General features: G+C 42.5%; 51 protein-coding genes, 4 pseudogenes and 1 riboswitch. Of the genes and pseudogenes, 39 read left to right on the top strand and 16 right to left on the bottom strand.

Features of this window, described 5'->3' with window-relative positions:
- Positions 1-93 precede the first annotated feature (93 nt).
- The 3 genes and pseudogenes from NE535_RS15895 to NE535_RS15885 all read left to right on the top strand — a co-directional run.
- Positions 94-555, top strand: a pseudogene (locus tag NE535_RS15895) (IS3 family transposase); the annotation flags it as partial.
- 8 nt (positions 556-563) lie between these two features.
- A pseudogene (locus NE535_RS15890) lies at positions 564-1,262 on the top strand (toxin-antitoxin system YwqK family antitoxin); the annotation flags it as partial.
- 140 nt (positions 1,263-1,402) lie between these two features.
- Positions 1,403-2,500, top strand: a complete 1,098-nt coding sequence (locus tag NE535_RS15885; protein WP_261299577.1) for a calcium:cation antiporter — start codon at positions 1,403-1,405, stop codon at positions 2,498-2,500.
- 29 nt (positions 2,501-2,529) lie between these two features.
- Here the strand turns inward: NE535_RS15885 and NE535_RS15880 are convergent.
- Positions 2,530-2,928: pseudogene (locus tag NE535_RS15880) on the bottom strand (rhomboid family intramembrane serine protease); the annotation flags it as partial.
- Between the two features lie 807 nt (positions 2,929-3,735).
- Here NE535_RS15880 and NE535_RS15875 point away from each other — a divergent pair.
- The 5 genes and pseudogenes from NE535_RS15875 to NE535_RS15855 all read left to right on the top strand — a co-directional run bounded on the left by NE535_RS15875 (position 3,736) and on the right by NE535_RS15855 (position 8,599).
- Positions 3,736-4,584 (top strand): annotated as a pseudogene (locus tag NE535_RS15875) (substrate-binding periplasmic protein).
- A 406-nt stretch (positions 4,585-4,990) separates the two neighbouring features.
- Positions 4,991-6,328 carry a coproporphyrinogen III oxidase family protein gene (locus tag NE535_RS15870; RefSeq protein WP_261299576.1) on the top strand — a complete coding sequence of 446 codons (1,338 nt, stop codon included), beginning with the start codon at positions 4,991-4,993 and terminating at the stop codon, positions 6,326-6,328.
- Between the two features lie 120 nt (positions 6,329-6,448).
- A complete protein-coding gene (locus NE535_RS15865; protein WP_261299575.1) occupies positions 6,449-7,294 on the top strand; it encodes a PfkB family carbohydrate kinase in 846 nt (281 codons plus the stop codon).
- A gap of 222 nt (positions 7,295-7,516) precedes the next feature.
- On the top strand, positions 7,517-8,206 hold the full coding sequence (locus tag NE535_RS15860; RefSeq protein ID WP_261299574.1) for an MOSC domain-containing protein: 690 nt from the start codon (positions 7,517-7,519) through the stop codon (positions 8,204-8,206).
- A 21-nt stretch (positions 8,207-8,227) separates the two neighbouring features.
- Complete coding sequence (locus tag NE535_RS15855) at positions 8,228-8,599, top strand: DUF4870 domain-containing protein (protein ID WP_261299573.1); 372 nt, start codon at positions 8,228-8,230, stop codon at positions 8,597-8,599.
- A 75-nt stretch (positions 8,600-8,674) separates the two neighbouring features.
- Here NE535_RS15855 and NE535_RS15850 read toward each other — a convergent pair whose 3' ends face one another.
- Together NE535_RS15850 and NE535_RS15845 are read right to left on the bottom strand one after the other, a co-directional pair.
- Positions 8,675-10,594, bottom strand: coding sequence for a methyl-accepting chemotaxis protein (locus NE535_RS15850; protein WP_261299572.1), 1,920 nt, complete (start codon positions 10,592-10,594; stop codon positions 8,675-8,677).
- Between the two features lie 139 nt (positions 10,595-10,733).
- A complete protein-coding gene (locus tag NE535_RS15845; RefSeq protein ID WP_261299571.1) occupies positions 10,734-12,383 on the bottom strand; it encodes an electron transfer flavoprotein-ubiquinone oxidoreductase in 1,650 nt (549 codons plus the stop codon).
- A 229-nt stretch (positions 12,384-12,612) separates the two neighbouring features.
- Positions 12,613-12,746: riboswitch (molybdenum cofactor riboswitch) on the top strand.
- Here NE535_RS15845 and moaA point away from each other — a divergent pair.
- From moaA to NE535_RS15790, 11 genes are all read left to right on the top strand, one after another.
- Entirely contained in the window at positions 12,734-13,714 is a 981-nt protein-coding gene (moaA, locus tag NE535_RS15840; protein ID WP_261299570.1) for a GTP 3',8-cyclase MoaA, read from the top strand. (Overlaps the previous riboswitch by 13 nt.)
- Before the next feature lie 34 nt (positions 13,715-13,748).
- Positions 13,749-14,225, top strand: coding sequence for a cyclic pyranopterin monophosphate synthase MoaC (gene moaC, locus NE535_RS15835; RefSeq protein WP_261299569.1), 477 nt, complete (start codon positions 13,749-13,751; stop codon positions 14,223-14,225).
- A gap of 75 nt (positions 14,226-14,300) precedes the next feature.
- Positions 14,301-14,549: a molybdopterin synthase sulfur carrier subunit gene (moaD, locus tag NE535_RS15830; protein WP_261299568.1), complete on the top strand. Its 249-nt coding sequence runs from the start codon at positions 14,301-14,303 to the stop codon at positions 14,547-14,549.
- Between the two features lie 5 nt (positions 14,550-14,554).
- Positions 14,555-15,013, top strand: a complete 459-nt coding sequence (gene moaE / locus NE535_RS15825) for a molybdopterin synthase catalytic subunit MoaE (protein ID WP_261299567.1) — start codon at positions 14,555-14,557, stop codon at positions 15,011-15,013.
- Between the two features lie 123 nt (positions 15,014-15,136).
- Positions 15,137-15,919, top strand: coding sequence for a molybdate ABC transporter substrate-binding protein (gene modA / locus NE535_RS15820; protein ID WP_261299566.1), 783 nt, complete (start codon positions 15,137-15,139; stop codon positions 15,917-15,919).
- Between the two features lies 1 nt (position 15,920).
- Positions 15,921-16,601, top strand: coding sequence for a molybdate ABC transporter permease subunit (gene modB, locus NE535_RS15815; RefSeq protein WP_261299565.1), 681 nt, complete (start codon positions 15,921-15,923; stop codon positions 16,599-16,601).
- On the top strand, positions 16,582-17,688 hold the full coding sequence (locus tag NE535_RS15810) for an ABC transporter ATP-binding protein (RefSeq protein ID WP_261299564.1): 1,107 nt from the start codon (positions 16,582-16,584) through the stop codon (positions 17,686-17,688). Before modB ends, NE535_RS15810 begins: the two co-directional genes overlap by 20 nt.
- Before the next feature lie 167 nt (positions 17,689-17,855).
- Positions 17,856-18,371 (top strand): hypothetical protein, encoded by a 516-nt coding sequence (locus NE535_RS15805; protein ID WP_261299563.1) that lies wholly within the window; start codon positions 17,856-17,858, stop codon positions 18,369-18,371.
- 14 nt (positions 18,372-18,385) lie between these two features.
- Positions 18,386-19,063, top strand: coding sequence for a response regulator transcription factor (locus NE535_RS15800; RefSeq protein WP_188843476.1), 678 nt, complete (start codon positions 18,386-18,388; stop codon positions 19,061-19,063).
- 49 nt (positions 19,064-19,112) lie between these two features.
- A complete protein-coding gene (locus tag NE535_RS15795) occupies positions 19,113-20,372 on the top strand; it encodes a sensor histidine kinase (protein WP_261299581.1) in 1,260 nt (419 codons plus the stop codon).
- A 13-nt stretch (positions 20,373-20,385) separates the two neighbouring features.
- Positions 20,386-21,072, top strand: a complete 687-nt coding sequence (locus NE535_RS15790; RefSeq protein ID WP_261299562.1) for a TIGR01621 family pseudouridine synthase — start codon at positions 20,386-20,388, stop codon at positions 21,070-21,072.
- A 71-nt stretch (positions 21,073-21,143) separates the two neighbouring features.
- Here the strand turns inward: NE535_RS15790 and NE535_RS15785 are convergent, their stop codons facing one another.
- Complete coding sequence (locus NE535_RS15785; RefSeq protein ID WP_261299561.1) at positions 21,144-22,253, bottom strand: GGDEF domain-containing protein; 1,110 nt, start codon at positions 22,251-22,253, stop codon at positions 21,144-21,146.
- A 228-nt stretch (positions 22,254-22,481) separates the two neighbouring features.
- On the opposite strand from NE535_RS15785, the gene NE535_RS15780 reads away from it, so the two are divergent.
- Together NE535_RS15780 and NE535_RS15775 are read left to right on the top strand one after the other, a co-directional pair.
- On the top strand, positions 22,482-22,649 hold the full coding sequence (locus NE535_RS15780; RefSeq protein ID WP_261299560.1) for a YqaE/Pmp3 family membrane protein: 168 nt from the start codon (positions 22,482-22,484) through the stop codon (positions 22,647-22,649).
- Positions 22,650-22,766: 117 nt separating this feature from the next.
- Positions 22,767-22,949, top strand: a complete 183-nt coding sequence (locus NE535_RS15775) for a DUF2986 domain-containing protein (protein ID WP_261299559.1) — start codon at positions 22,767-22,769, stop codon at positions 22,947-22,949.
- Here NE535_RS15775 and moeB read toward each other — a convergent pair.
- Both moeB and moeA read right to left on the bottom strand, forming a co-directional pair.
- The gene (moeB, locus tag NE535_RS15770) at positions 22,946-23,731 is read right to left on the bottom strand and encodes a molybdopterin-synthase adenylyltransferase MoeB (RefSeq protein ID WP_261299558.1); all 786 of its coding nucleotides are present in this window, start codon (positions 23,729-23,731) and stop codon (positions 22,946-22,948) included. The two genes, NE535_RS15775 and moeB, sit on opposite strands and share 4 nt — an antisense overlap.
- Before the next feature lie 9 nt (positions 23,732-23,740).
- A complete protein-coding gene (gene moeA, locus NE535_RS15765) occupies positions 23,741-24,994 on the bottom strand; it encodes a molybdopterin molybdotransferase MoeA (RefSeq protein WP_261299557.1) in 1,254 nt (417 codons plus the stop codon).
- Positions 24,995-25,110: 116 nt separating this feature from the next.
- On the opposite strand from moeA, the gene NE535_RS15760 reads away from it, so the two are divergent.
- Positions 25,111-25,392 carry a GIY-YIG nuclease family protein gene (locus tag NE535_RS15760; RefSeq protein WP_342454547.1) on the top strand — a complete coding sequence of 94 codons (282 nt, stop codon included), beginning with the start codon at positions 25,111-25,113 and terminating at the stop codon, positions 25,390-25,392.
- A 131-nt stretch (positions 25,393-25,523) separates the two neighbouring features.
- Positions 25,524-26,414: a hypothetical protein gene (locus NE535_RS15755; RefSeq protein ID WP_261299556.1), complete on the top strand. Its 891-nt coding sequence runs from the start codon at positions 25,524-25,526 to the stop codon at positions 26,412-26,414.
- A gap of 108 nt (positions 26,415-26,522) precedes the next feature.
- On the opposite strand, the gene NE535_RS15750 is transcribed toward NE535_RS15755, so the two are convergent.
- The 4 genes from NE535_RS15750 to hslR all read right to left on the bottom strand — a co-directional run bounded on the left by NE535_RS15750 (position 26,523) and on the right by hslR (position 31,995).
- On the bottom strand, positions 26,523-28,343 hold the full coding sequence (locus tag NE535_RS15750; RefSeq protein WP_261299555.1) for a M14 family metallopeptidase: 1,821 nt from the start codon (positions 28,341-28,343) through the stop codon (positions 26,523-26,525).
- 544 nt (positions 28,344-28,887) lie between these two features.
- Positions 28,888-30,450, bottom strand: coding sequence for a phosphoenolpyruvate carboxykinase (locus NE535_RS15745; RefSeq protein WP_261299580.1), 1,563 nt, complete (start codon positions 30,448-30,450; stop codon positions 28,888-28,890).
- 241 nt (positions 30,451-30,691) lie between these two features.
- Positions 30,692-31,552, bottom strand: coding sequence for an Hsp33 family molecular chaperone HslO (gene hslO / locus NE535_RS15740; protein WP_261299554.1), 861 nt, complete (start codon positions 31,550-31,552; stop codon positions 30,692-30,694).
- 44 nt (positions 31,553-31,596) lie between these two features.
- Entirely contained in the window at positions 31,597-31,995 is a 399-nt protein-coding gene (gene hslR / locus NE535_RS15735; RefSeq protein ID WP_261299553.1) for a ribosome-associated heat shock protein Hsp15, read from the bottom strand.
- 253 nt (positions 31,996-32,248) lie between these two features.
- Here hslR and gspC point away from each other — a divergent pair, with 253 nt between their 5' ends.
- Genes gspC through NE535_RS15675 form a run of 12 tightly spaced genes read left to right on the top strand, consistent with a single transcriptional unit; the run spans position 32,249 to position 43,781 of the window.
- Positions 32,249-33,163 (top strand): type II secretion system protein GspC, encoded by a 915-nt coding sequence (gspC, locus tag NE535_RS15730; protein ID WP_261299552.1) that lies wholly within the window; start codon positions 32,249-32,251, stop codon positions 33,161-33,163.
- Between the two features lie 26 nt (positions 33,164-33,189).
- Positions 33,190-35,331, top strand: coding sequence for a type II secretion system secretin GspD (gspD, locus tag NE535_RS15725; protein ID WP_261299551.1), 2,142 nt, complete (start codon positions 33,190-33,192; stop codon positions 35,329-35,331).
- Entirely contained in the window at positions 35,318-36,877 is a 1,560-nt protein-coding gene (gene gspE / locus NE535_RS15720; RefSeq protein WP_371931179.1) for a type II secretion system ATPase GspE, read from the top strand. Before gspD ends, gspE begins: the two co-directional genes overlap by 14 nt.
- A gap of 3 nt (positions 36,878-36,880) precedes the next feature.
- Positions 36,881-38,113, top strand: a complete 1,233-nt coding sequence (gspF, locus tag NE535_RS15715; protein WP_261299550.1) for a type II secretion system inner membrane protein GspF — start codon at positions 36,881-36,883, stop codon at positions 38,111-38,113.
- A 56-nt stretch (positions 38,114-38,169) separates the two neighbouring features.
- Positions 38,170-38,604: a type II secretion system major pseudopilin GspG gene (gspG, locus tag NE535_RS15710; protein WP_261299549.1), complete on the top strand. Its 435-nt coding sequence runs from the start codon at positions 38,170-38,172 to the stop codon at positions 38,602-38,604.
- A 3-nt stretch (positions 38,605-38,607) separates the two neighbouring features.
- Positions 38,608-39,186, top strand: a complete 579-nt coding sequence (gspH, locus tag NE535_RS15705; RefSeq protein ID WP_261299548.1) for a type II secretion system minor pseudopilin GspH — start codon at positions 38,608-38,610, stop codon at positions 39,184-39,186.
- Positions 39,173-39,541 carry a type II secretion system minor pseudopilin GspI gene (gene gspI / locus NE535_RS15700; RefSeq protein ID WP_261299547.1) on the top strand — a complete coding sequence of 123 codons (369 nt, stop codon included), beginning with the start codon at positions 39,173-39,175 and terminating at the stop codon, positions 39,539-39,541. Before gspH ends, gspI begins: the two co-directional genes overlap by 14 nt.
- The gene (gene gspJ / locus NE535_RS15695; protein WP_261299546.1) at positions 39,522-40,277 is read left to right on the top strand and encodes a type II secretion system minor pseudopilin GspJ; all 756 of its coding nucleotides are present in this window, start codon (positions 39,522-39,524) and stop codon (positions 40,275-40,277) included. The genes gspI and gspJ overlap by 20 nt, the downstream gene beginning before the upstream one ends.
- Positions 40,277-41,266 carry a type II secretion system minor pseudopilin GspK gene (gspK, locus tag NE535_RS15690; RefSeq protein ID WP_261299545.1) on the top strand — a complete coding sequence of 330 codons (990 nt, stop codon included), beginning with the start codon at positions 40,277-40,279 and terminating at the stop codon, positions 41,264-41,266. Before gspJ ends, gspK begins: the two co-directional genes overlap by 1 nt.
- A 48-nt stretch (positions 41,267-41,314) precedes the next feature.
- Complete coding sequence (gspL, locus tag NE535_RS15685; protein ID WP_261299544.1) at positions 41,315-42,532, top strand: type II secretion system protein GspL; 1,218 nt, start codon at positions 41,315-41,317, stop codon at positions 42,530-42,532.
- A 1-nt stretch (position 42,533) separates the two neighbouring features.
- On the top strand, positions 42,534-43,010 hold the full coding sequence (locus tag NE535_RS15680) for a type II secretion system protein M (protein WP_261299543.1): 477 nt from the start codon (positions 42,534-42,536) through the stop codon (positions 43,008-43,010).
- Positions 43,011-43,019: 9 nt separating this feature from the next.
- Positions 43,020-43,781, top strand: a complete 762-nt coding sequence (locus NE535_RS15675) for a type II secretion system protein N (RefSeq protein WP_261299542.1) — start codon at positions 43,020-43,022, stop codon at positions 43,779-43,781.
- Between the two features lie 279 nt (positions 43,782-44,060).
- Here NE535_RS15675 and yrfG read toward each other — a convergent pair whose 3' ends face one another.
- A complete protein-coding gene (gene yrfG, locus NE535_RS15670; protein WP_261299541.1) occupies positions 44,061-44,735 on the bottom strand; it encodes a GMP/IMP nucleotidase in 675 nt (224 codons plus the stop codon).
- 77 nt (positions 44,736-44,812) lie between these two features.
- Between yrfG and nudE the strand changes: the two genes are divergently transcribed.
- Together nudE and cysQ are read left to right on the top strand one after the other, a co-directional pair.
- Positions 44,813-45,379, top strand: coding sequence for an ADP compounds hydrolase NudE (nudE, locus tag NE535_RS15665; protein WP_261299540.1), 567 nt, complete (start codon positions 44,813-44,815; stop codon positions 45,377-45,379).
- Between the two features lie 102 nt (positions 45,380-45,481).
- Positions 45,482-46,294, top strand: a complete 813-nt coding sequence (gene cysQ, locus NE535_RS15660) for a 3'(2'),5'-bisphosphate nucleotidase CysQ (RefSeq protein ID WP_261299539.1) — start codon at positions 45,482-45,484, stop codon at positions 46,292-46,294.
- 97 nt (positions 46,295-46,391) lie between these two features.
- Here cysQ and mnmH read toward each other — a convergent pair whose 3' ends face one another.
- The 3 genes from mnmH to NE535_RS15645 form a co-directional block, all read right to left on the bottom strand.
- Positions 46,392-47,486 (bottom strand): tRNA 2-selenouridine(34) synthase MnmH, encoded by a 1,095-nt coding sequence (gene mnmH / locus NE535_RS15655; RefSeq protein WP_261299538.1) that lies wholly within the window; start codon positions 47,484-47,486, stop codon positions 46,392-46,394.
- Complete coding sequence (gene selD, locus NE535_RS15650; RefSeq protein ID WP_261299537.1) at positions 47,486-48,550, bottom strand: selenide, water dikinase SelD; 1,065 nt, start codon at positions 48,548-48,550, stop codon at positions 47,486-47,488. The genes mnmH and selD overlap by 1 nt, the downstream gene beginning before the upstream one ends.
- A 322-nt stretch (positions 48,551-48,872) precedes the next feature.
- Complete coding sequence (locus NE535_RS15645; protein WP_261299536.1) at positions 48,873-49,979, bottom strand: acyl-CoA desaturase; 1,107 nt, start codon at positions 49,977-49,979, stop codon at positions 48,873-48,875.
- A gap of 166 nt (positions 49,980-50,145) precedes the next feature.
- Here NE535_RS15645 and fabR point away from each other — a divergent pair, with 166 nt between their 5' ends.
- On the top strand, positions 50,146-50,775 hold the full coding sequence (gene fabR / locus NE535_RS15640; RefSeq protein WP_261299535.1) for an HTH-type transcriptional repressor FabR: 630 nt from the start codon (positions 50,146-50,148) through the stop codon (positions 50,773-50,775).
- A gap of 69 nt (positions 50,776-50,844) precedes the next feature.
- On the opposite strand, the gene trmA is transcribed toward fabR, so the two are convergent.
- Positions 50,845-51,942 (bottom strand): tRNA (uridine(54)-C5)-methyltransferase TrmA, encoded by a 1,098-nt coding sequence (gene trmA, locus NE535_RS15635; protein WP_261299534.1) that lies wholly within the window; start codon positions 51,940-51,942, stop codon positions 50,845-50,847.
- Between the two features lie 109 nt (positions 51,943-52,051).
- Here trmA and murI point away from each other — a divergent pair, with 109 nt between their 5' ends.
- A complete protein-coding gene (murI, locus tag NE535_RS15630; RefSeq protein WP_261299533.1) occupies positions 52,052-52,825 on the top strand; it encodes a glutamate racemase in 774 nt (257 codons plus the stop codon).
- Between the two features lie 16 nt (positions 52,826-52,841).
- On the opposite strand, the gene NE535_RS15625 is transcribed toward murI, so the two are convergent.
- The gene (locus NE535_RS15625; protein ID WP_261299532.1) at positions 52,842-53,285 is read right to left on the bottom strand and encodes an RNA recognition motif domain-containing protein; all 444 of its coding nucleotides are present in this window, start codon (positions 53,283-53,285) and stop codon (positions 52,842-52,844) included.
- Positions 53,286-53,739 lie beyond the last annotated feature (454 nt).

The raw sequence follows: 53,739 nt of genomic DNA, 5'->3' as shown, positions 1-53,739 counted from the left end.
TTTCTGTAAAACGTGTCTTTTTCATGTGATTCTCCATTTGGTTTAGTGTAAATGGAAAACTCTATTTAAAACATTCTGATTTTAAGGGAGGGTTACACCTATCTAGCCGTTGTTTTAGACTTATTTTCCCGCAAACCTGTTGGATGGGCTTTGTCATTATCACCAGATAGTGAGCTGACCTGTAAAGCTTTGAAAATGGCATTTGAGTTAAGGGGTAAGCCTGAGAATGTGATATATCACAGCGATCAAGGTTCGCATTACACAAGCTTGAAATTCAGACAATTAATATGGCGTCTTCAAATTGAGCAAAGTATGAGTCGCCGCGGGAATTGTTGGGATAACGCACCAATGGAGCGTTTCTTTAGAAGTTTGAAATCTGAGTGGATACCCGCCAGTGGTTATGGGAATTTTACAGAAGCAGATAAAGAGATCACAAATTACATCACTGGATATTACAGTGAGACCAGACCCCATCAATATAATGGTGGGTTAACGCCAAATGAGTCAGAACGTTTATATTGGAATGACTCTAAAACCGTGGCCAATTTTACTTGACCACTACAGGGCAATATCTCGATAATCAAAAAACAGGTCTGTGGATTGACTACCGCTACGAAGAAAAAGACCCTACCTATGGCGCGATTCCAGAAGGGAATATCCAACAAAAAAGCCATTGGCAGGAAAACAAGCGTCACGGCGTTAGGGAGTTTTACAGCTTTAAGCAAGTGGTTTACCGCTCCGAAACCTATGATAAAAATGATAAAACAGGCCCGTATGCCGAATATTATCCCAATAATGGCCAGCTAAAACTCAGCGGCACTATGGATAAAGGCAATCAAACTGGACTATGGGAAAGCTGGTTTGAGGATGGGATGCAAGCGGCCAGCACTGAGTTTTTAGACGGACAAAACCATGGTCAATCGAAGGAATACTACAGTAACGGCCAACTCAAACTAGAAGCCACTTATGCCAAAGGCTCGTTCGATGGTCAGGTTAAACAATATCACCAGAACGGTAAACCACAACTCGTTGAAGCTTGGGTAAAAGGCCAAAAAGAAGGCGATACCAGCTATTATCACAATAATGGCAAACTAGCCGAACAAGGGACATATCTGAGGGATCGCAAGGAAGGTCTATGGCAAAGCTTTTGGCCTAATGGCGAAAAACGCACCGAAGGCAGTTACATCAGCGACCGAGAATCAGGGGATTGGAATCACTATGATCAGCTCGGTAAGCTGATTAAAACCGAGCACCACGGCTAACGTAGAAATGGGGTTGGGGATTACAGCGATCTGGCTCAAATATTTATCCTTAACCCCAAATCTAAAAGAAGTTTCATGCAAAGTGTGCCATAACCAATGTCTATACTAACGGCCTTTTTTTCGCTTTGGACAAACTGCCTATGAAAACATTTATGAAAGACGAGTTCGCCCTGCTACTGGGAATACTGACCTTAGTATTCTTTAAAACCGGTGGCGATAGCCTACTCGCCGATGGTACTGCGCTTTCGACCTATATTCCCGTATCACTCGCCCTATTGGGCGTTGTCACTTGGGCCATCTTCTCAGTGGTGCGCCACTCTGATGCGCTAGCGATTAAGCTTGGCGATCCCTATGGCACTTTAATCTTAACCCTGTCGGTAATATCACTCGAAGTGGTGATGATCTCCTCCGTGATGCTGACAGGTGAACCTAACCCTGTGATGGCGCGCGACACTATGTTCGCCGTGGTCATGTTGATTATCAACGGCTTAGTGGGATTCACCTTATTACTTGGCGGCTGGCGTTACCACACCCAGCTTTTTAATTTAGATGGCGTAAAATCCTATCTGGTCGTCATTATCCCCCTCGCCTTACTCTGTTTAGTACTGCCCAATTTTACCGAAGGCGGCACTATTGGCAGCATGTCTAAAGCCATGTCTTGGATGCTGATCATTATTTCGATTCTGCTCTATGGCGTATTTTTAGTAGTACAAACCAAGAGCCACAGTCATTTCTTTGTCGATGCCGACCATGAAGACCACGAGGAACACCACGGCATATTACGCAGCAATGCCTATCATACCGTGCTATTGATTGGTTACTTGCTGGTGGTGATCTTATTGGCAAAAACCTTAGCCATGCCAATCAATTACAGTGTCGCTACCTTAGGCGCACCGCAGGCATTAGGTGGCTTTATCGTGGCCTGTTTGATCTTGTCACCCGAAGCAGTGGGCGGATTTAAGGCGGCGTTAAATAATCAATTACAGCGGGCGATGAATCTGTATTTCGGCTCAGTACTCGCCACAATTGCCCTTACCGTTCCCGCAGTATTAATTATTGGCAGCGTGATAGGTCAAGAAGTGCATTTAGGCTTGTCACCCGCCGACATGGTGCTGTTAATCACCAGTTTAATGGTCTGCAAGGTCAGCTTCAGCAGCGGTCGCACCAATGCCCTGCACGGCGCGACGCATATAGTGCTGTTTATCGTTTACTTGTTCTTAATGTTTGAACACGCCTAAATCTTCTTAAACCCAAAGCCGAGCGCGACTTATTTGCGTCTCGGCTTACGCTTTTTAACTGGGCTATGGCCCTCAATCTTCCGAGTCCCCTGAGCACCTCGAGCAAAGTCCAGCGAAAGGTAACCCAACCCTAACCCACTGAGCAATCCGCCAACATGGGCAGCATTGTCCACTCCACCCAATAATCCTGCGACAAGACTTATGGTCACAAAAAATGCCAAGTTAATACTCAGTACCCAGTTGATATCCTCAGGGAAAATCTTTTTCCAAGCCCAAATCACGAGTATTCCTAATAGCCCCATAATGGCGCCCGATGCACCGACACTCACAGTGGCATCATACCAACAGATACTGGCGATACTCGCCAATACCCCAGTGATCAAATACGCCAAAAATAGTCGCCACTTACCGAGTACAGGTTCAAGAAATTAGTGGGGTCAGAGTAAACATTAAAAAGGGAGTCGAGCGGTTCATGTTATTGAATGGCTTCTTCTTCCCTAAATGGCGTGCTCGATGATTATGTTCGAGATTACCCAACTCTGTCCTTAAGTTTTCATAATTTAACCTAGTTTGTATTTTAAATTCAATGTTTTACTTTATTTTTTGTTGATTAAGTCACAGTAGGCCATAACGGTAATCTAACCAATTACCTTCAGCAGGCGTACCAGTAGCTGACATTTTCGTATCAGCCAAAGATCTAAAGGCTTTATTACCAATACAGCCTAATCAAAGACATAAATTATTAGGTGTAAGCGCGGCTGTGACCGTCGATGGCATGGCGAAGTTTCATCTTATGAAACGCTATGAGCGAGAGGCATGGATGCCAAACTGGCAGTTAAACATGGATGTTGTTTAACATCGTTGAGCTTACAGGGACGTACTTGCAGCGTGTCACAGAAGTGTTTACACATAAGGTTGCTCCTTCACATGGTCAGTGATGTTCCGGACATCACACTGACATTTCCCATATTCCTATAGGTAAGATGTGAAAAATCGGCCCTTTTCAAATCTAATACTCAAACATTCAAACGCTTAGCCAATAAATTGACAGCTTAAAATTTTACTCAAGACAATACCTCTAGTCTTTGTGCCTAACGTTAACAAAATTAAAGTTATGCTAATTTAATAAGACCTCTTATAGTTAAGTGTAATCATGATTGGTTTAGTTAGGTAACGGCAGAAAAATTCGCTGAAGCAGGGCTCGTGTTTACCATCATTTAAAGGTCAATAATAGAATGAATAATGAGAATAATCGGCTCAACCCACAAGTGAATCGAATGGCTAAGCCATTAGGTTATGTGGTGTCGATTTTATTGCCCTTGTTGACGTCCAGTATACAAGCCAAAGATCTTGAAATCGGTGTCAGCTTTTCAATTCCTCCCTATGTCATTCAAGAAACTAACAGTGGTCTAGAACTCGAATTGCTTAAAAGTGCCCTTGCCGTTAAAGGTCATAGCGTCAACATACAATACCTGCCTTTAGCACGTACTTTTCATGCACTTAAAGAAGGCAAACTTGATGGCATCATCAATACTAAAGAAAATATGCACGAAGGCGTGTTTTATTCAGATGTGGCCATTCGTTTTCAAAATTGTGCGATTAGTCTTAAAAAGAATCAATTCAATATAGAAAACGTAACCGATTTGCAAGATAAGAGCATTGTCGCCTTTCAGCGAGCCTCTATGCTTTTAGGTAAACAATTCAATAGCATGGCTACACTTAACAGTCGGTATAGAGAATAGGCGAAGCAAATAATACAAGTGAAAATGCTGATGAAGCAGAGAATAGATGTGGCCGTGATGGATAAGAATATCTTTATTTATTATCTAAGGCAGTCCTACCTCACAGGCACACTCACTAAAGATGAAGTACAACAAGAGGTGATTTGCCATAAAGTATTCCCTCCTACGCCTTACCAATTCGCATTTTTAAGCGCCGATATTCGCGATGACTTCAATTATGGCCTAGCGCAAATCAAACAAGATGGCACTCGACTCGCTATTGAGAACAAATACCAGCAAATGTTATCACTCACCTTAGATGATGATGTCACTATACGCTTAGCCAACTCCACCGCCCACTAGAATGAGTGCCTAAAGGGCCAAAGTAAACATTCCAATGGGAGTCGAACCGCACGTGTTATTGAATGGCTTTTTATTCCCTTTTCGGCCTGTGCAGGGGAGCCCTGCGAGGTTGATTTATCTTTTAACGAATATCAGAAAGCAGTGCCTCAATTTAGATGAGCTTATTTTTTATGGCTTGCAATTAACAACTTACAATCACACTTTTATCGCCCATTATATTAATAATGACTAAAACATGATCTGCTTAACAAATAATCATTAAAAATCCTGATAGTTTACATAGCGTCGTCTACTTCACATTTTATCTATATCTAAAGTGGTACTTTTAAGCTCTGCTTTGGGATATGTTTTTTACTGCTTTGTAATCAATGATTTTGCTTTCAAGCTTTGCTCACTAGGATTTTTAATGTCTTCTATTATTCAATCAACATCCGATGCGTTGATTACGCCTTATCAGTCTAATATTACTGTGCCAAATTGGATGGTCAGTTCGATGGAAAAGGTCATGCAGTTTTATGTCGATAAAAACCTGCGTCTAGACACCATTTCAACCGACCGTATGCCTAAACCAGTGGAAGGGCGCAAGTACATGCTGTATGCGCACATTCCGTTTTGTCATACCTTGTGCTCATTTTGTACCTTTCATCGTTTTTTATTCCGTGAAGACAAAGCGCGTGAATATTTTGTTGCACTGCGTAAAGAAATGCAGATGGCTAAAGATTTAGGCTATCAGTTTGACTCTATGTACATTGGTGGCGGTACAACCACGGTATTAGAAGATGAGCTTGCGCGTACGATTGAGCATGCCAAAACTTTGTTCCCCGATATTAAAGAAGTGTCGTGTGAGTCAGATCCACAGCATCTAGCTAACCCTGAGTTTAAACAACTTAAAGGCTTAGTTGACAGAATGTCGATTGGCGTACAAAGCTTTGATGACGGCATCTTAAAAATGACTGACCGTTTAGATAAATTTGGCACGGGCCAGCAAACTTTTGACCGCATTATGGCGGCAAAAGACTTGTTCCCGATCATCAATGTTGATTTGATTTTTGGCTTTCGTGGCCAAACCGATGAAATTATTCAGTCGGATCTTGAAATGGCATCAAAGTTAGACCCAAGACAAATTACCACTTACCCGTTGATGATCACTCATCAAACCCGTAAAAGTGTAAAGGGCACACTTGCTGCGCCACCCGGCGAAATGATTAATCAATACCGTCAAATTTTGAATAAGTTGACAGGGCAATATACGCAATTGTCTGCTTGGGCGTTTGGTAAAACCAATGATGAAGGTTTTGATGAGTACGTGATTGATCATGATGAATACTTAGGCGTTGGTTCAGGATCATTTAGTTTTTTAAATGACACCTTGTATGTAAATACATTCTCATTGAAAAAATACCAAGAGCGTATTGCCCAAGGCCGTATGGCAGTTGAGCAGCAAAAGTATTATCACAAGAAAGAAGTGATGCAATATCGTTTCTTATTGGGCATGTTTTCAGGCCGATTGTCTCGCAAATATTTCCGCGATGAATTTGGGGTAAACCTAGATACCGCATTATTTAAAGAGATGAGTTCAATGAAGGCCATTGGCGCGATTAAAAACGATCCAGTACATCCAGACCGCCTTATCGTAACCGATAACGGTAAGATGATGGGGCTGCTGATGATGAAAGAGTTTTACTCAGGCATGGATAATGTCAGAGCCCAACTGCGTAAACCATTAACAGACTCGGATATGTAGCCTAAGCTTGTTTAGATGGTATTTAGGTCTTCAACCGCAAAATTAACGGCAACTTAGGTTGCCGTTTTTTTTATAACGAGTACTCTTAAATTACTTCAATTAAGTAATTGTGTATTTATCATGGCGAATATTTTATTACTGGCGAACATCAATTGTGACCGCATTCTCAGGTTAGATAAACCGTTGCAAACGGGTGGTCGTTTTCATTATCAAGATGGTGGTTTACGACTTGGCGGCGGTGGCGCTAATACCGGTCTAGGGCTAGTTTGGGCGCAGCATAATGTGTCGCTGGTGAGTCAGGTCGGTACAGATGAAATTGGCGACTGGATTGTGGCGCAGGCCAGCACTCAAGGATTAGATTGCCGGATGGTACAACGCTTTAACGGTAATACCTGTGAAATGCTGCTCGTCATGACCCCTGATGGCGAACGCACCATTATTAGACCTCAAAGACCTATTTTTACTTTAGCTAAACAACCAAATTGGGCTAATTGGGATGCATTTTATATTAATACGTCTGCATTAGGGGCTGATACTTGGGCGCTTGCGGCCATGGCGCAGTCTAAAACCCTAGTCGTCGCCCAGTTAGCCAAAGATGAACGCCCAAGACCTTGCCATGTATTAATTGCTTCTATAACCGATATGCAAGGCCGTTGCGGGCAAGATTTGTGGGCGTTTGCTCAATCTATTAGTGGCGATCACTTACAGTATTTTATTGTGACAGATGGCGAGAATGGTGCCAAAGTTTACCAGCAATCGGGTTACCAACATGTGCCCGCCATTTCGGCTGATGTGATTGATACTACGGGAGCGGGGGATAATTATGCTGCAGGAGTGATTCATGGCTTATGCAGTGGTGCAAGTATCACTGATGCAATGACAGAAGGGGCTCGCTGGGCTGCATTTGCTGTGGCTACCCCGAGTTCGGTTCCTGGAGATAAATTAAAAAATTATCTTGCGGGCTAAAGTTGTCACCTGATTGTCACAGAGTGTGGGTAAAGTGTTACTTGTTGAAGCGTTGATGGCGCTTTACAGTCTTAAGCGTTTTCGTTCTGACTCTATGCATATTGAGCCTGAACTCCCCCTTGTTTTATATTCTGCCTTACCATTTGTTGGTGAGGCTTTTTTTTTGGTGTTTTTTTAGGTACTTTGATGCTTTAAAGCAGATCTTGTTCAGGGATGTACTGAGTGAAAAATCGCATAGTAAATAAAATATCGGCGTTGTATTTGGGTGATCAGGTACAAATGCACAGTGGGGTTGCCAGTTGTATTAACCAAAAACATGCCGCGCCAAAACTGGCTGTGCAATTTGATCGTGTTGTGGGTAATGCAGAAGCAGACCCTAAGCATCACGGCGGTTTGGACAGAGTATTACATCATTTTCCGCGTGAACATTATGGTCAGTATCGCCGTTGGGACATGATGGCATCGTTTAAAGATGCCCCCGCAATGGGTGAAAATATCAGTACTGTTGGTTTGAATGAGTCACAGGTCAATATTGGCGATATTATGCAAATTGGCGATGTTACCTTGCAGGTTACCCAACCTCGCTCGCCCTGTTTTAAGCTTAATTTACAATTCGGCCATCCAGAATTTGCGCTTGCGATGCAAAAAAGCAAAATGTGTGGTTGGTTTTACCGAGTATTATCAGAAGGTAACATTGCCAGTGATGATGCGATTTATCGCGTTGATCGCGTTTCTGATATTAGCGTCGCTCAAGCCATGCACATCTATTTTCTACCAGAGTTTGATGCCGAGCAATATCAGCAGCTATTGCAATGCCCTGGATTGGCAAAAACTTGGGTTGATTCATTAACTCGTCGTATCAGTCATCAAGCGATTGAAGATTGGCAGATGCGCTTGTATGGTAAAGTTTAATTATTACGAAAAGGACATTTCATGGAAGATTTACAATCCACTCATCAGTCAAATAATCAAAAGCAAGCTCGCGATATGGGGGTGTTGGTGCACGCATCCAGTTTTGCGGGGTATGTAATACCCATGGGCAGTATTTTAGGGCCATTAATTGTGTGGTTGATGAAGCGCGATGAGTTTGACTTTGCTAACCAGTGTGGAAAAAACTGCCTCAATTTTAAAATCAGTTTGTTTATTTATGTGTGTATTTCAGCGGTGTTAATGTTCGTAGGTATCGGCTTTATTTTGCTAGGCGCCTTGGCATTGTTGGATATCATTTGCACGATTATCGCGATTATAAAAGCCACCGAAGGCGTGGCATACCAATACCCGTTATCGATTAAATTTTTTAAATAAACGTCAAATTTCAAGCAAATAAAAATGCCGCAACCTGATTTCAGATTGCGGCATTTTAGCCTTTACTCACTGACGCTATACTTTAAAGCGCGCCACAAGGGTATCTAGACGGTTAGCAAGTTGATTCAATGCTTTACTTGCCTGCGCTGCAGCCTGAGCCGTTTGCGCAGTACGTTGGGTAATGTCGTTGATTTCGGTGACGTTACGGTTAATATCTTCCACTACCGTAGACTGCTCTTCCGTTGCCGCAGCAACTTGAATATTCATGTCACTGATTGAGGCAATTTGCTGACTGATACCGCTAAGTGAATTACTTGCTTCATCAACGGCTTGTACACCTTCGCGTGAGCGATTTCGAGATTGTTCCATGGCAGTTACTGCGCGGCTGGCTTCCGATTGCAATTTATCAATCATACTTTGCACTTCGTTAGTTGATGCTGCAGTACGTGACGCGAGGTTTCTTACTTCATCGGCAACCACAGCGAATCCTCGACCGGCTTCACCTGCTCGAGCCGCTTCAATAGCCGCGTTTAATGCCAGTAAGTTGGTTTGTTCTGAAATCGCGCGGATCACGTCTAAAATACTGCCAATTGATTTGGTGTGGGTCGCTAAAGACTCAATCACTTCGCCCACCTGCTCAACATCTTTTGATAGTTGATTAATGGTATTGCGTGCGCGCGTAACAACCTGCTGGCCTTCTAAAGACTCTGTGTCGGCTTCTCTAGCGGTAACGGCGGCTTGCGCGGCATTACTGGCGATTTCATTCACCGTTGCACCCATTTCATTAATGGCCGTTACAACCATAACGGTGCGGTCTTTTTGCAAATGGCTGTCTTCTAATGTTTGGTGTGCTTGGTTAGAGACATCTATTGCTGATTTACCTAATTGTTCACTGGTTTGTGCCACTTCAATAACAGAGTCTTGGATTTTACTGATGAAACTGTTAAATCCGCGTGCAAGTTGTGCGATTTCATCTTCACCATTAACGGGTAGGCGTTGACGTAAATCGCCTTCACCTTCACCAATATTGCGAAATAGCTCTGCGACTTGGGCGATAGGGCGGCTGACTGAGCCGGCAACGGCAATAGCAATGGCAATAAATAGTGCCGCAATAATGATGGTTGAAATGAGAATTTGATATGACGACTCTTCCAATAGCGCAAACACTTCTGCTTCAGGCACCTGAGCCACTAAATACCAGCCCATTGACGGTAAATAACTACTGGCGATCAGCATTTGTTGGTTATCAGCTTCCGCTTTGATTAGGTTGAAGTCATTTTTATTTAACAACTGCTGCACGTTCACATTAGGATAAAGTTGGCTTAAGCTTTTTTTACCCATTTGGCTTTTATCTTGGTGCAGTTTGACTTGGCCTTCTGCGTCGACAAGGTATACAAAACCTGTGTCTTCAATTTTGAACGACGCTAAAAGATTAACCATATCATCCAGTGATTTAGCTAATCCGACTAAACCTCGGCCGTTGGGCTGTTGGTAATTAATAAACAGTTTCACTTCACCATTACTTTCGGTAAAGACATTGAGCATTTTTTCTTGGCGGCTGTCGCGATAATCAAAAAACCAACCATCTTGCTGCGGGGTTAATTCCCGTAAAAAACCATCTTGCGTATAGTAAGCGGCAGTTTGGCGGTCGGCATAAGATGCTTGTGCCAGATCATATTGACTGGCAATATCATTTAACTGCGCCACGACAGCGCTTTCTTCACTGGCTGGGCGACCTTGCTCTAACCAATTAAGCAGCATTCGGCTGTTGGCGAGTTGCTCGGCTGCGTTCATTAACGAGCTGATGTCCAAATCAATCTTGTTACGGATTTGCAATAATATGCTGGGCATTTCCGACGTTAGCATACGTTCTTCAACCACATTTTTTGCACTGCGCTGGCTCAGCACTCCGACTAAAACGGTTGAAAGTAGCACCGCCAGTGTGACGGTAAGCAAGATTTTCTGCTTAATGGTTAATTGACTAAAAAAGTTCATGCAATACGCCTTGTTGCTGTAATTAATCTTTATCGGTCAGATGGGAAAAAACTTAAATAAGCTTAGTCCATTAGACGAAAAAAACGCACAAATTATTGTGCGTTTATTGTTTATGGCCAATTCCAACAATCAAACAAGATTACATGTTTGGATAGTTTGGACCGCCACCACCTTCAGGTGTTACCCAAGTAATATTTTGACTTGGGTCTTTAATGTCGCAGGTCTTACAGTGAATACAGTTTTGACCATTGATAACAAATTTTTTGCTGCCCTCTTCTTCAACCACTTCATAAACCCCAGCAGGACAATAGCGCTGCGCTGGTTCATCAAATTTTACGAGGTTGATTGCAATCGGAACACTCTTGTCTTTCAAACGTAGATGACAGGGTTGGTTCTCTTCATGATACGTGCTTGATAAGTATACCGATGAAAGCTTATCGAAACTGAGCTTTCCATCTGGTTTTGGATAGTCAATTTTATTGTAATCGCTGGCTAAACCCATATTGGCATAATCTGGCGTTTCATCTCTGAAGGTGACAGGGAATTTGCCTCCAAACCAATTTTGATCGATAAAGTTAAATGCGCCACCGATTAAGGTGCCAAACTTATGTAATGCAGGACCAAAATTACGCGATTGATATAACTCTTCATGCAACCAGCTTTCTTCAAAGCGTGCTTGGAAACAGTCTAAATCTTTACCGCCAGTTAAGCCTGCAATTAAGCCTTCACCTAAGGTTTTCGCGGCAATTATGCCACTCTTAATGGCGGTGTGTGTACCTTTAATTTTGGCAAAGTTTAACGTGCCAGCATTACAGCCAATGATCAGTCCGCCAGGGAAGCTCATTTTAGGTAACGAGTTTAAACCGCCTTTGGCTATCGCTCTGGCACCATAAGATAAGCGTTCACCACCCGTTAAATATTGCGCAATAACCGGATGGGTTTTGTAGCGCTGAAACTCGTCAAACGGACTTAAATGTGGGTTTTTGTAGTTCAAGTCAACTATTAACCCAACAGCAACTTGGTTATCCTCCATATGGTACAAAAAACCACCACCAGAAGAGCCATTGTTTAATGGCCAGCCGCCGGTATGAACCACTTTACCTTGCTGATGTTGCGCTGCTGGAATTTTCCAAATTTCTTTAAAACCTAGGCCGTAATGTTGAGGGGTTTTGCCATTATCTAAATGATATTTTTCAATGAGTTGTTTACCTAGGTGGCCTCGGCAGCCCTCAGAGAACACAGTATATTTAGCATGTAACTCCATGCCGGGCATGTAACTGTCTTTAGGTTGACCGTCTTCACCCACGCCCATGTCGCCGATTAAAATGCCTTTGACGCTGTTGTCATCATTAAACAGTAATTCGCTGGCGGCAAAACCGGGGAAAATCTCAACGCCCATGGCTTCCGCTCGTTCGGCTAACCAACGGGCTAAATTACCCACACTGATAATATAATTACCATCATTGTGCATGGTTTTAGGGACTAAGCTGTTGGGGATTAAGCGTGACTGGGTATCTGAATTAAATAAATAAATGTCATCATGGGTTACTTTGGTTTTTACTGGCGAGTCTGAATCGCGCCAATCGTCAAATAGCTCATCTAACACATCTGCCTGAAATACCGCACCCGAAAGAATATGCGCGCCGACTTCTGAGCCTTTTTCAACCACGCAGACGGTGATTTCTTTGTAAGCATCTTTTGATATTTGCATTAGACGACATGCGGTGGCTAATCCAGCAGGACCAGCGCCGACGATTACTACGTCGAACTCCATTGATTCGCGTTCCATCTTATCACCTTTAAATTTCCCGATTTGTCGGGTTTTTTTGTTTTTATTACGACGAATAAACGATCGTTTTATCTTTTTACTAACCTTACCGTAAATTTATCCGGTAGCCCAGTATTTCAATCGATTTGATCATCGTGAGCCGAGTCACAATTCACTGTGGAACTTGTCTTGATTATCGACAAATTGAATAAAAGGACTACTTGTGAGTGGCATTTTAAGCCTATAATCAGGGCTGACGGTTCTCCGAGCTTTTTATCCTACGTCACCAGATATGGGTACTTAGCCGTGGTAATAATGCCACCGGGGTGGGCAAAGAAATGCACTCACCTCCCACACTTGGAAAGGTTAACATGTCCCAACTACAAGACAGTTTTGGTCGAAAATTTCACTATTTACGCATGTCAGTCACTGATGTGTGTAATTTCAAATGCACTTATTGTTTGCCTGATGGCTATCGTCCCGATGGTAAGCCAAGCTTTTTGACGTTACCAGAAATTGAAAATCTGGTTGCGGCCTTTGGCGAAGTCGGTACCCAAAAAATTCGTATTACTGGCGGTGAGCCCACACTGCGTAAAGACTTTACTGACATAGTGCGCATAGTTGCTGATAACCCTAATATCCACACCGTTGCGACAACGACTAATGGTTATCGTTTAGAGAAAAACGCTAAAACTTGGTACGACGCGGGCTTAAGGCGAATTAACGTGTCGGTGGACAGTTTAGATCCGCGAATGTTTTATCAAATAACGGGTGAAAACAAGTTTGATGAGGTGATGCGTGGTATTGATGCCGCATTAGAAGCGGGATTTGAACGCGTTAAAGTCAATGCGGTGTTATTGAAAGATCTGAATAGTAAAGATTTACCGCGTTTTCTGCATTGGATAAAGCACACCCCTATAGACTTGCGCTTTATTGAGTTAATGGAAACCGGTTTAGGCCATGATTATTTTAAGGCGCACCATTTGGCTGGGGCAGATATTAAAGCGCGATTAATGGCTGAGGGGTGGTTGCACGATAGGCCTAGTGTTGATGACGGTCCTGCGCAAAACTTTAGTCGCCCAGATTACCAAGGTCGAATCGGCCTGATTATGCCCTATGCAAAAGACTTCTGCGCTAGCTGTAATCGTCTACGTGTATCCGCTAAGGGTAAGCTGCATTTATGTTTGTTTACTGAAAACGGTTTAGATTTGCGTGATTTATTACAACATGCGGATCAACGCCCTGAGCTGATTGCACGTTTGCATGGCCAATTGGCTCAAAAAGAAGAAACCCATTATTTACATCAAGGGATCACAGGTGTGACTCAACATCTGGCATCTATTGGTGGTTAGTTTATTCTCCTCTCAAATATAAAGGCTTTAATTCATGAGCAATGCATTTACCCACATTAATGCAGATGGCAATGCCCATATGGTCGATGTCACTGAAAAAGCGGTTACCGAACGTGAAGCGCGCGCGGAAGCATTTATTGAAATGGCACCTGCAACCCTTGAAATGATCATGAGTGGTAGCCATCATAAAGGTGATGTGTTTGCTACTGCGCGTATTGCGGGTATTCAAGCGGCTAAAAAAACTTCAGATCTTATTCCCCTATGCCATCCATTAATGTTAACTAAAGTGGAAGTTGATTTAGTGGCTGAGCCTGAGTTTAATCGTGTGCGCATTAATAGTTTATGTAAGTTGTCAGGTAAAACTGGGGTTGAAATGGAAGCGTTAACCGCTGCATCAGTTGCCGCGTTGACGATTTATGACATGTGTAAGGCCGTGCAAAAAGACATGGTGATTTCACAGGTTAAGTTACTGGAAAAACGTGGCGGTAAATCCGGCCATTTCAAGGCATAGTGTTAAGGTTGGGGCTTGATTAAAGGCTCGACCGAGTTGTATTCAACAAGTTATTACACAGTGAAGAGAAACCCTATGATCCAAGTATTATTTTTTGCTCAGGTTCGTGAATTATTGGGCACAGCTAAACTTGCATTTTCAGCAGAAGATATCACTACCACTGAATCCTTAAGAGCCGCATTAGCAGCACAAGACGACAAGTGGGCTAAAGTTATGGCCTCAGACAAGTTATTGGTTGCGGTTAATCAAACCATGAGCCATTGGGATACCGAAGTGGCTGATGGTGACGAAGTGGCATTCTTTCCTCCAGTAACGGGAGGTTAATTGTGATGAAAGCGGCAAACATACGTGTGCAAACGGCAGATTTTAATGTTGCTGAAGAATATGCCCTACTTGCAAGTGACAACAGTGACGGTGCTGTGGTTAATTTTGTCGGTAAAGTGCGTGACTTTAATGATGGTAACCCCGTCACTGATTTAACCTTAGAACACTATCCTGGTATGACTGAAGCGGTACTGCAGCAAATTACTGAGCAAGCTCATGCCCGCTGGCCATTAAATTATGTCACCATTATTCACCGTGTTGGCACTATGGCTTTAGGAGAGCAAATTGTGTTTATCGGCGTGACCAGTGCCCATCGAAAAGCGGCATTTGCTGCATGTGAGTTTTTGATCGACTTTTTGAAAACCAAAGCGCCTTTTTGGAAACTAGAAGCCGGCGACAAGGGTAGCCATTGGGTTGATGCCCGTGACAGTGACGAACAAGCTGCCAAAATGTGGCAGTCATAACCTTGTATGATATTTCTATCTGATATGGCTTATGGTTTTTTTGCACAAAAATTTGCTTATGCAAAATCGTTAATTCAAATAAGCCCCAAAATAGCCATATTATTGATATTTTCAGGCTGTTTAATGCAGCCTCATTTTGCGTTTTCTTCTTCAAATCCCCCCATTGCTGTTGCGGCTAACGTTAAGTTTGCTATGGATGATATTGCGGCCAAATTTACCCAAGATACGGGCATGACGGTACGTTTAAGCTATGGCTCATCGGGTAATTTTGTTTCGCAAATTCAACATGGCGCCCCATTTGAGTTGTTGCTGAGTGCTGATGAGTTTTATCCTAATCAATTAGTTAAAGCAGGATTAACCCAAGACGCAGGTCAGATTTATGCGATGGGGCGTTTGGCCGTTGCGGCTTCGAAAGGTTCATCATTAGTCTTGGATAGCCAGTTACTTGGGGTAAAGGCATTAATTGAATCGGGTAAGCTAAAGCGTTTTGCTATCGCTAATCCAGCCCACGCCCCCTATGGTGAACGGGCGCAACAGGTGTTAGCAAAACAAGGTTTGTGGCAGGCGGTTGAGCCATATATCATTCTCGGTGAAAATGCCTCTCAAGCGGCGCAGTTTGCCGTGAGTGGTTCGACTCAAGGCGGTATTATCCCATTGTCTTTGGTATTAACACCAAACTTTGAACGCATTGGTCAATATGCAGCCATTGATGACGCACTGTATCAGCCAATTCAGCAACGAATGGTGTTGATGAAACAGGCCTCTAAAACAGCGGTCGATTTTTACCATTACATGCAAACTCCAGTGGCACAAACCATTTTAATTAAATACGGTTTTCATGTGCCTGAAGCGGTATTAGCCTCTGAAACCAATCACACATTATTTGCGCCAGAAGGGGGTAAGTAGTATGGATTGGCAGGCAATGTGGTTATCGGTCAAACTCAGCAGTGTCACGGTAATATTACTGATCCCGCTGGCGTTGTTTGTTGGTCGAGCATTGGCTTATCATCAGTTTAAAGGTAAGTCTTGGGTTGAAGCGCTGATTATGGTGCCACTAGTGTTACCACCAACTGTGGTAGGTTATTACCTGTTGGTGGGTATGGGTAATCAAAGCTGGTTAGGGCAATGGGTTGAACAGTTGACTGGGCAGCAACTGGTGTTTCACTTTTCAGGTTTAGTTATCGCCTCTATTTTGGTTAATATTCCTTTTGCGGTGCAGCCGATTCAGCGCGCTTTTGAAACCATTCCTAAAGATGTACGAGATGCCGCTGCATGTTGTGGTATGAGTAGATTCACACTGTTTTATAAAGTTGAACTGCCTATGGTTTGGCCAGGTGTATTAACAGCATTAGTTTTGTGCTTTTCCCATGTGCTTGGTGAGTTTGGCGTGGTGTTGATGCTAGGCGGCAATATTGCAGGCGAAACGAAAACGATCTCAATTGCTATTTACGACAGTGTACAAGCGTTTGATTTTGATGGCGCTGGGACCATGTCGTTAGTGCTGCTATTGTTTGCAATCAGTGCATTGGCTCTGACAACTAGTCTCTCGCGGCGATTAGGAGGCCATCTTGGTCACTCAAGTCGCTAATCTGAATTGTCACTTTTCACAGCTATCGCCTATTCCGTTAGAGGCAGATTTTTATTGTAAAGCGGGTGAAATGTTGGCTGTTGTCGGCCCCTCTGGCGGCGGTAAAACCACATTACTGAGAATGATTGCCGGGCTAAGTCAGCCCCAATCAGGAAAAGTCACTTACGGTGACAATGTCTGGTTTGATAGTCAGCAAAAAATTCATCAAACCCCACAGCAGCGTCATATTGGCTACGTGCCGCAACATTTTGGCTTGTTTCCGCATTTAACAGTAATGCAAAATGTGATGGCGGGATTAGATCATGTGCCAAAGTCGCAACGTAAACAGCGTGCCCTAGAGTGGCTTGAGCGGGTCAATCTTGATGGCTTACCCGATAGGTTACCGGCAAACTTGTCTGGTGGACAACGGCAGCGAGTGGCTTTAGCCAGGGCATTAGCTCGAGAACCTTCAGTGTTACTGCTTGATGAGCCTTTTTCTGCGGTAGACAGAGAAACCCGTGAACGTTTATACATTGAATTAGCGAGATTAAAATCGCAGTTAGCCATCCCGGTGATCATGGTGACCCATGATATTCATGAGGCACAATTATTAGCTGACCGGATGATTTTAATCAGTCAGGGACAAATGCTGCAGCAAGGTCGACCATTTGAAGTGATGTCGCACCCTCGAAATGAAGCCGTTGCTAGACAAATGGGGCTTCGTAACATTTTTGATGCCACGGTCGTTTCCCAAGAAGAGGGGCGAGCAATGACATGGCTGACGTTTGGGCATAATCAAATTGCAACAGAAAATGCGCCTAAGATGTCTGTTGGGCAACAGATCCGCTGGGTTATTCCTAACCAGGGGATTCGATTTAACGCTATCACTAGCGGTCGATTATGCAAAAGCATCAATAAGCTGGATGTTGAAATTGAATCTTTGTTAGTGATGGGGGAAATGGTGCGAGTGATAGCAAGAATAGCAGGGGTCGAACAGGTTATTAATGCCGACATACCGCTTCATCTTTGCCATAAATTAGGGTTACAACAAGGTCAAAAAACCACGCTGGCATTGAAGTCTGACCAAATTCATGTCTTACAGACTTAACTTCAGCTTACCACTTCACTTATCTACACGAATTTCTTTTTACTAGTAACCCATAATCGTCTGTTCATTACATTGGATGATCAATTATTAATCTTAACTTTCTTGGGTCTTGAGTAGGACTTAGGTAAAGTATAAGAGTACGCATTCTTTTAAATTTGAGGCTTAAAATGGTTCGGTTGCTTGTTGCGCTGTGCTTGTTCCCATTGGTATCTATGGCTGCACCATCGATACAATCATTAGTATCCCAGGAAGGCCTATTAACGCCGATATCTGTTATGGAGCATTGGGAACAGCAAGAGCAGGGCACCTTGTGCGGTTTTGGACTTGAGATCGACAACGAACAATTAGTTTACTTACTGTCAGCCATTAATACCGAGTCAAAGCGACTTTATCAATTTGAATACAGTGCGCTAGATGGGGCTCTACTAGATGAAACTAGTCAGCCTTACGAGGGCAATAGCATATTGCATGCTGTTAGCCTTATGCGTGAAAAAAATATTTCATTCTCGTCTTTAGTCAGTTTGGCTATTCAAAATCAAAATGGTTTTTTACTTCAAGCAGACTTAGACCACGACTTATCAATAAGTTATCTAGAATTACAAATGCTCAGTAATGAAGCTAAAAAAGTTATTGCCTTTGATATTGAGAATCTCCGTCCATTACCACTACTTAAATGGGATTAATTGCGACTATGACTATGCGTATTTTGATCGTAGAAGATGATGCCACAACATTGAAATATGTGGCTGAAGGATTTACCGCGCAGCAGTATAGTGTTGATAGTGCAACCGATGGCCAAGAAGGGCTAACGTTGGCAAAACACAATCAATATGACTTGATTGTGTTGGACCGCATGTTACCAAAACTTGATGGCTTAACTTTGCTTTCTGCACTGCGAACCAGCGGAAATAAAACACCGGTATTGATTTTATCGGCCTTAAGCCATGTAGATGAAAGGGTAAAAGGTTTACGGGCGGGCGGTGATGATTACATGACCAAACCTTTTGCGTTTGCCGAGTTGCTTGTAAGGGCTGAAAAACTGGCGCAGCGTAATGTTGTTGAACCCGCCACTACCGATATTGAAGTGGGTGGACTGAAAATGGAGCTGCTAACTCGCAATGTAACCTTAGATGGTAAAGAGTTGATGTTGCAGCCTAAAGAGTTTCAGTTGTTGAAATTTTTAATGGAGCATCCAAATCAGGTCATCAGCCGGACATTATTGTTTGAAGCGGTTTGGGACTATCACTTTGACCCGCGTACTAATGTGATTGATGTGCATATCGCAAAACTACGTCGCAAGTTTGAAGAGTTAGGCCATGGTGAGCTAATTGAAACCGTAAGGGGTGCTGGATATCGTCTTTGCAAAGGGCATTAAGCCTTACCAAAGCAGTGCTTGGCGCATCACGTTAATCTTCTCAACACTAGTGACGATTTTGATTGTCATGCTTATTTCTAGCTTGTATAGACAACTGATTATTGAGCAAGAAAATCAAGTGGATGCGCATTTGTTTGCAGAAATGCAGCGGTATCAGCAGCTCGCGTTGACGGTTAATCGACGTAGCTTTGCTGCGCAAATTCAGGCATCTGATCCAAAAACAGCTTTAATTGCCTGGAAAAACAGTGTCGATATGGTTGGGGCATTAACGTTTTTACCTGACAATATGCCGCTTTTACCTGAAACAAAAGAGTTTCCCATTTTTACTGGCGGTCCTGATAAATTACATATCTTGACTGGCGGGCTAGCTATGACCAATTATGGTCCAGTGTTGATTGCCACCCGAACAGATCAATTAGCCATGTTGATTGAAAAGTTTGTTAATGCTGCATTTTGGGCGGTGGCATTTACGCTAGGGTTAACCTTAGCCTTGGGATATATTTTTTCAAAAGCCATTCTTCGTCGTTTGGTACAGTACAACCAATTAAGTGAGCAAATTGAGGCGGGGCATTACAACACTCGTCTGCCCGTTAGCCGTCAGCAAGATGAATTTGATATGTTGGCGCAGCAATTTAATCGTGTACTTGATACCTTGGAGCAAAATTTACGCGCTGTTCGTGGCGTGACAGATAACATTGCCCATGATTTACGCACCCCATTGTCGCATTTACGGATTGGTATTGAGCAGTTGTCCGAAAAGCCCCAAGCGGAATTAGAAGATGCGCGCGCCGAATTATTGGAAGAGCTAGATGATTGTTTGGCAACCTTTGATGCCATGCTGTCATTAACCCGTATTGAAGAAGGTCAGCAGTTATTGGATTTACAGCCTATTCATTTACAAGAGATTTGCCAGGACTTGTTTGAAATGGCTGATGTCATTGCTGAAGCTAAAGATCAAGTATTCACGATTGATTTAAAAGAAGATGCAATCATACAAGGTGATAAATATCTTCTGTTTCAGGCGCTGTTCAATTTAGTGGATAACGCGATTAAATATTCGCCAGAAGGCGCCAAAATTCATATCGAGCAAGATAATAAATGCATTAAAATTGCTGATAATGGTCCCGGTATTGCCGATGAAGATAAAGAAAGAGTATTTGAGCGCTTGGTTCGACTAGATCCAAGTCGACACTACAAAGGTACAGGATTAGGGCTTTCAATGGTGAAAGCCATTTTATCTCGTCACCAGGCCAGTATAGAATTAACTGATAATCATCCCGGTTTGCTTGTGAGCATCCACTTCAAATAAGTGAAATAGTACATTGACCAGTGCGTACCAAATTGTCAGTCAGCAGGATGATTTTATTATTATTAATAAAGCGGCCAATGTGCATTTTCATAGCCAAGATGGCACAGCGGGAGTGGTTGCCCAGGTTGAAATCGATCTCGGGGTTAAGTTATTTGCCGTGCATCGGCTTGATACGCCGACATCAGGGTTACTTATTCTAGCCAAGACATCCGAAGCGGCCAATCGCTTTACGCAGATGTTTACCGCCCACCAGGTACAAAAATATTATTTGGCTATTGCGACCGGTAAGCCGAAAAAAAAGCAGGGGTGGATTATTGGGGATATGGCCAAGTCACGTCGCAGCATGTATAAACTGCTGCGAACTAAAGAAAACCCTGCAATAACCCATTTTTTCTCACTCTCGATAGGTTCGGGTATCAGGGCTTATCTGCTGAAACCTTTTAGCGGCAAAACCCATCAATTAAGAGTGGCTTTAGCCAGTGTTGGGGTGCCAATATTAGGTGATAATTTATATGGTAAGCAAACAAGTGATCGTTGTTATTTACATGCCTATCAATTGAATTTTTGTTACTTAGAGCAAGAGTATCAGTTTACTCAATTACCGATTGAAGGCGCTTACTTTTTAACCGAACCCATGCAGCAATGTGTTCAAGATAATTGGTCTTTACCTGCACAATTGGATTGGCCGCAAAAGCCGTAAATCTTGTGATTTAATAATCTGACCAGAGCAGTATTATTGACGTTGCTCGTCTAGATTGCATATTTAGGTTGTTAAGTTGTCGTGTTCTGCGCAGGCGTTAAGGTACTGATAGTGTTTCGTCCTTGTTGCTTGGCGCAATACATCCCCTCGTCAGCAAGCTGTAATAACTTCTCAACAGAAATACCTCGGGCAATTGTGGCGTAACCAATACTGACTTGAACTTCTATGGTATGTTGTTGCCATTTTAGAGCGCTTTGGTTAATTTGAGACTGTATTTTTTCAGCCACAAAATATGCTTTTTCTGCATCGGTTGCTGGCAAGATGATCAGAAACTCTTCACCACCGAAACGACAGATAAAGTCTACTTTTCGCAGCGACCTTTGTAAAATTGCCGCTATATGTCGCAATGCGGCATCGCCACCTAAGTGGCCATAGGTATCGTTGATACCTTTAAAGTGGTCTAAGTCCATTAATAACAAGCTGTAGGCTTGTTTATCTCGCCGCCAAAGTGCGTCGACTAAGTCTAATCTTGTCATCAAAGCATGGCGATTCCACAAACCGGTCAGTTGATCTTTTTTAGCCAGTTTATGGATCTTATACACTAAGCGTGTTAATGCGTTACCAAATAACACACAATTAATACTCAAGATAAAGCCGATGTAACACCACAATACGATGGGTGATTTTAATGTGGTTAACGCTTCAACAAGGGCAAGATTATTGGCAAAAATCAGCAGTAAAAGAAAGCGACTGACAAAAAATAGTGTGGCCAACATATATGGCAGTGTCAGCATTACAGAATATGTTATTGATAGACTTTTTCGCATGGCTTTGAAATTGTCTTTGGTGATAAAGAAAAACAGTAAGCTTGCGCCAAAGCTTGCTACAACCATTAAGTAAGGTGCGTAAGTTTGCTGAGGGGGAATGAGTAACATCACTAAAATGGTGACACTGAAAATAATCATATCAGTTTGATATGTCAGTTTCTGTTTAAATAAATGTAATCCACCCCAACGTAGCAAACAGAAACCGAAAGTAAATACCATATCGGCAAAATACCAATGCCAATAACTGACGGTATCAGAACGATAATAAAATAACGCCATAGCGAAAAACATACATAAATTCGATAAGGCGAATAGCCGGCTGGCTTTAGGAGCAATACGAATTGGAGACGTCATTAGCCCCCAAGCAAATGCTCCAGTAATGGCAATCACACCAAAAAATTGTAAATAAATAAAACTAATCTCGTTTGGCATCAGCTTAGATTGGAGTATCTTTTTTTATTATAGTGTTTTTAGAATAGTAGGCTTTCAACCTATAAGATAGCTTTTTGTAGTGGCTAATCCTTATTTTGGTGTGTAAGCTGATGACTTGTATAAATTTGTTAAATTAGGATGTGACAGAACATGGACACAAACAAATTATTGTTAATCATTATTGCGATTTTACTTCCTCCTGTGGCGGTGTTCCTCAAAAAAGGTGCCGGTAAAGATCTGCTGATCAATATCTTATTGTGTATTTTCTTTTTTGTACCAGGATTAATCCATGCAATATGGGTTGTGATACAAGAATAGGAATGGTGTATTTGACTGCTTGAACGGGTGAAGCCATTAAAGTTCAAGCAGCAATCCTGATGAATGATTCAGTAAACAAGTGGTATAATAATTTATTGCAATTTGAACTGACTGAATATGAATCGTAAAAAGAAGATTAACCAAACACTTAAGTCAAAAGCCAAAAAAGCCAATAAAAAGTTACTGACTGGCAATAAACCTCAATATATATCTAAAGCGGAACGAGCATTACTTGCAGAAGCTGCGGTAGAAGCTTTACCTCCTACCGAACCATCAAACATACCAATGAAAGACGATTAGTTTGCTGGGCTACAGACTGAACATTTAGGCTGTTTTGTTAGCTTCATTTCTCGAAATTCCATGGTCATCGCATCAACCATTAGAATGCGCCCAGACAGATTGTGTCCCATACCGGTAATCACTTTGATGGCTTCAGTAGCTTGAATACAGCCTATTAATCCAACTACGGGAGCAAGAATACCGGATTCTACACACGTTAATTGTTGCTCTCCGAAAAGTTGGCTATAACAATGGTAGCAAGGGCTGTTAGGCTGATAATCAAATACCGTGACCGTACCCTCCATTCTAATTGCAGCGGCAGAAATAAAGGTTTTTTGATGCTTTAAGCTGCTTTGATTAAGTTGTTCACGAATCAACACGTTATCGGTGCAATCTAATACCAAGGTGTGTTGCGCGACAAGCTCATCGATTTGATCTTCATCAAGTAGCGCATTAATAGTATTAATGGTAATGAGTGGATTAAGCTGACTCAGTGTTTGCTTGGCTGAGTCAACTTTAGCTTGACCAATATTGGCATCCTGATGCAATACCTGGCGTTGTAAATTTGACAACTCAACGGTATCAAAATCAACCAGTGTCATCTCACCAACACCCGCTACGGCAAGATACTGACTGGCTGCACAGCCTAAGCCTCCAGCACCAATGATCAACACCTTTGCCAGTTTCAACTTTTCCTGTCCGTCGATATCCATTGCTTTAATCGATATCTGACGGCTATAACGTAACATTTCGTTATCTGAAAGAAGCTCGTCAGTCGGTTGAACATCGCTAGCTTGACTCATACTTAGCTCCTAGCTTAATACGCTGTGAAAGGGTTCAACATTCACTATCGTGCCAGCCTCAACATCGGCTTGGAATTGCGCAAGATTGATAAAGCAATTCGCGATACTCATAGAGGTTAACATGCCTGACCCTTGGCCTCCGGTCACTGCCACCTCAAGTTCACCATGTGCATTTTGTGTAAGCACACCTCGTTGGTATTCTACTCGGCCAGGCTGTTTACGAATGGCGGTGGTTAATTTTGCCTGATAGGTTATGGCAGCCCTATTTGGTAAGCCCTGCATTTTGTTCAGGATAGGCCACACTAACTTATAGAATGTCACCATTGACGACACTGGATTACCTGGTAAACCACAAAAAACTGCCTTGCCTAACTTACCAAATGCAAAGGGTTTACCGGGTTTTATTGCCAATTTCCAAAAGGTAATTTGGCCTTCTTCAGATAAGATTTGTTTAGTGTAGTCTGCATCACCCACAGATACCCCACCCGAAGTGATTACCATATCAGCTTGAGATGCCGCGTCTTTAAAAGCCGCTCTTATGGCTTCTTTATCATCTCGGATCACGCCTAGGTCAATCCATTCGACATTCGCTTTGGCCATTAGACCTTGAATGGAGTAACGGTTTGAGTCGTAAATTTGTCCCGGAGCGAGTTCAGTGCCGACAGGGCGAAGTTCATCTCCGGTAGAAAAGAAGGCCACCTTAATCGTGCGTACAACTCTGATTTGGCTGAGGCCTATTGTGGCGATAACGCCCATTTCAGCAGCTCTAATTTGGGTGCCTTTGTATAAGACTTTTGTACCCGCGCTTAGTTCTTCACCTCTGGCTCGAACATTGGCGCCTTTTCTTGCTGGATGACCAATGCAAATAACCTCGCCATTGGCGGTGCACTTTTCTTGCATTTGCACTGTGTCGTATCCCGCAGGCACAGGAGCTCCCGTCATAATACGAATACAGGTATTTTTTTGGGCTTTACCACTGAATGGGTGACCTGCAAACGAGCTTCCCACTAACGTTAGATGAGTTTCTTGCGCTTGAGCATCTAAATCATCAAAGCGAAATACATACCCATCCATAGCGGAATTATCAAAAGGTGGAAGGTCGATACCTGATGTCAGATCTTCAGCCAGTACACGACCAATAGCATGACTTAAATCAACGACTTCAGAATCATTTGTGGCATCAACTTGGGCAAGTAATTGAATAATGGCATCATCGGGATGCAATAACGTAGGTTGAGCACAAGGGTCTTGAGTTGATACCATCAGAAATTCCTTTATAAGCCAGTTGTTTTCACTTAAAGGTGACAAGATAAAATTATGGGTTAGTATGCCATGATAATCGCTGTGTTTTATGATCCAACTTAAGATTTTTATAACCTATGCCACAAAATAAATCAGCAAAGCCATGGTTTCTGTACATAATTCAATGTGCGAATGGTCACTTTTACACAGGGATCACCACTGATATTGCTCGACGATTTTCTGAACATCAAAGTAGCGGGGTTAAAGCGGCCAAATATCTCAAAGGTAAGGGGCCATTGCTGCTGGTTTATCAAGAGTCGTTACCCTGTCGTAGCACTGCCACCAAGCGTGAAATTGCTATAAAAAAGCTTTCAAGGGATAAAAAAGTGAGTTTGATTACTCAGGGCGGTTGCAGTTAGCGGTTAAAACCAATTAAAAAGTTATTTTAATTAAGGCGATGTAATAACAGTATTAATTTATATGCATTTGAAGAGTTAAATTTAATCAGTACACTATACTATACCAATATTTCTTTAAGGCATAACCGCATATGATATTCCTCAGGTTAATCGCTGCATTTTTGCTGTCCATGTTGGCGTTGAGCATCCAGGCGCAGGATGTGATTCGCATTGAAGCTTCTCAATCAGAGGACAATGTAAGCCATTCGTTTTACCAGGATTTACTTGCAGAGGTGATGGCTGAAACCGAAGACGAGTATGGCAGTGTGAATATTGTTAACCTTGATCTGAATGTATCCCAATCACGAGGCTTGCAGTTACTTAACTCAGATATGCTTGATGTTTTTTGGGCGGGAACCAGTATTCAAAGAGAAGAAAATTACGCGGCAGTCCCGGTACCATTAACCGCTGGGTTATTAGGCATTCGTGTGCCAGTCATCAAAAAGCACAACTTAGCGGTATTTGAAGCGATTAATACCCCCGAACAACTCAAAAAACTTAAAGCATGCCAAGGCTCTCAATGGCCTGACTCTGACATATTAGAGTTCAATGGTTATGTTGTAGAGCGCGTTATCAGTTTTAATTTGATGTATTCGATGCTCAAACAAGACCGCTGTGATTATTTTCCAAGAGGATTGAATGAGGTTTATGCCGAACTCAGTGCGCCAATGAATGCCGAGTTTATTCCATTTGAAAAAGTACTACTGCGTTATCCATTACCTATGTATTTTTTTGTTAAAAGAGAAAACACCCAATTACAAACACGTATTCATCGTGGTCTTATTCAGTTAATTGATAGCGGCAAGTTCGCATTATTTTTAAAACAACATCCTATTACTAAAGATATTTTTCCGCTTGAACGTTTAAGCCACGCCCGTATATTTGAGTTGGTAAACCCACATTTACCAGCCACTACGCCAACCAATAATGCTCAATTATGGTGGCGCATTCCTGTTGTGGACACTGGTGTAGAAATTCAATAAATTGTTTGAATGATGTATTTTTTGCCAGCATGAGTGGATGATGGCAAAAATAACACTGTGATTGAAATAAGTAACTGTTTTATAAACAGCTTACATATAGGTAAGAGGTTAGTTTATCTCTCTCAGCACAGGGTAAACCTGATATTGTGTATCATAATATGGGCTACGTTCATAAAACCAACGCAACCTTGCTTCGCTGTTTTGCGCAAAATCTTTATCTTGTAACGCCAATGCGAACTCTGCTTTTAGGCTTGGATTTTCGGCCAGCATTTTTACCGCTAATGGCTCAACGGCATAATCTTCAATGTACTCGGTACGCGTGAAAATTGTGTTGAAAAATCCCCAGTAAAATAAAGAGTCTTCTGCTTGTGGTTCAAGTAACAATATTACTAAATCACCCAAAGATTGGGCTGTGCTGACTTTAACCGTACCCGCAGGAACAGTGATGTCAATCAGGCTTGCATTCAGTTTCGCGGTCACGGTTTGGCGACTTTCATAATCGGCTTGGCCAAATTGAGGTTGTTCAAACTGATATTGCTCGGCGCGAATGTTCACTGGTGTGGTTAAGGTGCTGATTTCAATTCCATGTAAGGTTAATTTATCAATAACTGCCGCCCATTGAGCCGGAATGTAATAGGCCTTTGGGCGTTGGACTTGAATATCCGCTTTGGTATTACCTGTCACCGGTAAAGCGGCATACAATTTGGAACGTCCGTCCCAACGAACCACATCAGCACCGCTAATCTCACTTTTTTCGATACGGTAATCTATCCCTTTAAAATCCCAATTGGATTGAGGCTCATTTTGCCAAGTTAACGTTATTTGTGGTGATAGACGTTGCTGATCTTGTTTGATCGCCGCGGTTAATGTATCTGCGTGGCTTGCAACCGTTTTCAGTGTTTGTTCTAGCATGACATAAGTGCCTAAAACACGTTGTTTGAATGGTTTTAGGCTGTGATTTTCTATTAAAATTGTCGGCAAATGACGTGCATCACCATAACCGTTTGAGTAACGCGGGCTCGGATTCCAATACGAAAGCCCTTGGCTCATATCGGCATTGTCGTTAGCAAAAATCAGTTTTCCAGGAATATGATCATTTTCCGTTAGTGCCGACTCCACTTGCGGGCGATAGGTATTTTCTAACCAGTTAAAAATACTAGGGCTGTAACCTTGTTCTACGTTATAGCCAAAGGTGACATCATATTGATAATCAATGCCGTCGGTAACATGCACATCAATGTACAAGTCTGGCTGCCATTGATTGATTACGTGAATAAGATGCTGCATTTCTGGCGCATCTGCTTTGGCATAATCACGGTTCAAATTAAGGTTTGTTGCAGTGGTGCGCCACCCCATATTGACTGGACCGCGTTGATTCACTCGGTTGTATTCAGTGCTGCGCTCATGACCATCGACTGAGAAGATGGGGATAAAAAGTAAGTTTACGTTATCGAGTAATGACTGTTTGGTCCCAAAAGCCATATCCCGTAATAACATCATGCCAGCATCTTTACCGTCGATTTCACCAGAATGGATCCCAGCCTGAACCAGTACTGTGGCTTTATTATTCTTGTTTAATTGTTGCGGTGACGCTGCGCCATCCTTTGAGGCGATAATCATCCAAATATCTCGTCCTTGCGGACTTTTGCCAATACTCACTTTTTGTAAGTTTGCACTACGACTAACCAGTTTATCTAACCATTGCATGGTGTGCGCATAATCAGGGCTTGTGATGTATCCTTGTTGCTCAAATGGCGTTACCCACGGGTGATCATGGCTTACTAACAGTGCTTCACTTTTACCTTGCCAGGCCTGAATGGGCGGCAAAATCGCGTCGTTGATAAATTGATGGCTTGTTGGTGTTTGAGCAAAACTAGCTGATGAAAGTATGATTGAAGTAATACAGGTTGATAAAGCGATTAGGCGCATGGTGGCTCTCTTAATATTATTATAAGGTCGATTTGAAAGAGATAATTAATGACCCATAGTAGCAATATTTTGCATCGAAAAAAGCGGATTTAAAAACTTGTTACAAACTAGGGTAGAGCTCTTTGCTGGTGGGGATTTGCTCTAAATAAAAACGAATTAAGCGTCACGACTGGAGTGCAGCCTTGCGATCTCAGCAAAATTCACTGAGCAAAGTGAAATTGATTTTTAACATCATCTTTGGGCAGTGCTTGTTGAACATTTTTACCGCATTAGCGCTTTGGCTATATACCCTGAATTTTACTTATGTTAATCCATAACCGCACAAAATTTCTGTTTAGTTACAGATGCTAACAGCATACTGTAAAAATAATCGTTAAGGCTTCACACTCCTAGTGTGTTGCCTTAACCTCATGTCTTTTACCTTAAGCATCATGATGTGAGTATTGGTGTTGATGAATTGAATAAGGAACGACCCCATAAAAAATAAGCCCTAACAAAGTTAGGGCTTACAAACGGTTAAAATGTTGCCTTAAAGCAAGGGGAGTTAAGCTTTAGGGCCAGCATTTTTAATCGCGTCTGATACATCGTACTTTACAAAGTTTGCCGCAAATTCTTGTGCAATTTGCTGGGCGTACTTGTTGTATTCAGCTTTATCCGCCCAAGTGTTTACTGGGTTAAGTAATTTGCTGTCAACGCCAGTCACTGCCACAGGCACATCTAAGTTCAGCTTATCAATATGCACAGTTTCAACGTCTTTCAATTCGCCACTGACAATAGCATCTACGATTGCGCGCGTGGTTGGAATGTCAAAACGCTTACCCACACCGTGCGGGCCGCCAGTCCAACCTGTGTTAACTAAGTAAACACGGCTGCCAAAAGACTCGATACGCTTCATTAATAATTCAGCATACACGCCAGCTGGGCGAGGGAAGAAAGGGGCACCAAAACAGGTAGAGAAGGTTGATTGAATTGCGGCCGTTGAGCCCATTTCAGTCGAACCGACTTTCGCGGTATAGCCTGATAAGAAGTGGTATGCCGCTTGTTCTTTGTTTAGTATCGAAACCGGTGGCAATACACCAGAAACGTCACAGGTTAAAAACACCACAGAGTTTGGCTCTGCACCGCGGTTTTCTTCTTTACGCTGAGCGATATGCTCAAGCGGATAAGCCGCGCGGCTGTTTTCGGTTAAACTTGTGTCGGTATAATCAGGTACACGGTCTGCATCTAGCACGACGTTTTCAAGCACAGTACCGAAACGAATCGCATCCCAAATCACAGGCTCGTTCTTTTGACTTAGGTCGATACATTTGGCGTAACAGCCGCCTTCAATGTTAAATACGCCACCAGGCGCCCAACCATGTTCATCATCACCAATTAAGAAGCGCTTTGGATCGGCTGATAAGGTGGTTTTACCCGTACCTGATAAACCGAAGAATAAAGTGGTATCACCATCATGTCCTACGTTTGCAGAGCAATGCATTGGTAACACGCCTTTGGCAGGTAAAAGGAAGTTCTGCACTGAGAACATCGACTTTTTCATTTCGCCTGCGTATTTAAGGCCCGCTAACAATACTTTACGTTCTGCAAAATTCAGGATTACCGTAGCTTCAGAATTGGTGCCATCACGCTCTGGTACACAAACAAAACCAGGTGCGTTAATAATTTGCCAAACATCTTTGTTACCACGGTTGAAGGTTTCTGGAGTAATGAATAAATTACGTGCAAAAATCTGGTGCCATGCATATTCAGTGGTGACCTTAATGGGTAAATAATGGTCATCATCTGCGCCAACTTCTAATTCAGACATAAATAACTCTTTGTCTGCTAAGTAGGCTTCTACACGCCCCCATAATGCATCAAATTTTCCAGCATCAAATGGACGGTTTACATTGCCCCATTCGATTTCGCTTTCTGAACCTGATTCTTTAACAATAAAACGATCATTCGGGGAACGTCCTGTTCTTTCGCCCGTTTTTGCCACTAATGCACCGTTTGCGGTAAGTTGACCTTCTCCACGAAGAAGCGCAATTTCTACAAGTTGAGCTGTTGTTGGATTAAGGTGAACGCGGTTTGATACATCCGCCATAGTGTAAATCTCCAAGTTTATAGGTCGTTTTCGCTCTAAAGCTTCAAAAAGAGGTTTTCTGAAAGACTATTATTGTTGGACAAGCCTGTATGTCATTCAGTAACTCGATTGTAACTTATGTTAAGGGCTGGGTAACGAACAGTTTGGTAATTTTTTTGAAAGTTTTTCAGGTTTATCTGTTTTTTGTTGCGAACAAAGACAAAAAAGGCGCTAAAAGCGCCTTTTTTAATGTAACTCTTACAGGTTGTGTAACGTTGTAAGGTTATTGAGGGGTATCGTTGCTTGGGCTGACCGCATAAATAGAGGCGATGTCGATGCCATCAAAGGTATACATGACGGAACAATATTCGCAGCCCATCTCAATTTTACCTTCTTCCGCTAAAATCTGTTCCACTTCTGCTTGTGGAATGGTGCGGATAGCTGCGGCACTGCGCTCGCGTGAACAGCTGCACTTAAACGTCACATCAACAGGGTCAAATAACCGAACTTGCTCTTGGTGATAAAGGCGGTGCAGAACTTGTTCAGCTTCTAGGGTAAATAACTCTTCGGCTTTAATCGTGGCCGTTAGGGTTGATAAATGCTCGTAATCTTCATTTTTTGCTGATTTAGACGGTAAAACTTGTAATAACATGCCTGCAGCCTGTTTTCCGTTGGCAAACAGTTGAATTTGCGTAGGTAACTGTTCAGATTGATTAAAATACTCTTCTAAACATGCTGCAAGGTTTGGGTGCTCTAATGACACTATACCTTGGTATCGCTCACCTTCATCAGGAGTCAGTGTGATCACCATGTAACCTTTGCCTAGCATCTGCTGCAAACTTGCGTCATCAGCAATGTCACCATCCCAACGAGAAACGCCGCGCATTACTTGCTTGTTATTACCATTGATAACCGCAAGAGGTACTGGGCCATCACCTTGTAGCTGCACGCTAATATCGCCAGTAAATTTAATGGTTGCGGTGAGCAATGACGTGGCGGCCATTAACTCACCTAATAAGTGTTGAACCGCTAATGGGTAATCATGAGCAGATAACACTTGCTGATAACTGTCTTGAAGCTGAACAACTTCACCACGGACATCTGCATCATCAAATAAGTAGCGGTGTAACATATCGTGAGTCATAACGTATCTCTTCTATAAATCGATGGTTGAGTCATCGATGAATTCTATAAGTCTTTAAAACGCAGAAGTTGTCTGCGCTGTTTTTTATCTGGCTTATGATCTGGTGCCGGATTGTTTAATATATTTAGTCGCCTGGCTTCGGCATTAAATTCACGTTTAGTGATGCTTTGCTCGGTTTCTTGGTAAAGTGTTTGTGCTATCGCTGCGCTTTGGCGTTGTTCAGATAACCTAGTGATAATCACTTCGCGATCATCATGCCCCTGGCGTATGCGAATCTTTGCACCCAGTTCGGCATTTTTACTGGATTTACTGCGCTGGCCGTTATAGTGTACTTTGCCGCCATTAATCATGTCTTTGGCTAAAGCACGAGTCTTGTAAAAACGGGCTGCCCACAGCCATTTATCTAGTCTAACTGAGGTTTTATCTGGATTATCGATTTTCAAAGCACCTCCAAAACAGGACTGAGTTCACAAGCTGAGTCATTTTACCGTCATGTCGATAAAGTATCATTGCAAAAAGAGGTACACCTCACAGCCTTTTCAGGCGCGCAAAGTTAGCATATTTTGCTGTATTTCGCCAATTGATCTGCTCTGGGCTTGTTGCTGATTGCAGTGTAGGTTAGCATGAGTAGCTATTGCTAAATTAACAACATAAACAGAGGCCTGTACTGTAAAAGTATAGAGGGTCCACAAGACTATGGATTTATTAGATAAACTGATCGCCAAAGCGGCTATTATTCCACATAAACAAGTGAGTAATGTCGTTTTTTGGGTGGGTCTGATTGTTGCGTTGCTGCTTGCGGCGCAAATCACATGGAAGTTAATGCCGATGTCTGATAGCCAGGCTACATGGCAACCATCCCCCATATCTTCATCCACCGCTAAGCGTGTGGAGCTTGATGCTGTGCGCGATTTACTGTTATTCGGTAAAATGGACGCCGCTGGCGGCAAGCCAAAGGTTGAAGTCGTTGAGCAGATTACTGATGCACCTAAAACCAACTTATCTATTCAGCTAACCGGTGTTGTTGCCTCCACATCGGAGCAAAACGGGCTGGCGATTATTGAATCTAGCGGCAACCAAGAGACTTATAGCTTGGGTGATAAAATTAAAGGGACTTCAGCGTCACTCAAAGAGGTTTACGCTGACCGTATTATTATTACCAATGCTGGACGTTACGAAACCTTAATGCTTGATGGCTTAAAATACACAACCCAAAGCGAAGTGAATCAGCAGCTTCAACAAGCCAAAACCAATCAACGCAATGTGCAACAAGTGGACCGCCGAAATAGTGAGTTTTCAGCTGAATTGGCTAACTCACGTGATGAATTGTTAGCCGATCCCAGTAAAATTACCGATTTTATCGCTATTTCACCCGTGCAAAAAGACGGTGAAGTGGCAGGGTATCGCTTGAATCCAGGTAAAGATGTTGCTCTGTTCAAACAGGCAGGTTTTCAACCGAGTGATTTAGCGAAATCCATTAATGGATTTGATTTGACCGATATGGGTCAAGCATTAGAAGTGATGGCGCAATTGCCAGAGTTAACCGAAATGTCAGTTATGGTTGAACGCGAAGGGCAATTGGTCGAAATCATGTTTAGTTTGCCAGAATAAGTAGTGGCATTAGGGGAATAAGAAGAATGAATAATAAAGGACTTCGACACAAGATTTTTGCTGGCATGCTAGCGGGTGCTGCAATGCTTGCTTCTCATGGCGCTTGGTCGGAACAATATGCTGCTAATTTTAAAGGCACAGATATTCAAGAGTTTATCAATATTGTGGGTAAAAACCTCAATAAAACCATTATTGTTGATCCCACAGTGCGCGGCAAAATTAACGTCCGCAGTTATGATTTATTAAGTGATGAACAGTACTACCAATTCTTTTTGAACGTTCTACAAGTTTATGGTTACGCCGTGGTTGAAATGGAAAACCAGGTCATTAAAGTCATTAAAGATAAAGATGCGAAAACCGCAGCAATTAGAGTGGCTGATGACTCATCTCCTGGTTTAGGCGATGAAATGGTTACCCGTATCGTCGCACTGTATAACACCGAAGCCAAGCAGCTTGCGCCACTATTACGTCAGTTAAATGATAATGCTGGTGGCGGTAACGTTGTTAACTACGACCCATCGAATGTTTTAATGATTTCAGGGCGTGCCGCTGTTGTGAACAAGTTGGTTGATATTGTTCGCCGCGTTGATAAGCAAGGTGATACAGCTGTACAAGTTGTTTCATTAGAGTTTGCTTCAGCAGGCGAGATAGTACGTATTATTGATACCCTTTATCGTTCAAGTGCCAATCAAGCGCAATTACCCGGCCAAGCGCCAAAAGTGGTTGCTGACGAGCGCATCAATGCTGTAGTGGTTAGTGGTGATGAAAAAAGCCGTCAACGCGTAGTTGAGTTAATTAAACGTCTTGATGCTGAGCAAGCCAATACCGGTAACACTAAGGTGCGTTATTTACGTTATGCCAAAGCAGAAGATTTGGTTGAGGTATTAACAGGATTTGCGCAAAACCTGCAAGGTGACAAAGATGGCGCGCAGCAACAAGGTGGCAGTAAGCGCCGCAATGAAATTAACATCATGGCTCACCCCGATACCAACGCGCTGGTGATTAGTGCTGAACCTGACCAATTACGTACCATTGAAAATGTCATCAGTCAGTTAGATATTCGTCGTGCCCAAGTATTAGTTGAAGCCATTATTGTTGAGGTATCAGAAGGTGATGATGTTGGTTTTGGCATTCAATGGGCTACCGAAGCGGGTGGTGGTACTCAGTTTAATAACTTAGGTCCAACGATTGGTGAAATTGGTGCGGGTGTATGGAATGCGCGCGACCAAAAAGCTTCGCAAACCTGTAGTGGTGCAGGTGATAACCAGACTTGTACCGATAACCCAGATACACCGGGCGATATCACTTTACTGGCGCAAGCGTTAGGCAAAGTGAACGGCATGGCATGGGGTGTCGCCATGGGCGATTTTGGTGCCTTGATCCAAGCGGTATCAAGCGACACCAATTCAAACGTACTGGCAACGCCATCGATTACGACCCTAGATAACCAAGAAGCGTCATTTATAGTGGGTGATGAAGTGCCGATTTTAACCGGCAGCCAAAACTCAAGTAACGGTAACTCTAACCCATTCCAAACCGTTGAACGTAAAGAAGTGGGTGTAAAACTGAAAGTGGTGCCTCAAATCAACGAAGGCAGCTCTGTTAAGTTAACGATTGAGCAAGAGGTGTCAGGTATCAATGGTAAAACCGGCGTCGATGTTACCTTTGCAACCCGTCGTTTAACGACCACAGTGATGGCTGACTCAGGGCAAATTGTCGTATTGGGTGGATTGATTAACGAAGAAGTCCAAGAAAGCGTGCAAAAAGTGCCATTTTTAGGTGATATTCCGGTGATTGGTCATTTATTTAAATCATCTTCTAGCGGCAAGAAAAAGAAGAATTTAATGATCTTTATTAAACCAACTATCATCCGTGATGGTATTACAATGGAAGGTATTGCAGGTCGTAAGTATAACTATTTCAGAGCACTACAACTTAATCAACAAGAAAGAGGGATTAATTTAATGCCAAATTCTCAAGTGCCGGTGTTGGAAGAGTGGGATCAAGAGGCTTACTTACCAGACGAAGTTAATGAAGTGCTTGAGCGTTACAAAAATGGTGATGGTTTAGATACTAAAATGCGCCAAACGGATCCCGCCTTAAAGAGCATCAGTGATAGAAAACAAACTGATGTTAAAGTCGATGACAGTGAGAATGCCGATGACTGATAGCGCGCTTGATCCACTCGCGCTGGCCTCACAAGAGTTAGCGCTAGAAGTGGAAGGGGATGAGGTTTTTCGCTCTAACAGTAAAGAGCGACTACCATTTACTTTCGCACATCGTTTTCAATTAGTGCTTGCTCAGGAAGATGAGCAGTTGGCGTTATTTTATACCGAAACAACGCCAATCGAAGCCATGCTTGAGGTTCGCCGTTACACTGGTAAAGAGTTACCTTTGTTTAAGTTGGAAAAGACGGCTTTTGAAGCCAAGCTAACAAAAGCTTACCAAGCTAACTCATCTGAAGCGCAGCAGCTAATGGAAGACATTGGCAATGAGATGGATTTATTTACCCTTGCTGAAGAATTACCACAAACAGAAGACTTGTTAGAAGGTGATGATGATGCCCCAATCATCAAATTGATTAACGCTTTATTATCAGAAGCCATCAAAGAAGAGGCATCGGATATTCACGTTGAAACCTATGAGAAACAGCTTATTGTGCGTTTCCGTATCGACGGGGTATTAAAAGAAGTATTAAAACCGAATCGCAAATTATCATCTTTATTGGTATCACGTATCAAAGTGATGGCGCGCCTCGATATCGCTGAAAAACGCGTCCCGCAGGATGGGCGTATTTCGTTACGCATAGCCGGTCGAGCCGTGGATGTGCGGGTATCAACCATGCCATCTAGCCATGGCGAGCGTGTGGTAATGCGTCTGCTGGATAAAAATACCGGTAACCTAGATTTACAGCAATTAGGTATGACGCCGAGCATTCGTGAAACCTTCGATCAACTTATACGTAAACCCCACGGCATCATTTTGGTGACCGGTCCAACAGGTTCTGGTAAAAGTACCACCTTGTATGCGGGCTTAACTGAGATTAACTCTAAAGATACCAATATTTTAACGGTTGAAGATCCGATTGAATATGAACTTGAAGGTATTGGGCAAACTCAGGTCAACACCAAAGTGGATATGACCTTCGCCAGAGGATTAAGAGCAATTTTACGTCAAGATCCTGATGTGGTTATGATTGGTGAAATTCGTGACTTAGAAACCGCACAAATCTCCGTTCAAGCCTCATTAACCGGCCATTTAGTGATCTCGACTTTGCACACTAATACTGCATCGGGGGCGATCACGCGTTTACAAGATATGGGTGTTGAACCTTTCCTTGTGTCTTCAAGTTTATTAGGGGTGTTAGCACAACGATTAATTCGAACGCTTTGTCCTAAATGTAAAGAAGCCCATGAGCCAGATGACCGTGAACGGGAATTATTAGGCATTACCGCCAATGACACTCGGGTGATATACCGTGCCAAAGGGTGCAAATCCTGTGGTGAAAATGGCTATCGTGGCCGTACTGGTATTCACGAGTTGCTGGTAGTTGATGACAATGTGCGTGAGCTGATTCATGGTGGCCGAGGTGAGTTAGCGATTGAAAAATATGTCCGCAAAGCGATCCCAAGTATTCGTCACGATGGCATGAGTAAAGTACTTGCTGGCGTCACCACGCTTGAAGAAGTGCTGCGTGTGACGCGCGAGGAATAATCAATGGCAGCGTTTGAATACAAAGCCCTTGATAAAAAAGGCAAACAGCAAAAAGGGGTGATAGAAGCTGACTCTGCTCGTCACGCCCGCAGTCAGCTGCGTGAACAGCGGTTAATGCCTATTGAGATCCAGCAGGTTGCAGACAAAGAGGCCCGTGCACAAAGCGGTGGCTTTAGTTTCGGTAACCTGTTTAAGAAACGCATATCGGTTGCTGAGTTAGCCTTAATTACCCGACAAATTGCGACCTTAGTTGCTGCGGGCCTTCCCATAGAAGAAGCATTAAAAGCTGTTGGACAACAATCAGAAAAAGCGCGCCTAGGTAATATGATTATGGCGGTGCGTTCTCGCGTGGTTGAAGGGTATAGTTTGGCCGATTCAATGGCTGAGTTTCCGCACGTGTTTGACGATTTATACCGCGCCATGGTTGCATCGGGTGAAAAATCGGGTCATTTAGAAGTGGTGCTTAACCGTTTAGCTGATTATACCGAGCGTCGCCAGCAGTTAAAATCAAAGCTGACACAAGCCATGATTTACCCTGCAGTATTAACAACCGTTGCGGTTGGTGTGATTGCCGTGCTGTTGGCGGCTGTCGTACCCAAAGTTGTGGGTCAATTTGAGCACATGGGGCAAGAGCTGCCAGGTACAACCCAATTTTTAATATTAGCTTCTGATTTTGTACAAAATTATGGGGTGGTTTTAATCGGTGTATTGGTCGCATTGATTGTTATCCTCAAGCGAGTATTAATGAATCCCAGCATGCGGATGAAATTTGATACTTTATTATTGAAACTTCCAGTGGTTGGCAAGGTCAGTAAAAGTATCAATACAGCACGTTTTGCCAGAACATTAAGCATTTTATCTGCTAGTGCAGTGCCATTACTCGATGGTATGCGGATTGCCAGTGAAGTTTTGCTAAATGTGAAAGTACGTGCAGCGGTTGACGATGCAACAGCAAGAGTACGTGAAGGTACCAGTTTAGGCACGGCATTAACCAACACTAAATTGTTTCCCGCGATGATGCTGTACATGATTGCTTCTGGCGAGAAAAGCGGTCAGTTGGAAGACATGTTAGAGCGTGCTGCGGATAACCAAGACCGTGAGTTTGAATCAAACGTCAATATCGCTATTGGTGTATTTGAACCCTTACTTGTCGTCAGCATGGCTGGCGTGGTGTTATTTATTGTAATGGCAATCTTGCAACCTATTTTAGAGTTAAATAATTTGATCAGTGGCTAACGCTGTCAACGTTAGCCCTGACCCAATCAACAACACAGTTTTAGAGGACGTATTTAATGCAAAAGCACAGCAAACAACGTGGTTTTACCTTACTTGAGGTGATGGTTGTTATCGTTATTTTAGGGATTTTGGCTTCAATGGTTGTGCCAAACTTAATGGGCAATAAGGATAAAGCGGATCAACAAAAAGCGGTCTCAGATATTGTTGCCCTTGAAAATGCATTAGACATGTACAAGTTAGATAACAGCGTTTATCCCACAACCGACCAAGGTTTAGAAGCATTAGTACAAAAGCCGACATCATCTCCAGAGCCACGTAATTACCGTGAAGATGGTTATGTTAAACGTTTACCACAGGACCCTTGGCGCAATAATTACTTTCTATTAAGCCCAGGTGAAAATGGGAAGCTAGATATTTTTAGCGCAGGTCCAGATGGTCAACCAGGTACTGAGGATGATATCGGTAACTGGAATTTACAAGACTTCCAATAATTTATGCGTCGTAATCGTCAAGCAGGATTTACCTTACTCGAGATGTTGCTAGTCGCATTGTTAATGGGATTGGCAGCATCAGCTGTGACCTTGTCAATGAGCAGTGCAGGCCCTGAGCAATTGCTAAAAAAGCAAGCACAGCGCTTTATCGCTGCCACTGAGTTGGTGCTTGATGAAACCGTATTAAGTGGTCAATTTATTGGGATTGTGATCGATGATACTCAATACCAATTTGTGATTTACCACGACGGTAAATGGGAACCGATACAACAAGATAAACAGCTTTCAAACCATGAATTAGAACCGGGAATCACATTATCTTTGGTGCTCGATGGCATGCCATTAGACCAAGAAGACGAATCGCAGGAATCCTGGTTTGATGAGCCTTTTATTGATGAGCCCAGTGCTGAAGAAAAAAAGAAAAACCCAGTACCGCAAGTTCTATTGTTTCCAAGCGGTGAGATGACCCCCTTTGAACTGAGTTTTGTTACATACAATGAAAGTCGACAACCGATTGATGTATTAGTTGTTGGGGATGCAATTGGGCGATTGTCCATTGGGCGCTTTGATGAACAAATCTAAAGGCATGACCTTACTGGAAGTCATTGTTGCTTTGGCGGTATTTTCTATCGCTGCAGTATCAGTAACCAAAAGTTTAAGTGAGCAAATGGCTAATATGCCTGTTTTAGAAGAGCGTACACTCGGCCAGTGGGTTGCCAGTAATCAAATGGTTGAAGCTCGTTTACCTGAGACCTTTCCTGAGATTGGGTCAAAAGACGGGCAGGTGGAATTGGCGGGTGAAGATTGGTATTGGCGCAGAGAAGTGATAAAAACCACGGATGACAATTTCAGAATGATCCGTATCAGTGTCAGTAAAGATGAACGTTTTAAGCGTATTGTGGCACAAGTGAGTAGCTATGTTCACAATCGAGGATAATAAGAACAAGGGTTTTACCCTGTTGGAAATGCTCATTGCGATTGCTATTTTTGCCATGATTGGTTTGGCGGCAAACTCTGTGCTGTCAACAGTGATGAAAAATGATGAAGTTACCAAGACCTTTTCTGTTCGGCTCAAGGCGCTGCAACAAGGCTTTGGAGCCATTGAACGAGACTTAGGCCAGATGGTCGCTCGCACCTTGAGAGGCTTGGATGGCGAACGAAGCAGCAGTTATTTTCAAGCGGGCGACAACATGCTTGATTCAGAAACTGAAGCGTTAGTTTTTTACCGTTTAGGTTGGTTAAACCCAGATGGGATATTACCCCGAGGGAGTTTGCAGTCTGTCGCTTATGTGGTTCAAGGTGGGCGACTAGAACGTTGGTATTATCCTTACCCAGAGCCAGCAAGCGGTGAAGAGCCGCTGAAAACCTTGATTATTGAGAATGTGTTGTCTGTTGAGTACTCATTTTATATTAATGATAAATGGGAACGAAAAGTTGATGGCACACAAATGCCTAAAGGTATAGCGATTGAAATTGAAATAGACGGTCTTGGCAAAATTCAACGCCAGTTTTTGCTGCCTAAAGGCGCATCTGTCCCCAAAGCGAATGAAGGCGATGCGAACGGTGATGATAAAAATAAAGACGGCAATGATGGTGTAGATGACAACCAAGACGAAACCGATGACAACGGCGGTCAAGTGAGTCCTGGTGATAATGATGGTGGGCGAGGTTGATGGGGCGTCATAAGCAGCAAGGCGTCGCCATGATTGTGGTGATTTTAATTGTCGCCATGGTGGTGATTATTGCCACTAATATTACTAGTCGCAATCAATTGTCCATGCGTCGAACTTTAAATTTAGCCCAATACGATCAAGCATATTGGTATGCGTTATCGGGCGAAGAACTGGCAATGAAGGTCTTAAAACAAGACTTTGAAGATGCCGACGGTAATACCGTTCATCGGCAACAATATTGGGCATTGGCGGATGTGGTATTTCCGGTAGAAGATGGGGTGATTGCCGGTGAAATTGATGATATGCGAGCCTGTTTTAACCTTAATGCAGTAGGTGTAGAGTCAAAAGAAGTGGAAAACGGTCAGCCGAAATTGACATTGGCGGCTAAGCAATTTCAAGGATTGTTAATCGCTCTGGGTATGGATGAGTTTGGCGCAGAACGTTTAACCCATACGTTAAAAGATTATATTGATGAAGATTCGTTAACCAGTCCATTTGGCGCTGAAGATGCGGAATACGAATCACGTAAAGTACCTTACCGCGCTGCAAATACACTAATGCAACATCGCAGTGAATTGCGTGCTGTACTGGGATTTACGCAGGATATTTACGTAAAACTAATGCCTTATGTGTGTGCAATACCCGGCGATAATCGCCAGCTGTTGAACGTTAATACCATTGAAATAGAACAGGCTGCATTAATGGTGGGCATGCTAGATAATCAGATATCAATCTCTGATGCCGAAAGTATTATTAATCAACGTCCCGCAGACGGTTTCGAAAAGATAGAAGACTTTTGGGAAAACTCGTCAGTAAGAGGCATAAAATCTGAGGCGGATTTTCGCTCAAGCTTTGTTGTAACAAGTAACTATTTTTTACTGCATTCTGGTGCCAAAGTCGATAATGCAGTATTCAGAATGGACAGTGTATTGAAGCGTAATGGTAATAACTTAGATGTGATTACCCGCCAGTACGGTGGACAACAATAATAACAAACTCAACAGCATGAAGCAGTTAGAGATTGGTGGAGAATAACAGTGTCTGAAAGGCTATTTATCCGATTAGGAAAAACATCAGAACACTCATGTTCATGGCTAGTATGGTCTGAACAAGAGCAAGAGATTATCGCATCGGGTGAATTGCCTGACGCATCAAGTCTTGCCAGTTTAACTGAGCGCGTTGGCAATAGGCCAGTTGATGTCCTTGTGCCAGCTGCAAGCATGACGTTAACTCAAATCGCGTTGCCAGAAAAGGGTCAACGCCAAGCACTAAAAGCTTTGCCATTTATGCTGGAAGAGTCCCTAGCCAGTGATGTAGATGACATGCATTTTGTTGTCGGCCCTCGTCAGGGTGAAAATATTAATGTGATTGCCGTTGAACATCAGCAAATGCAGCAATGGCTAAGCTGGCTTAGCGATGCAGGCTTAAAAGCAAAGCGTATTGTGCCAGATTGTTTAGCGTTACCGCTTGAGCAATGCCGCTGGGCGATAATGAGTTTCGGTGAAGAGTATTTACTGCGCACAGGCGACGGTGCGGGGGTGAGTTTGCCTAAATCCTGGGCGTCGTTAGCCTTACCTAAATTATTAGTCGATGCCCAGCAACAAGTCACCGATCAACAAGCTATTGATGTTGCTTGCTACAGTGACAATATTCAAATTGAAACACCGGATTTAGTGTTAACGGCTAAGCCATTAGAGCTGCCAATGATGGTGCTTGCAAAGGGGATTTTGCATGCGCCAGTTAACTTACTCTCAGGCATTTATAAACCTAAGCGTGAATATAGCAAACAGCTTATTTTGTGGCGTAACGCAGCTGTCATTACAGGTATCGTGATCCTGTTGGCTCTGGTCAATAAAGGTTTAGCCATTTCTCAGCTTAATCAACAAACTGCTGAATTACGCAGCCAAAGTGAAGCGATTTTTAAAACGGTATCCCCTGGCATAAACCGTATTGTTAATATCCGTTCACAAATGGATAGCCAGCTACGCAGCATGCAAGGTCAAGGAGGCGGTGCGGCCTTTTTCGAGATGCTGGATGGGCTTAAACCAGCCTTTACTCAAGTCCCTCAGTTAAAGCCGACAACCTTACGCTTTGAAGCGAATCGCAATGAATTGAGAATGCAAGTCACTGCAGATAATTACGCGCAGTTAGATAAATTTAAAGATATCGTTGCCAAAGACTTCCAATTAGACGGTGGTGCAATGAACAGTAACGATGACAGTGTCACGAGTACCTTAACGTTGAGGAGCAAATAATATGGAAAATTTGCGTACCTGGTGGCAAAGCTTAGCAATACGAGAGCAACAACTGGTGGGGTTTTGTGGCTTCTTCGTATTAATAGGGGTGTTATATTGGGGCATTTGGTCACCGATATCATCGGCACAAGAAGATGCAGAGCGTAATCATAAAGCCGCCCTACAAACATTAAACTATGTAAAAAAAGCCGCTAATGAAATTGCTGGACTCGCTCAAGCAGGCGCGAAGGCTAAGGTTAAGGGAAGTTTAAGTTCTATCGTCAACCAAACTGCTGGCCAATATTCATTAGAAATAACCCGTATGCAGCCACAAGGTAACAAAATTCAACTGTGGATGGATGATGTGCCTTTTGATGCGTTATTAGGTTATTTACATGAGCTTGTTGTTCAAAAAGGTTTAACGTTAGACAGCGTTGACTTATCTGAATCAGATACTGTCGGTTTTGTGAATGTCAGACGTATTCAGTTATCCCAGTAAGGAATTTGTGTGAAGTTATTTGTTAAAATTGGCATTGCCATTTTGGTGTATGTGGTGTTTTTGTTCGTATACGTCCCCGCAAACTGGCTAGTCAGTATTGCGCCATTACCCAATAGTGTTCAGCTTTCGGGTGTTGATGGCACCTTATGGCAAGGTAATGCTGACTTTATTCGAATTGATCAGCGTCAGTTAGAGCATGTCAGTTGGAAATTAAATCCTTTTGCATTGTTTATTGGGCAAGCGAATATAGATTTTCAACTGGGCAGCCGAGCAACAGCGGTTAGCGGTAAAGGCCATATTAGCTATTCATTTTCAGGGCTTAAAGCTGACAATATTCGATTTGATGCACCCAGTAGCTTTATTTTAGGCGGTAGTCGCTTACCCTTTAAGACAAGTGTTACTGGTGATGTTAGCTTAATGATTGAGACTCTCGAGCAGGGTACGCCTTGGTGTGATCAGCTAGCGGGTAAACTTTTTTTAAATAGTGTAGGTGTTACTAACCAATTTGGTGAGTATCCTTTAGGTGATGTTACCTTAGGCTTAAGTTGTCGAGATGGACAGGTGCTGTTAAACACAGATGAACAGAGCAATCAATTAGGGCTATCTGGCACCATAACCTTGGCTGAAAATAATTTGGTTAAAGTCAGTGCCAAGATAAAACCTACAGATACACAGCCAGAGGATTTACGTAAAGCACTAAGCTTTTTAGGTAAGCAAGATAGTCAGGGTTATTACCCGATTAATTACCAAGGCAACATTCCAGGTTTGTAAAGCTATTAACTTGATGCAGGTTATTGACTGTGACTAAAGGGTGCTATGCACCCTTTTTTATTGCTAATAAATGATCACTTTGACCATTTTTGACAACATTGAGGCTATAAAGTCATAAAGCTAGGTATATAAAACAGCTTTTCTACTCGCTCATCTTATTATTTTTACACTCGAATTATTGCGATAGACTTGCTGTTGGTATGTATATTCACTTCGCTAGCAATACCGCTCTAAACTTTACTCTCAAACCTTGTGTATTGGCGTTCATAGTTCATTTATTCATTCGACATTGAGGTTAAGCAACTCATCTAACAAGTGATGGTAATCGTCGATAGCGGGAAAGTCATGGAACTGGGTATGGCCTTTTTGGCTGTCAGGATTTTTAATGCCTAACTGGAACCCTATTCCTGCTTTTTTAGATGCCTGTAAAATCGCTTCACTGTCATCAATAAATAAACATCTAGCAGGGTTCAATTGATATTTCTCTATTGCGGTTAGCCAAAATTGTGGGTGCTCTTTTGGATAACCTGTCTCGTGGCTTGATAACATTGCATCTAAACCATTCGCCAGTTCAGTATGCTCAAGTTTCAGCGCTAAACTTTTAGGGTGAGCATTGGTGAATAAAATACGTTTTTTATTCACACGTCCTAATGCCATAAGAAAAGGCATGCTGTCTTGACGCATTTGAATGCGCTCAACTAATGAGTAATGCAATGTGAGAATATCTAGTCCAAGTTGTTGCTGCCAATAATCTAAGCAATACCACTCTAACGTACCAGCCACTTTGTGGTATGCCGTTTCAACTAGCAGCTTGGCCGCATCTAGGCTAATTTGTTTTTGTTGGCTTAATTGCTGCGGCACTAAAGTCAGCCAAAAATGATTATCAAAGTGTAGATCAAGTAGGGTGCCATCCATGTCGAGCAGAACAGTATCTATCTTATGCCAAGGAAACATGAAAATTCCGGTTGTGGATTACGCTTAGGATAGTAAGATTGTAACTTGTCTTTATTCATTCGTCACATGAGGTTGCAATGACACAGCGGCATAGTAAGCCGGAAATCTTGCACACAGAAGTTGTCGCTAAAAGTCGACTATTTCAAATTGAGCAAGTTCATCTTAAGTTTTCCAATGGTGTTGAACGCCAATATGAGCGAATGAAAGGTGGAAGTCGTGGCGCTGTGATGGTGGTGCCTGTGCATGAGGGCAAACTGTTACTCGCAAAAGAATATGCCGCAGGTACTGACAGTTATGAATTAGGCTTTCCTAAAGGGTTAATTGATCCTGGAGAGGAAGCTGTTGAGGCCGCTAACCGAGAACTGCAAGAAGAAATTGGTTTTGGTAGCAAAAAACTCACTCATCTTAAAACTCTCTCACTTGCACCAGGCTACTTCTCAAGTAAAATGCACATTTTTATAGCTGAAGAGCTATATTTCAGTGAGCTTGAAGGTGATGAGCCTGAACCCATTATTGTTGTGCCATGGGCATTAGACGATTGGCAATCATTGTTAGGCAACGCTGATTTTACCGAGTCGCGCAGCGTGAGTGCCCTTTTTCTTGCGCAACAGTTTTTAGCTCAATCGGTTCAAACGACAGAATAATGGGCTTAACTGTAAGAATCGAATCTTCGCACTTTGGCTATAAGTTAGCTAAAGTTAGTTTTAATCAGTAATACATGCTTATTTCCAGCAACTGGAGTTGTAATGAAGCCCGAAATCGTCATCGAACAAGCAATTGAAATTGCCATCGAAGCAGGGAACGCGATTCGTGAAATCTATCAAGCAGGTAATTTTAAGCGCGAGATAAAATCCGATAACACTCCTGTGACGTCTGCCGATCTGGCTGCGCATAATATTATTTGTGCACGTTTGGCTGAGCTGACTCCAGACATTCCTATTTTGAGTGAAGAAGATGCTGATATTCCTTTATCGGTTAGGGAGACCTGGTCCACTTATTGGTTAGTTGACCCTCTTGATGGTACAGGGGAGTTTATTGCGGGTAGTGGCGACTTTTCGGTCATTATTGCATTGGTTGAACACAACCGTCCTATAATGGGCATTGTTTATGCGCCAATGACCGAAGTTTGTTACTACGCGATAGCAGGCACAGGTGCTTATAAACGTGAAGGCGCTGAAGAAGTGCGTATTACCAGTACTCAACTCGCGGCCACAGAGCAAAATCACTTACGTATTGCTGTGAGTCGTCGCCAAGACCCTCAAAAAGTACTGAATTTATTTTCAGATCCCCAAGGTTGCGAGCTAGTTGTACTAGGTGGTGCGGCATTAAAAAGCTGCTTAGTGGCTGAAGGTCAGGCGGATTGTTATGTGCGTTTAGGGCCTACAGGTGAGTGGGACACAGGTGCGGCACAAATTATTGTTGAAGAAGCTGGTGGCGCATTAGTAGACATTGATTTGCATCCTATGACCTATAATGAACGCGACACATTAGAAAATCCTAACTTTATCGTTGTTGGTACTGAAAGTGTTGCTTGGAATGCGCTATTAGTTGGCCAGTAAGGTTTACCCATTAATAATGTTGAAAACCTTAGAGGTTATTAAGCATTCGCAAAACCAAAAATCGCCTAGATATGAGGCGATTTTTGGTTTATAGGGTTTAAGATTGCTCATCTAACCATTGGTGTACCGCTTGATGAGAGCCTTTAAATACAATTTTACTGGCTTTCTTTTCTAGTTGATATTGGTACATAGGATCATAATACTCGGCCAATAACTGGCTGATCCATGCATAGTGACTGTCTAAAGTCGTGTGCTGTAATGCTTGTAAAATAAGTTGTTGCAACTCGTCGTGTTGTTTACCACCTAAACGTTTACGGATTTTGCTAATACTTTGCTGTAAATAATTCGCAAAAGCGTCGGCACCGGCATCGTATCCCAATTGTTGGTAATATTGTGCTTGCATATTCACCACATATTCTTGATGTAAACGCTGTACTCTTTGCTCAAAGCTTTGCTCAATGATGACGACTGGTGCCCGTTGCATTGATTGGAAAAAATTGTGGGGGATAGCGGCGCGGCCAATGAGAAAGCTTTCATCTTCCACGATTAACTTGGCATTACTAGTGAGGTGCAATTGCTGATGCGTTAATAGGGCAATGGCTAAGTGATTTTCAAAGTTAATTTGGCTTGGTTGGGCTGAAATTTGTCTGCCAAAACTCGATCCCCTATGATTGGCAATGCCTTCCAAATCAATAGCATCTTTTCGTTGATGAATAAACTCGGTTTTCCCGCTCCCCGTACTACCACTGATAACCAGAATTTGATGTTTTGAAGGGGCACAGTCAATGGTATTGATTAAGAATGTCCGCATGGCTTTATAGCCACCTTGAATATAAGGAGTATCAATACCAGCGTTGCGTAACCATTGTTGCGTTAATTGTGAGCGTAAGCCTCCTCTAAAACAATATAGAAAGCTATTCGGGTGTTGCTGTATTTGCTGACACCAGGCATCAATACGCTGCTGTTTAATATTGCCACTGACCAGTGTATGTCCTAATTCAATTGCAGCTTGTTGTCCCTGTTGTTTATAACAGGTGCCGACTTTTGTACGCTCACTGTCATTCATCAACGGTAGGTTAATCGCTTGTGGAAACGAACCTTTGACAAACTCGACCGGCGCACGTACATCCATCAGTGGATGGTTTGTCAAAAATAGCTGTCGATATTCAGATGCGGGAACAATATTTTCCATTAGTGATGCTCTATTAAACTGATCAAACTGGCTGTTGAATCCGTTAATAAGCTTTGTTGTAACTCACCAATACAATGCACATCAATGAAGTGAGCATCAAGGAGCGCTATTAAGGCTGATTCAGATTGTGAATTCACTGCCACTAATAACCCACCACTGGTTTGGGGATCACAAATTATGGCTTGTTGATAATCGCTTAGCATGGGGAGATTTTGCCGGTAGCTTTCATAATTTCGTCCAGTACCACCAGGAATACAGCCGAGGCTAAGATAGTGATCGACCTGTTCTAATTTTGGGATGGCATTAAAATCTAACTCAGCTTTAAGGTTTGCACCTTGGCATATTTCAATCAAGTGGCCAGCAAGACCGAAGCCAGTGACATCTGTTAACGCATTCACTCCCGCTATTTTAGCAATATCAGTGCCTATGCGATTAAGTTGGCACATGGCATCAATCGCAATGTGACTATGTTCAGGCTGGAGCTTTTTCTGCTTTTGTGCCGTAGTCAGTATGCCGACACCAATAGGTTTAGTGAGATACAGTTTATCGCCCGCTTTTGCTGTACTGTTTTGCTTAAGCTCAGTTAGCGGTATTTGTCCTGTTACGGCTAAACCAAATATGGGCTCAGGAGCATCAATACTATGGCCGCCTGCCAGCATTATGCCTGCATCCTTACAGGCTTGGCGTCCACCATCAACCACTTGCTGAGCCACTTCAGCAGACAGTTTATTTACTGGCCAGCCAAGAATGGCTATTGCCATAATTGGCGTCCCACCCATGGCATAAATATCGCTAATTGCATTGGTTGCAGCAATACGGCCAAAGGTAAAAGGATCATCCACAATAGGCATGAAAAAATCAGTGGTGCTGATAATGCCAGTTTGCTCATTGAGTTTATAAACTGCGGCATCGTCACGCGTGTCATTACCCACAAGCAAATTAGGATCTGTAAATTGGGGCAGTTGTGAAGACAAGATGGTGCTTAATACTTGAGGAGATATTTTACAGCCGCAACCAGCGCCATGGCTAAATTCCGTAAGACGGATTTGATCATTTTGATTCATAATGAATAACTTATTTTGGTACAAGAGGTAATGCCACAATGAGTTCATTGTGGAAGATAATTTCAAGCTTGAAAAGGATTAAATCCGCATACTGGTATGTGTGGCAGTTTTCAAGTAGCAAGGCGCCAATGTTACTCGGGGTTGGTTATTGGTTCAGCCTGCCCCAATGACGGTTGCATATTTGAAAACTACGCACTGGGTATAGTAGATAGGATTAATTAAAGATAAAAAATAGGTGCTAAGCACCTATTAATGTTTTGCAAATTTGAATGTTTCAGTGTTCATCATGGTGTGTGTATGGCTAATAACACCAATAAAACAACTAGGAATAACTTGCCGTGAGCATTTTCCATTGCTTTTGTTGTTCAAGAAAACGTGCACGTAATTCCTGAACCTGATTTTTTAAATGAGCATCAACTAATTGCTTACGTTTAGCTTCAAGTAAAATTTTCTTGGCTTGATAGTAATCCATTAAATGCTGCTTCATAAGATCGTATTCAGCTTGAAACGTATCAATAATTTCATCGCAGTTAGGTAAGTGAGCGACTTTACGTTGCACTCGTAAAAGTTGCATTTGTAATTTGGCGGCTTCAATTCGTTCTTGCGGAACTTTACGTAGGTCACTGGCGAGGCCTGTTAAGCTCATTAATTTGATTAACCACTTAGTTGGATCGTAATCCCACCATTTAATACCATTGCGGTAATCATTTTCAAAAATGTGGTGGAAGTTGTGATAACCCTCTCCATAAGTCAATAATGCTAAAAACGCATTATCACGAGCGGTATTTTTGTTAGTGTACGGCTGTTTCCCCCAGATATGGGCAAGAGAGTTAATAAAGAAAGTACAGTGATGCACAACAACCAAGCGTAACAAGCCAGCTAACAATACCATTGAAATAATATCGCCATTTAACCAGCCTAAAAATGCCGGAAGACCAATATTCATCAAAATTACCAAGGCTAGATAATGTTTATGCTGCCACATCACAATCGGATCGTTTTGCAGATCTCTTACATTGTTATAGTCGCTGTAACGGCTAGCTTGGTATTCGCGTAGCATCCAGCCAATGTGGCTGTACCAAAATCCCATTTTTGCTGAGTAGGGATCTTTATCATTATTATCAACATGTTTGTGATGCACTCGGTGATCGCTACACCAGTGTAAAGCACTATTTTGTAATGCTAAGGCGCCGCCTAAGGCAAATAGCACTCGCATCGCAGGATGGGCTTTGTAGGCTTTATGGGACCATAATCTGTGGTAACCGGCAGTAATTGATAACCCACTAGCATAAGCCAATACAATAAATGCCAACCATTCCATTCCATCAAAGCCGTGAGCAATGCCACGCCAAGGAACAAGTACTATGGCGCCAATAAATGTAATAGCAAACAACAAGGTGTTGAGCCAAATTATAGGGGGTTTTTTCATCTAATTGATTTCCTGCTAGCGTTCTAATGTGAATCTAAAATAATTGAGCGTACATATGTAAGCTAATTTATCCTTTGATCTGATTTTGGTCAAGCTCAATAGGGCTGTGTTTCTATGATAAAAGGGGTATTATCTGTTAATTAATCTTGACTAAGCGGATTGTTAAATGGGTGTAAGAGCACAACAAAAAGAGAAAACTCGTCGTGCATTAGTGGATGCGGCTTTTAATCAACTAAGCGCTGAGCGAAGTTTTTCGAGTTTAAGCTTACGTGAGGTCGCTCGAGAAGCGGGTATCGCCCCAACATCATTTTATCGTCACTTTAAAGATATGAACGAACTTGGGCTTACCATGGTTGATGAAGGCGGTTTAACCTTGCGCCAAATGATGCGTAAAGGTCGCCAGCGTGCAGAGGCGGGTGGCAGTGTCATTCGTATATCGGTCGACACCTTTATGGAAGTGCTGGAGTCGAATCCCAACGTGTTTCGTATTTTATTGCATGAGCGCTCTGGCACCTCAGCAGCCTTTCGTGCCGCAGTGGAACGTGAAATTGAGCACTTTATATCTGAGTTAACCCATTACACAGAAGCCCATGCTAATCGTCACCCAACACTTGCCCGTGCGCAAGCTGAAGCGTTAGTGACTTTAGTGTTCAATGCGGGTGCGAGTGCATTAGATCTTAAACGCAGCGAGCGAAAGCAATTGGCTGATCAATTGGTTTTACATTTACGTATTGTGGCAACAGGTGCAGAGGCATTACAACACAAAATGGATTTAAAAGCAGAGCGTCACGTTTAACGGTTTATTTGACGAGCAGAAAAACAAAAGGGCAGATTTTCTGCCCTTTATTAGTTGTTGAGTTATGGATTATTTTCGTTCAAGTAAGACACCCGACTCCATATGATCGGTGTAAGGAAATTGGTCAAATAATGCAAAACGGGTGATTTTATGTGTAGTGCTGAGTGTTTGCAGATTATCCTTTAACGTTTGTGGGTTACATGAGATATATAAAATACGCTGGTAACCTTGAACGAGTTTTAAGGTTTCATCGTCAATACCAGCACGAGGTGGGTCGACAAAAATAGTGTTGCAATCGTAACTGTCTAAATCGATACCTTCTAGGCGTCTGAAGCTGCGTTTTTTGGCCATCGCATCGCTAAAGTCTTCTGCAGACATACGGATAATTTGCAGATTATCCACCTTATTGATTTCAATATTGTACTGAGCAGCATCAACAGAAGGCTTAGCCAGCTCTGTGGCTAATACCCGATTAAAGTTTTGTGCTAGAGCGATAGAGAAATTGCCATTGCCACAATATAATTCAAGCAAATCACCTTGGCTGTTTTTGGTGCTGTCGATTGCCCATTCCAACATTTTTACCGATACCTTGGCATTTGGTTGGGTAAAGCTATTTTCGATTTGTTTATAATGCAGTGTTTGGCCATTTACCGTTAGGGTTTCAATAACAAATTCTCGGTCTAAATCGATTTTTTGCTTACGGGCACGACCAATTAAGTTCATGTTGAAATGCTGTGATAGCTTTGCTTTTAGTTGCTTAGCTTGTTCAAACCATACATCATCTAATTGACGATGATAAAGCAAAGACACTAAAATCTCGCCGCTGAGTGTAGATAGAAAATCGACTTGAAATAGCTTATGACGTAAAGCTGGATTAGGCTTTAAATCTTCTATTAATGCTGCCATCATTTCATTGATTAATGTGCCAGCAGCAATATATTGGTCACAACGCACTTTCTCGTTCAGCTCTTTATCGAACATGTAGTAGTATAAGTCGTCGCCTTCATGCCACATCCTGAATTCGGCACGCATACGATAATGGGCTGGATCAGATGAGAATACTTCTAATGCTGGTGGAGTGAACTCAGCAAACGTTTGTTCAAGCTTAATGCGTTTTTGCTCGAGTTGCGCATCATAGTTTTTAGGATCCATGGCTGCTAAATTCATCTTGTCCACCAAAGGCAATAAAAAAGGGCGCAAATTTTATAACAAATAGCGCCGATATCCAATGTAAACATCATACTGTGATTTAGCATCACATCAAACGGAGATTATTTTGTCAGAGCCTATTCTTGTATTCGACTCAGGTATTGGTGGTTTATCGGTTCTGACGGAAATTCGTAAACTCTTATCGGGTCACGATTATCACTACGTATTTGATAATGCTCGCTTGCCCTATGGAAACTTGTCTGAAGCGGAGTTAATTAAAGGCTGCGTTGACTTGATCGTGAAGCAAGTTAAACAAAGTAATGCAGCGATTGTCGTGGTTGCATGTAATACCGCAAGTACATTGGTGTTACCGCATCTTCGAGCACACCTGACCATTCCCGTTGTTGGCGTTGTTCCCGCTATAAAACCCGCAGCGCAGATATCACAAAAAAAGCATATCGGTTTACTGGCCACGCCGGGAACGGTTAAACGTGACTATACTTTTGAATTAATCAATGAGTTCGCCGAAGACTGCAAAGTGGAGTTATTTGGTTCATCTGAACTTGTGATTATGGCAGAAAATTACTTTGCCAGTGAAACGATCGATCGCGTTTTACTTGCAACGATTTTACAGCCAATAAAAAAAGCTGACATCGATGTATTAGTATTGGGCTGTACGCATTTTCCAATGCTTGCAGAACAAATTAAGCAGATATTAGGTAATGGTGTGGCATTGCTTGATTCTGGTGCGGCGGTTGCGAGTAGGGTAAAAACATTGGTGAAGCAAAAGGACAAACTTAGTGGGACAATGACAGTGAGCTATACCAAAGACATATCAAAAGGTCTATATAGAGCATTAGTCGGCTATGGGTTTACAGATGTGAAACAAATAACCGACTAAAACTCGAAGCATTATATTAAGCGTCTGAAGAATCAGATTCTTGAGATTTAGCTTCTCTTACTTTTAAAGTGCGTTCCTGGAAAGTGTAATCGTTCAATTTACCCATTGCCTTTTGAGCTCCGGCTTCAGACATCTCAACAAATCCGAATCCCTTACGGCGTCCAGTTTTACGATCGCGAACTAAGCGCACAGAATTAACTGGACCATACTCACCAAACAACTCTTTAACTTCACCTTCATGAACACGGTAAGGTAGGTTACCAACATATAATGTCATCGTTGGGCCGACATATGGTTCATCTGATGCACTAGATTGGCTAGATGGCATAAAACTAAAAATTAATGTTGCCGTTACTACTCCAGCAATAAACGCTACAGAAGAAGCGGCATTAACAAATTGAAAGAAAACAAAAGCACCAACAAGTGCGGCAATAAGAACAATCACGAATGATTTCTGCATAAAATAATCTCTAATAAATAATGAAATGAAAAATAACTGTTAAAAAACCGCTATATGTTAATGAATAATGCAAACATTAACCAGCTTGTTGTAGAAAAAACGACCTTAAAATTAGCTTAAATATGATAAACAATGAAAATACGGCATTTTTTGCGTGTTTTGTATACGTGACAAGTTAAATAAACAGCGATCTGAACAAAAGATCATCGGTCAGTAAAAAAGATCGCGATCCCCTCTTGCACAAAATCTTAAGCTGCCTATAATGCGCATCCACTGACACGGCACAGAGCGAAAGCGAAACGCAGAGTCAGCTTGGTTTACAGCGGTAAAACGCAACGAGCCAAACGCGAAAAGAAAGTTTGAAAAAACACTTGACGCAAACAACAGGGTCTGTAAAATACGCAGCCCAAGCCAACGACCTAGCGTCCTATGGCGATGTTTGAAAAATTAACAT

Origin of the sequence: Shewanella holmiensis, assembly GCF_025370255.1 — a bacterium.
GTDB lineage: Bacteria > Pseudomonadota > Gammaproteobacteria > Enterobacterales > Shewanellaceae > Shewanella > Shewanella holmiensis.
This window is presented reverse-complemented; position numbering and strand designations above follow the sequence as displayed.

What these genes read in the sequence shown, in the direction of transcription:
- NE535_RS15885 (WP_261299577.1), top strand. Translation starts at nt 1,403, where the DNA reads ATGAAAACATTTATGAAAGACGAGTTCGCCCTGCTACTGGGAATACTG.
- NE535_RS15870 (WP_261299576.1), top strand. Translation starts at nt 4,991, where the DNA reads ATGTCTTCTATTATTCAATCAACATCCGATGCGTTGATTACGCCTTAT.
- NE535_RS15865 (WP_261299575.1), top strand. Translation starts at nt 6,449, where the DNA reads ATGGCGAATATTTTATTACTGGCGAACATCAATTGTGACCGCATTCTC.
- NE535_RS15855 (WP_261299573.1), top strand. Translation starts at nt 8,228, where the DNA reads ATGGAAGATTTACAATCCACTCATCAGTCAAATAATCAAAAGCAAGCT.
- NE535_RS15850 (WP_261299572.1), bottom strand. Translation starts at nt 10,594, where the DNA reads ATGAACTTTTTTAGTCAATTAACCATTAAGCAGAAAATCTTGCTTACC.
- NE535_RS15845 (WP_261299571.1), bottom strand. Translation starts at nt 12,383, where the DNA reads ATGGAACGCGAATCAATGGAGTTCGACGTAGTAATCGTCGGCGCTGGT.
- moaA (WP_261299570.1), top strand. Translation starts at nt 12,734, where the DNA reads ATGTCCCAACTACAAGACAGTTTTGGTCGAAAATTTCACTATTTACGC.
- moaC (WP_261299569.1), top strand. Translation starts at nt 13,749, where the DNA reads ATGAGCAATGCATTTACCCACATTAATGCAGATGGCAATGCCCATATG.
- moaD (WP_261299568.1), top strand. Translation starts at nt 14,301, where the DNA reads ATGATCCAAGTATTATTTTTTGCTCAGGTTCGTGAATTATTGGGCACA.
- moaE (WP_261299567.1), top strand. Translation starts at nt 14,555, where the DNA reads ATGAAAGCGGCAAACATACGTGTGCAAACGGCAGATTTTAATGTTGCT.
- modA (WP_261299566.1), top strand. Translation starts at nt 15,137, where the DNA reads ATGCAGCCTCATTTTGCGTTTTCTTCTTCAAATCCCCCCATTGCTGTT.
- modB (WP_261299565.1), top strand. Translation starts at nt 15,921, where the DNA reads ATGGATTGGCAGGCAATGTGGTTATCGGTCAAACTCAGCAGTGTCACG.
- NE535_RS15805 (WP_261299563.1), top strand. Translation starts at nt 17,856, where the DNA reads ATGGTTCGGTTGCTTGTTGCGCTGTGCTTGTTCCCATTGGTATCTATG.
- NE535_RS15800 (WP_188843476.1), top strand. Translation starts at nt 18,386, where the DNA reads ATGCGTATTTTGATCGTAGAAGATGATGCCACAACATTGAAATATGTG.
- NE535_RS15785 (WP_261299561.1), bottom strand. Translation starts at nt 22,253, where the DNA reads ATGACGTCTCCAATTCGTATTGCTCCTAAAGCCAGCCGGCTATTCGCC.
- NE535_RS15780 (WP_261299560.1), top strand. Translation starts at nt 22,482, where the DNA reads ATGGACACAAACAAATTATTGTTAATCATTATTGCGATTTTACTTCCT.
- NE535_RS15775 (WP_261299559.1), top strand. Translation starts at nt 22,767, where the DNA reads ATGAATCGTAAAAAGAAGATTAACCAAACACTTAAGTCAAAAGCCAAA.
- moeB (WP_261299558.1), bottom strand. Translation starts at nt 23,731, where the DNA reads ATGAGTCAAGCTAGCGATGTTCAACCGACTGACGAGCTTCTTTCAGAT.
- moeA (WP_261299557.1), bottom strand. Translation starts at nt 24,994, where the DNA reads ATGGTATCAACTCAAGACCCTTGTGCTCAACCTACGTTATTGCATCCC.
- NE535_RS15760 (WP_342454547.1), top strand. Translation starts at nt 25,111, where the DNA reads ATGCCACAAAATAAATCAGCAAAGCCATGGTTTCTGTACATAATTCAA.
- NE535_RS15755 (WP_261299556.1), top strand. Translation starts at nt 25,524, where the DNA reads ATGATATTCCTCAGGTTAATCGCTGCATTTTTGCTGTCCATGTTGGCG.
- NE535_RS15750 (WP_261299555.1), bottom strand. Translation starts at nt 28,343, where the DNA reads ATGCGCCTAATCGCTTTATCAACCTGTATTACTTCAATCATACTTTCA.
- hslO (WP_261299554.1), bottom strand. Translation starts at nt 31,552, where the DNA reads ATGACTCACGATATGTTACACCGCTACTTATTTGATGATGCAGATGTC.
- gspC (WP_261299552.1), top strand. Translation starts at nt 32,249, where the DNA reads ATGGATTTATTAGATAAACTGATCGCCAAAGCGGCTATTATTCCACAT.
- gspD (WP_261299551.1), top strand. Translation starts at nt 33,190, where the DNA reads ATGAATAATAAAGGACTTCGACACAAGATTTTTGCTGGCATGCTAGCG.
- gspE (WP_371931179.1), top strand. Translation starts at nt 35,318, where the DNA reads ATGCCGATGACTGATAGCGCGCTTGATCCACTCGCGCTGGCCTCACAA.
- gspF (WP_261299550.1), top strand. Translation starts at nt 36,881, where the DNA reads ATGGCAGCGTTTGAATACAAAGCCCTTGATAAAAAAGGCAAACAGCAA.
- gspG (WP_261299549.1), top strand. Translation starts at nt 38,170, where the DNA reads ATGCAAAAGCACAGCAAACAACGTGGTTTTACCTTACTTGAGGTGATG.
- gspH (WP_261299548.1), top strand. Translation starts at nt 38,608, where the DNA reads ATGCGTCGTAATCGTCAAGCAGGATTTACCTTACTCGAGATGTTGCTA.
- gspI (WP_261299547.1), top strand. Translation starts at nt 39,173, where the DNA reads ATGAACAAATCTAAAGGCATGACCTTACTGGAAGTCATTGTTGCTTTG.
- gspJ (WP_261299546.1), top strand. Translation starts at nt 39,522, where the DNA reads ATGTTCACAATCGAGGATAATAAGAACAAGGGTTTTACCCTGTTGGAA.
- gspK (WP_261299545.1), top strand. Translation starts at nt 40,277, where the DNA reads ATGGGGCGTCATAAGCAGCAAGGCGTCGCCATGATTGTGGTGATTTTA.
- NE535_RS15680 (WP_261299543.1), top strand. Translation starts at nt 42,534, where the DNA reads ATGGAAAATTTGCGTACCTGGTGGCAAAGCTTAGCAATACGAGAGCAA.
- yrfG (WP_261299541.1), bottom strand. Translation starts at nt 44,735, where the DNA reads ATGTTTCCTTGGCATAAGATAGATACTGTTCTGCTCGACATGGATGGC.
- nudE (WP_261299540.1), top strand. Translation starts at nt 44,813, where the DNA reads ATGACACAGCGGCATAGTAAGCCGGAAATCTTGCACACAGAAGTTGTC.
- cysQ (WP_261299539.1), top strand. Translation starts at nt 45,482, where the DNA reads ATGAAGCCCGAAATCGTCATCGAACAAGCAATTGAAATTGCCATCGAA.
- mnmH (WP_261299538.1), bottom strand. Translation starts at nt 47,486, where the DNA reads ATGGAAAATATTGTTCCCGCATCTGAATATCGACAGCTATTTTTGACA.
- selD (WP_261299537.1), bottom strand. Translation starts at nt 48,550, where the DNA reads ATGAATCAAAATGATCAAATCCGTCTTACGGAATTTAGCCATGGCGCT.
- NE535_RS15645 (WP_261299536.1), bottom strand. Translation starts at nt 49,979, where the DNA reads ATGAAAAAACCCCCTATAATTTGGCTCAACACCTTGTTGTTTGCTATT.
- fabR (WP_261299535.1), top strand. Translation starts at nt 50,146, where the DNA reads ATGGGTGTAAGAGCACAACAAAAAGAGAAAACTCGTCGTGCATTAGTG.
- trmA (WP_261299534.1), bottom strand. Translation starts at nt 51,942, where the DNA reads ATGAATTTAGCAGCCATGGATCCTAAAAACTATGATGCGCAACTCGAG.
- NE535_RS15625 (WP_261299532.1), bottom strand. Translation starts at nt 53,285, where the DNA reads ATGCAGAAATCATTCGTGATTGTTCTTATTGCCGCACTTGTTGGTGCT.